Raw genomic sequence first — 57,671 nt, forward strand, 5'->3', positions numbered from 1 at the left:
TGCGCCTGGAAGGCGTCGAATACGGCCGCTGCCTGATGCATGCGCCCTGGGCCATTTCTTTTGCACCGCAAGCCGCCGCGCGTTTTCATTTCGTCGCCAGCGGGGATGCCTGGATGCACACGCCGCAGTTGGGGTGGGTGGAGTTGAAGGCCGGCGACGCGGTGCTGCTGCCGCGCGGCACGGCCCACACCATCGCCAGTTCACCCGAGGTGCCGCCGGTGGCCCTCGCGACATTCGACCGCGAACGCGTCGCGGAGGACATCTACCTGCTGCGGGACGGCGCGCCCGTGGCGCAAGCACCCTCGCACGTCATGTTCTGCGGCAGCATGACTTTCAACCTCGACCCGCTGCACCCGCTGCTGGCCATGATGCCGGAGGTGATACGCGCCGGCGAACTGGCCCAGCGCGACCCGGGCGTGCCCATGCTGCTCGACGCGATGGAGCGTGAAGCCTCGCTCAACCGCATAGGCGCCTGCGGCATCCTGGCGCGCATGGCCGACGTGCTCGCCGCGAGCATCATCCGCGCCTGGGTGGAATGCGCCTGCAGCAACTCGACGGGCTGGATCGCCGCGCTGCGCTCGCCCGGCGTGGGCAAGGTGCTGGCCGCCATCCACGCCTCGCCCGAGCAGGACTGGAGCGTGCCCGAGATGGCCAGCATCATGGGCGCCTCGCGCTCACGGTTTGCGCAAGCCTTCAAGGACTCTGTGGGCGAGAGCCCGGCCCGCTACGTGGCCCGCATCCGCATGTTCCAGGCCCGCAGCTGGATCGCGCAGGACGGCATGCGCGTCACCACGGCCGCCGACCGGCTGGGCTTCGACTCCGAGGCCTCCTTCAGCCGGGCGTTCAAGCGGGTTGTCGGGCATGCGCCGAGCAAGGCGCGCAGTCCAATGTGAGCAGGAGGCTTGAATAATCGACGACTTGACTTTATTACCCGAGATCAACGTACGTCGAACCCAGGCGAGACGGCTCCCTGGTATTCAAGGGGCGGCATCATATGATTCCATTTAAATGTCCAAAACCTCAGTTAAACCTCCAGTTCGAAACACAACTCGCAACGATCCCGCAGCGGAGGCCCTGCGCCGCTTCAGGCTCATCTTTAACGCGGTCAAGACGCACTTTCGCGAAGTGGAGAAAAAAGCGGGGTTGGCGGGTGCGCAACTTTGGGCCCTGAGCGTGGTGCGCGGCACGCCCGGCATCGGCGTCAGCGAACTCGCCAATCAAATGGACGTGCATCAGTCCACGGCCAGCAACCTGTTGAAAGCCTTGGTGGCCGGGGGCCTGGTTGAAGTCGAACGGTCCGGCACCGACCGGCGCGCCCTGGCGCTTCGCGTCTCGCCGGCAGGCCTCAAGGTCTTGAAACGCGCCCCCGGCCCCTTTTCAGGGGTGCTTCCTGAAGCGCTGGCAAGCCTCGACACGCCGGCGCTCATTCGGCTTAACCGGGACCTGGACAAGGTGATCCAGGCCCTCGCGGTGGACAAGCGCGCCGCTAACATTCCGCTCGGACAGCCGGACATCTGATCAAAACCGGCCCCACGGCGGGGCGCGGCGCTCCCAGAATCAGCCTGGCCTACGACATCTGCCGTGCGTAAGGCTAAGTGGAACCTGTCAAGGGCCAATAAACGCCGGTATATTTCGCAAAAAATCGCAACGAACTTAGGCTCGTCATTGCCGTTGTATTTGTTCGGACTCGGGCATATACATTTGCACCAATATAATTACATGGATGAACATCGCGTTACCGGTTTACCGCCATAAAGCATGAAAACTTTCCGGCTGCAGCTGCGGTTTCTGATCCCGCTGGTCGTGATCCTTTCAGCGGCCGCCTATCTGGCGCTCCCCTTGATGGACCGCCTGACGCTTCGCTGGTTCGCGCGCGACCTGAACATGCGCGGTACGCTCGTGGCGAACGCGTTGTCCGAGTCGATCGCGGATGCCTTGCCCGACCCGCGCGGCCGCAAACTGCAGACCTTGTTCAATCGCGCTGTGCAAGACGAGCGCCTGGTGGCAATCGGCGTGTGCTCCCAGGGCATGAAGTTGCTGGACAGCACATCGACGTTTCCCAAGGACCTGGACTGCGCGCGAGCCAGCCAGATTGCCGGCGAGCCCGATCCGGTGTTGCGCATTGGCGGCGGCCCGGTACATGTGGGCGTGTATCCCGTCACGGCGGAATCCGGCAACGTCGGGCAATTGGTCCTTTTGCAGGATCTCAGCTTTATCGAGCGACGAAGCAAGGACACGCGGCAGTACCTGATCATCCTCATTGCCAGCCTCGGCGGCGTGATTGCCCTCGCAACGATGGTCATAGCCCAGCTGAGCTGGCGTGGATGGGTGTCCGGCACCCGCGCCCTCCTGCGCGGAGAAGGCCTCGTGCGCCCCCTGGCCGGCACCGCGCCGGAACTCGCACCGCTCGCAGCCGACCTGCGCGCCCGCCTGCGGGACCTGGAGGACGAGTACCGGCGGTCGCACGGGCCGGAAACTGAATGGAATCCGCAAAGACTGCAATCGCTTCTGCGCGGACAGTTGAGCGGTGATCAGGTCATCGTGGTCTCAAATCGCGAGCCTTACATTCATGACCGGGAGCATGGGCAGGTGGTCGTACGACGCCCCGCCAGCGGACTGATCACCGCCGTTGAGCCGGTCATGCGAGCTTGTTCGGGAAGCTGGATTGCGCACGGCAGCGGCAGCGCCGACAGGGAAACGGTCGACAGGCACGACCGCGTCGCCTTGCCGCCGGGGCAGAGCGAATACGTGTTGCGCCGGCTCTGGCTGACTGAAGAGGAAGAACAGGGTTACTACTACGGTTTCGCCAACGCAGGGCTATGGCCGCTGTGTCACGTTGCGCACGTGCGGCCGATATTCCGCGAGTCGGACTGGCACCATTACCGCGCTGTCAACCAACGGTTCGCCGACGCCGTGGTGGCCGAGGCGCGAAGCGAAGACCCTGTCGTGCTGGTGCAGGACTATCACTTTGCCCTGCTGCCCGCCATGGTGCGGGCCAAACTGCCAAGGGCGACCATCCTGACCTTCTGGCACATCCCCTGGCCCAATCCCGAATCGTTCGGCATTTGCCCCTGGCGGCGTGAGATTTTGCAAGGCATGCTTGGCAGCACGATTCTGGGCTTTCACACACTCTTTCACTGCAAAAATTTCATTGAGACGGTCGACCGGTACCTGGAAGCCCGAATCGAACACGAACACTCGACGATTTCCTACCAGGGCGCGGACACCTTCGTAGAGAGCTATCCGATCTCAATTGCTTGGCCGGATGAGGCTGAGCGCCAAAGCTGGCCTGCGGTCGAGCAATGCAGGCGAAACGTGTTCGGGCGCCTGGCCATTCCGCAGGGGCACAGACTGGCCGTCGGCATCGACCGGTTCGACTACACCAAGGGTATCCTTGAGCGCCTGTATGCGGTGGAGCGCATGCTGGAGAAGCACCCGCAATGGCTGAGCCGCTTTACTTTTGTGCAGGTGGCGGCTCCCTCTCGCGGTGTCCTGGAGGAATACCGGACATTTCAGGAGCGGATCCGGCAGGTGGCGGAGCGTATCAACAACCGCTTCGGCACCCCCGACGGGCCGGTGATCCGGCTGCTGGCGCAACACCACGACCACGAGGCTGTCAATGAGTTGTACCGCGCCACCGATGCTTGCCTGGTCACCAGCTTGCATGACGGGATGAACCTGGTGTGCAAGGAGTTCGTGGCGGCGCGCGATGACGAGCGCGGCGTGTTGATTTTGAGCCGCTTCGCGGGCGCAGCGCGCGAGATGCCCGAGGCTTTGATCGTCAACCCCTACCATGTTGAGGAAACAGCCGACGCCTTGCACCAGGCCTTGCTGATGCCTGAAGGCGAGCAGCGCGAGCGCATGGCCAGCCTGCGCACCACCGTGCGGGAATTCAACGTTTATCGCTGGGCGGGCAGGATGCTCTCCGACGCCGCGCGCTGGCGGCTGCGCGAGCGAATTGCGCAACGGGTACAAAGGCACCGGCTGGAATGAACCGCGAACCCCTTCCCGACGATGTCCGGCGGTTCGTTCTCGCGAGCGTGCCGTCGGTGCCCTATATCGAGTCGCTTCTTCTCATGCGGCGCGATGCCGGGGCGACCTGGAACGCACCCCAGCTCGCCGGCCGCCTGTACGTTCCAGTGGCCCAGGCGGCGCACCTCCTGGAGTCGCTGAGAACTGCGGAGATTGCGGTTCGTGTCCCCGACGCGGAAGGCGTCTACCGTTACCAGCCGTCGCGGGAGTTGGCAGAATTGCTGGATCGGGTGGCAGCGCATTACGCGGGCAATCTCCTGGGGGTCACCGATTTGATCCACTCCAGCCTGAACCGGCGGGCGAACCAGTTTGCGGATGCGTTCCGCTGGCGAAAGGATTCCTGACATGGCGGCCGTCATTTATCTTTTATGTGCCTTGACCTGCCTGGCCTGCTTCGGGCTGCTGTTTCGTGCGTGGCGTTCCAGCCGAACCCCTTTGCTGTTCTGGAGTGCGCTGTGTTTTGCGGGCTTGAGCGTCAACAACTTCCTGCTGGTTGTCGACAGGCTCGTGCTGCCGGCGGTGGACCTGTCCACCTGGCGGCTCGCCACCGGACTGGTTGCGCTGCTCTTGCTGCTGTTCGGCCTTATCTGGGAGGAGGACTGACCATGAACCAGATGCTGATGGGCGCCATCGCCGTTACGTCGCTGCTCGCCGGGCTTTTTTTCTTCAAATTCTGGCGGCACACGCGGGATCTGTTTTTCCTGTATTTCGCGTTGTCATTCTGGCTGGAGGCCGTCAATCGCTTCGTGCTCGGGCTGATGATCGGCGCCCATGAGGACGGCGTACTTTTTTACAGCGTCCGGCTTGCGGCATACGGGCTGATACTTCTGGCGATCTGGCAGAAAAACCGGCCGCTGCGCTGAGGTGTCCCGGAGTTTCGGCGCACAACAGGCCGATACAGTGCGGAAGAGGACACTGTGCTTCGCGCGGGCATTCGCGGCCGGGGAAATTCGGGATCGTTTTATAAAAGCAATAGCGTTGCTGAAGCTACGATGGTAGGTCCCAGCGCGCCAAGGAACAGGCCTCCTGCGCCTACCGATTCGTCGGCGAAGCCGCACTTGAGCAAGGCCAACCCCGCCGGATTCGGTGCATTCGCGATCACAGTCAACCCGCCCCCCGCTACGGCACCGGCTACCAGCATGTACTTCGAGTCCGCCGGGATGCTGGAAATTTGCGCGCCGAGGTAAGTCAATGCGGCGTTGTCCGTCACGGCAGTCAGGCCAAGTGCGCCGAAGAAGAGTTCGAGCGGCTCCAGGGCGGAAACAATGGGCTGCAACCACCAGCGTTGCAGCCCGCCCAGAACAACCAGGCCCGCCAGAAAGAATGCCACCAGCAGTGCTTCCTTGATAAGCAGGGGATTCTGGTAGCGCTCATAGGCCTGGGCAAAGCCCAGAAAGAGCAGGAATATTCCCAGGAAGGCAACGGGATGGTGCGCGAACACGATGACGGCCGCCAGCAGCAACAGATGGACCGCGGCCACCGGCCAAGGCACTTGCAAAGATGGTGAACCATCAGCCGCCTCGGGAACGGCATCCTGAACAAGGTGTTTGCGAAGCGCAAAGGCGGCAACGGATGCATTGAGCATCACGGCAATCGCGGCCTTCCAGCCGAACTGGGCAAACATGAAGGCGCTGTCCCATTGCCACGTGGCGGCGACCATGAGCACCGGCGGCGCCGCATAAGCCGTCAATGTTCCGCCAATGGACACGTTGACGAACAAAACACCGAGAGCCAGGTACTTCACCCGCTCAGGCATGTCCTTTCGGAACACCAGTGGCGCTAGCATGAGCGCGGCGATCGTCATGGCGGCAGGCTCCGTGATGAGGGAGCCGAAAAGCGGAACGGCGGCCAGTCCCAGCCATGCGGTGGCCAGTTGCGCCGGGACCGGCAGCAATTTCGCGGCCGCATTGATCGTGCGCAGCACGGTGTCCAGCACCGGCCTGGACCCGGCCACGACCATCACCACAAAAACAAACAGGGGCTCGGCGTAATTGCGCGACTCCGCATACGCCAGCGCCTGTTCGCCGCCCGACACGAATGCCATCACCAGGACCAGAACGATGGCCCAGAAGCCGAAAACGACTTCGACCTCGCCCAGCAAATGGAAGAGACCGGCGTGCCGTGGAAAACGATTGGCAAGCCGCTCGAACTGCTTGGTGCTGAAGGTGTGCAGGAGGGCAAGCGCAAAAAGGCCTGCAGCGAGGTATTCAACGTTGGATGTCGGCATGATGGGCGTGGGTAGGTCCGCGAGGCGGCCCGACCATCGCGCAAACCTGATTCATTGAAAAGATGAACCACCCATTGAAGAGTGTACCGGCAGTCGCGAACAATTCCTCAAGGCCTGTTCATTAACCAGACGTGTACAGATCACTGTCTTGTTTTGCTGCCGCGAACCCATGGCGATTCAGCCGACCGGGCGCACGGTGTCATTCGGCTCAAAGGGCAAATACGAAAAAAACGCCCGCCAGGAAATAGACGACAACGACTGCGACAGCACAAAGCGCAACGATTGAATACACGCCGCCCAGATCGCCCCGGTTTCCGGATTTCTCTTCAGCCGGCGGTTTTGAGTTGTGTGGTGGCCGCATATCCAATCCTGGAGAAAGCCCTCATTCACCACGCGTCTGCAATTCGCATGGCCCACAAAATGAATGGCTGGTAACGAGGACCGGGCGCAAGGTAATTTGCACCCGGTATGCCGTTTCGGCAAAAAAAGAGCCTCCAGAGGGCTCGAGCCCCTGAAGGCCCTAAAGTCCTCGCTGGGAAATTTTCCGAAACCGGAAATACCTATTATATTTGTTCAAATGTATATGGCATCAGGTATTTCCCTGAATGCGCGGGGCGTCATCACGCGTTCAAGCCTTGGGCAGGCGGAGTAACTGCAGATCGGCCAGCAGGGCGTAGAGCGGGACGCTGACCAGGCGAGAAACGGCGCTTGCGACCAATGCGCTGGCCATCAAGCTGAGGACCAGGCCGTGGCCGTCGACCATTTCCATCACGATGATGAATGCGGTCATGGGCGCATGCGTGACGGCGGCAAGAAATCCCGCCATTCCCAGCGCTATCAGCGTGGGCGCATTGACGTAGCCGGTCAGTTGGGCGATGTCGTTGCCCAAGGCGCCGCCTATCGCCAGGGACGGCGCAAAAATTCCGCCCGGAACACCGGACCAGGCGGTAATCCAGGTAGCGATGAACTTGAGCAACGCATACAGCGACGAGGATTCCCCGCCGCTTTCCAGCATCGCGCGGGTATGGGCATAACCGCCGCCATAGGTATCGCCATGGCTCACGCAACCCAGCACAGCCACCGCCAGGCCGCAAGCCGCCGCGAAGCGCACGGGCGCCTTTTGCCGGAAGCGGCTGAACCAGTCGGGTGTGCCGCCCGCAAGGGAAACGGCCAACAGCCTGGAAAACAAGCCGCCCGCCAAGCCGCTGCAGACGGCGACCAGCAAGCCCGGCAGCAGCAGCGCCATGCTGATGTTTTCGACGCGGATTACGCCGAAATAGGTGGCGTTGCCGTAGATCGACACGGCCATCAGACCGCCCAGCACGATGGCCGCCAGCAGCAGCCCGTTGCTGCGTTGCTCGGGTTTGCGCGTCAGTTCCTCAATGGCGAACATCACTCCACCCAGCGGCGTGTTGAATGCCGCGGCGATGCCGGCCGCACCGCCGGCCAGCAGCAGCCCCTGCTCCGACACCCGGGAGCCGGAAGGCAGCCAGCGACGGGCGTGGTACATGACCCCGGCGGCAATCTGCACCGACGGGCCTTCCCGGCCCAGGGACAGCCCGCCCAGCAGTCCCCAGGCGGTCAGCAGCATCTTGGCCGCGGAAAGCCGCAGCGACACAAACAATCCGCGCGAGGCGGCAGGCACTTCGGAGGTCAGGGCCGCCATGACCTGGGGAATGCCCGAGCCCGCTGCGCCTGGGGCGTAGCGCCTGGTCGCCCAGACGATGGCTGCGGTGCAGACAGGCGTCCATAACAGCGGCCCCCACCAGTAGCTCTTTTCGAACACGAAAAAGAGCTTCAGCGCATGCTCGGTCAGCCAGGTAAATGCCACGACGGCCAGCCCCGCCAGCACGGCCGACGCCAATACGACGGTGCGGCCGGCCCACAGCCGCCAGTCGGCCATTTCGTTTCGCAAATTTGACAGGAATGGGGGATGGGCTTTCATGAGGCGCCTGGCAAGTACATTTGTGGAAATGCAATAGGGATTTCCACAAATGTAAACGAAGCGGCCATCAAAGCGGCGCCGTAGCGCGAACTGCCCTCCCGGGCAGGCGGCCCTGCCCGGATCCACATTCAAGAGGCTAAGGCTGCGACCTGAACCGCTTGACAGCCGCCGCGTCCCACACAAGGCCGTTGCCAGGCCGGTCCGGCGGGGTGATGCAACCGTCAACCACCTTCAGGGGCTCCTGAAGGATCGCATCGGCCCAGTCGACGTATTCGAGCCAGTGCGCAGTAGGCGTTGCCGCCATCAAGTGCGAGCTGACTTCGTGGAACAGGTGGGAAGAGAACTCGACGCGCGCCGCGTCGGCCAGCGCAGCCGCAGCCATCCAGCCGGTCACACCGCCGATGCGCTCCAGGTCGGGCATGACAAAGTCGCTGGCGCGCTGCGACAGCGCGTGCGCCATCGCCCTCGGCCCCGCGAAGTTCTCGCCGATCTGGATCGGGGTCCGGAGCAAAGCGGCAAGCCCGGAACTGGCGGCGTAGTCATCGTGGGCCACGGGTTCTTCGATCCAGTACAAACCTTCGCCGTCAAGCGACATGCAACGCTCGCGCGCCTCGTTCGGCGTCAGGCGCTGGTTGAAGTCCGACATCAGCACAATGTCGTCGGCGATGGCGGCGCGAACGGCGCGCACCGCCGCGAGATCTTCTTGCGCTGATGCCCGGCCCAGCCGCATTTTGATGGCGCGGAAACCTTCCGCCACGAGCTCTCGGGCCTCGTCCGCCGCAGCCGGCGCGTCCAGCAGGCCAAGGCCATTGCTGTTGTAGGCCTGAACGGAACGCAATGGCGCGCCCAGCAAACGCGCGAGCGGCAGGTTCGCCGAAATCGCCAGCGCGTCCCAGCACGCGATGTCGATGCCGGCCATGAGCATGGATACGATGCCGCGCGCGCCGAGCAGTCGGAACCGCGCCTCAAGCAGGCGGCGCACTTCGGCCGGTGAGGCGTCTTTGCCGGCGAGCAACGCGTTCGCATCCTGTAGCAGGGCCATCGCCGCCTTGCCCGCAGCCGGAAGGTAGCAAAACAGGTATGCGCGGCCGATGATGCCCTCTTCGGTCAGCAGATCCATCAGCAGCAACGGTGCTTCGGTGATGCGCATGGCGCTGGTGCCGAGCGCGCGACGCATCGGCACGACCACCAGCGTCGCCTCAATGGCCCGTATCGTGAGGCCGGCCAGGCCTTTCGGCGTGTTCATGCCGGGCGCCCTTCGGCATGCACCGAGAGGATGTCGAAGATGGCCCGGTTGCAGGGCGTCGGCACGCCGAGCCGGACGCCCCTGGCAACCACGTCACCGCTGAGCCATTGCACTTCAATGCGGTTTCCGCGCTCAAGGTCGTTGTGCATGGAAGAGCTCATGGTTGCGGGCACCTGGTCCGCAAAAGCAAGCCTGTCGTCGGCGTAATCGGCGGGCAATGCAACCCCTTCGGCGCGCGCGACCTGCACCACTTCGTCCATCACCGCGCGCAGGAAGGCCCGCGAGCGCGCGTTGGCGCGTATCGGCCCTATGGGCGTGCGCACCGTGCTGGTGGTGCCGGACAAGCCGACCAGGAACACGAACTTCTCCCAGATCGCGCGCTGGATGTTGGCGCTGACCTCGACATCAATGCCGGCTTCCGTGCAGGCGTCACGAAACTGCATGATTCGCGCGGAACTGCTGCCGTCGTACTCACCGAACACCAGCTTCTGCATCGTTCCCGAGTGCCGGATGAGGCCGGGTTCGGCAATGGTCGCGGCAATATAACAAACGCCCCCGATGACGTGCTTGTCTCCCAGCGACTGCCGCAGCGTGTCGTCCTTGACCACGCCGTTCTGGAACGAAACCACGGCGGTCTGCTCACCGATCACCGGCTTGATGGCTTGCGCCGCGCTGGCCGTGTCCCACAGCTTGACCCCGAACAGCACGATATCGGCGATGCCGGCCTCAGCCGGCTTGTCCGTGACCTTGACGTCGTGTAAATGCAGGTTGCCGCGCGGGCTCTCCAGGCGCAGGCCGCCCTCACGGATCGCCGCAAGCTGCTTTCCCCGCGCGATGAATGTGACGTCGTGCCCGGCATTGGCAAGCCGTGCGCCGAAGTAGCCGCCGACGCCGCCGGTTCCCATAACGATGATGCGCATTTTGTCTCCTTGTAAAAAACGGGTGAAGATGAGAAGTCGTCACGTTTTCCGGCGCACAGGCAGAGGCGCCCGGTCGATATCAATGGCCCCGGCACCAGCGTCGACTGAATGTTTGAGTCATCCGGCTGCGAGCTTTCGGGCAGGTCAGTGGGCAAGCTGCCCAGGCGGTCGTGCCGGCGGATCGAGCAGGCCCAACGCAGGGCGCACAATTCCTTCGAGGAGCGCGCGCTCGGGCCGCGCGCGTGCGAGCACGCGAATGCCCATCAGCACGCCGAGCAGCATGCGCGCGGCATCTTTCGCGTCCGCTGCGGTGGAGATTTCACCGCTCTTCTGGCCCCTGCTGACGCAACGGCGAAAGAATGCCTCGATCTGCTTGAGTTCTTCCGCCACGACAAGCCGGAACTCCGGATCGTGCGGCGCGATTTCCAGCGCGGCGTTGACCAGCATGCAGCCGCGGCACTCCAGGTCGCCCATGGATCGCTCGACGATCTCGCCGAGAAACGCGGCGACGGCATCACGGGGCGCAAGCCCTTCGAAGCGCCTGATACGGTCCCGCACGCTTTGCTCAAGATAGTGTTCCAGCGAACGCCGGTACAGCGCACGCTTGTCGCCAAAGGCGTTGTAGAGGCTTGCGCTAGTAAGGCCCATGCCTTCAGCCAGCTCGCGTACCGACGTGACCTCGTATCCGCGCGACCAGAAACACTGGACGGCGGCATCAAGGACTGCGGATTCATCGAACTGTCGGGGTCTGGCCATGACAATGCATTCTGGATACGAAGCGCCATTATGTATCACTCGCTCCAAAATGGTCAAACTCAAAAAATGCTCAAGCGTGTCGTCAGGCATCCGCCCGGCAAGGCGCGCGGCCCCATGTGCCCAGGGCGTGGTGAATTGCGCTGCGAGCCGAGCCGAGCCGAGCCTGTGCCTACAGCAGCCCGCTCGTCAGCGCCTTCAAGGTTGCCGCGGCGCGTGTCGTGCATTCGAGCTTGCGAAAGATGTTCTCCAGGTGCGCGCGCACCGTGCTCGGGCTGATACCCAGTGTGCGCGCGGCCTCCTTGTTGCTCTCGCCGTGGCTGATGCGGCGCAGCACCTCGATTTCGCGGTCCGTCAACAGCCCGGCCGCATGGTCGGGCCCAGGCTTGGGCGCGGCCACCGGCCCGCCGGTCAGCGCGGACACCACCTTGGTGTCGAACCGCCCGCGCGTCGCCTCATCGCGCAGTCGCCGCGTGGCGTCCGCTTCGCCCAGGCCGGCGCGGCCGGGGCGGCCGGTCTGCCACATGGCCCACTGCGCCGCCGCCGAGAGCACGCGCCCTTCGATGCCGATCGCGTCCCCCGACGCACCGCGGAAGAAGCCCGAACCATCCAGGCGTTCGTCGGCATACGAGGCGATGTCGGCCTCGTCGGCCAGGCTGCCGATACGCCGCGCGGCGCGCGCCGTCCAGTAGGGCACCAGGCGCAGCCGCTCCATCGCCGCATCGCCGGGCCGGCCGGGCAGGTTCCAGATCTCATTCGGCACCGCGGCGCGGCCCATGCCGTGGATCAAGGCCGCGCGGTGGATGCGACTGCACTGTGCTTCGGGCAGGCCGAGCTGCACGGCGCAGCCTTGCGCCGCTTCGGCCACGCGGCGCGAGTAGCCGGTGAGCCAGGGCAGCTTCAGGTCGATCACGTCGGCGATCAGCTCCAGCGGCGCGGTCGGCGCCGGCAGCACTTCGGCCAGGGTGAGCGAATCAACGCCCGCCGGGTCTTGCTCCAGCGTGTGGAGCCAGTCGGCCGCGTTCTCGCGCAAGGTGGGCAACCACTCGGCGGGGTATTGCCGGCCGGCGCGCGCGGCCAGGCCGCTTAATGCGTGCTCAAGGCTGTAGACGCGGCTGTGGACCTCCAGGTCGCCCGCGACCTGAACCAGTTGCACCTCGACCGGCACCTCACTGCCGGCGAGCGCATTGGGCTGGCCGCCGCCGTCCAGGGTCTCGAAGATGCGGCGCAGTGCGCGCTCGACGGGTAGGGGCAGGCCCAGCGTGCGCGCCACGTCGCCGGACACCTCGCAATGGATCTGCGCCGCCGGGCCGGTCAGCCCGGACAGGTGCGCCGGCATGCCGACCGCCAGCATCGCCTGCCGCCCGTTGACGTCATCGCCCATCAGGTCGGCGATCTCCGGCGCGTTCGCGGTGCAGCCCGACCAGCGCAGCAGCGAGACATAGGCCACGTGCGTCTGCAGTTGCGCGTCGAGGCCGAGCGCCGCCGCGAGGCGCACGGCCAGCCACGCGGTGCGGGCGGAATGGTCGATGGGCTGGCCCATGCTCAGGTCGCCGACAAAGGCGAGTGCCTTGACGGCATCAAAGACCTGGACCTGGGAGCCTGCGCCATGGGCGGCTGGGACGGGCATCGCTGGGCTCCGGATGGGGGAACGGAAATGGGGGCGCGCCGGACGGCGCGCCCCGCATTATGCCGCCCTCACTTGACGCTTTGCACCGCGTCCAGGATCACCGCCGCCACCTTGGCCGGCTGCGATTGCTGGGGCACGTGGCTGCTTTTGACCGTGCTGAGTTTGGCGTTGATGGCCTTAGCCATGGAGCGCTGCAGTTCCGGCGCGATCATGCGATCGGATTCGGCCAGCAGGTACCACGAGGGTTTCTGCTTCCACGCAGCCACCGACACCTTGTCGCCGAAGGCGCTGCCCAGAATCGGGCCTTGTGTCGCCGCCATCACCGCGGTGGTAGCGGCCGGCAGGTCCTGCGCGAAGTGCTTGCCCATGCCCTCTGGCGTGAGGTACAGCCAGCCCGCGGGATCGGGCGCGAAGTGGGCCACTCCCGAGGGGGTCGGAAAGCCCTTGCCGAGCTCGCCTATCACCTGGCCGACGTCGGGCGCGAAAGCCGCGACGTAGACCAGTGCTGAGACTTTCGGGTTGTCGCCGGCCTGCGTGATCACGGCGCCGCCCCAGGAGTGGCCGACCAGCACGACTTTGCCCGGCTGTGCGTCGATGGCGCGCTTGGCGGCGGCGGCATCATCGGCCAGCGAGCTGAGCGGGTTCTGCACCGCGACCACATGCACGCCTTTGGCCTGCAGCAAGGGGATCACTTTGGCCCAGTCGGAGCCGTCGGCAAACGCGCCGTGCACGATGACGACGCTGGGTTTGGCTTCGGCCGGCGGTGCAGCGGCGGCGGAAGCGGCCATGATGGAAGCGGCGAGGCCGAGGGTGGTGAGCTTGAGGAAGTTCATGGTGGTAAAGCAGGTTGGTTGAGGAAGACCACAGTGTCTTTTTTAACCGGCTCCGGCGCCATTGGACGAATGTCCTATGACAAATCCCGGCCCGCGCCTCACCGGATGTAAGCCGCCAGCTCTTCCGGCGTCCCTTCAGGGAAGGCCTCCTTCAGGAAGTTGAGGAAGGCGGACACACGCGCGCTCAGCAGGCGGCGTGAAGGGTAGAGCGCCCACAGCGCGACCTCGGGCCCCTTCACATCGCCCCAATGCACCAGCGTTCCGGCGGCGACGTCATTGGCGACCAGCGACAGGGGCAGGCGCGCCGCGCCGACGTTCGCGCGGACTGCATCGCGGACCATGAACAGCGAGGACAGGCTGAGGACGGGCTGGACCGCCAGTTGCTTCTTCTTTCCCTTCTGCGTCACTTCCCACACCGCTGGCTGGCCACCTCCCCCACCGCCCCGCTCCACCACCGGAACGGGTGCACCGCCCGCGGGCCGGTGAAACGCCGCGCCTGCCACCACCACGATGCGGTCCCTCAGGAAGATGCGGCCGACCAGGTTTTCGTCCGGGTCCGGGTTGACGCGTATCACCAGGTCGTAGCCCTCTTCCACCATGTCGACGGTGCGGTCCTCGGTCGTGACCTCGAGCCGGACCTCGCGGTGCTTCATGGCGAACTGCGCCGCCAGCTTTCCCATCGCGGCCTGCGAGAAGAGCAGCGGCGCGCTCACCCGCAAGCTTCCCCGCGGTTCCTTGCCGCCGGAGGCGATGGCCGCCGTCGTCTCGTCGAGCTCGGCGAGCAGCACGGACGTCTTCTCGAACAGCGCCCGCCCTTCTTCGGTGAGCTTCAGCGCGCGCGCGCCCCGCTCGAAAAGGCGCAGGTTCAGGCCGCTCTCCAGGTCGGCCACCCGCCGGGACAGCGTGGCCTTGGGGCGGCCCGATTCACGGGAGGCCCGCCCGAAGCCGCCATGCCGGGCGACAAGCGTGAAATCGGCAAGTGCGAGAAGGTCCATGTGTTCCACCAGTGAGACAGATGGTCCAAATATAACGGCTATCGGCAATTAAACGAAACGATGAAGATCAAGGCTCTTTCAAACCCAACGGAGTAATTTCATGACCATTCTTGTCACCGGCGCCACCGGCAACATCGGCCGCCAGGTCGTCCAGCAACTCGTCAACCGCGGCGCCGACGTGCGCGCACTGGTGCGCGACCCCGCCAAGGCAAACTTCCCTGCGGGCGTGAACGTCGTGCAGGGCGACCTGCTGGACGTCGACGCCCTGCGCCGCGCCTTTACCGGCGTTTCCACCCTGTTCCTGCTCAATGCGGTCGTGCCCGATGAATTCACGCAGGCCCTGGTCTCGCTCAACCTGGCACGCGAGGCGGGCATAGACCGCATCGTCTACCTGTCGGTGATCCACAGCGACCGCTACCTGAACGTTCCGCACTTCGCGGGCAAGTTCGGCGTCGAGCGCATGCTGGAGCAGATGGGATTCGGCGCCACCATCCTGCGGCCGGCCTACTTCATGGACAACGACCTCACCATCAAGGACGTGGTGCTGGGCCATGGCGTGTATCCCATGCCTATAGGAAGCATAGGAAGCAAAGGCCTGGCCATGATCGATGCACGCGACATCGGCGAGATTGCGGCCCTCGAACTGCTGCGCCGCGAGCGCGCATCCGGGCCGCTGCCCCTGGAGCGCATCAACCTGGTCGGCCCCGACACGCTGACCGGAGACGCCGTCGCGGCCATCTGGTCGGACGTGCTGAAGCGCCCCATCACCTACGGCGGCGACGACACCGCAGCTTTCGAGAAGAACCTGCGCAACTTCATGCCGGCCTGGATGGCATATGACATGCGCCTGATGAGCGAACGCTTCCTGACGGAGGGCATGGTCCCCGAAGCAGGTGACGTAGAGCGCCTGACGAAGCTACTGGGCCGCCCGCTGCACTCGTACCGCGACTTCGCCGCCGCAATTTCCGCTTCGGCCTGAGCGCCGGCGCAGAGCAACTCAACCCAAGGAAACCATCATGATTTATTCAACCGCCACCGTTGAAGTGAACCCGCCAGGCGAAGTGCCGCTCACCCGCGCCCAGGCCTGGGCCGGCCTGGTCCTCAAGGCGCGCGATGCGCGGCTTTTCCTCCCTCCCGGCCTTTGCACCTATTGCGAAGTCGTGGAGGAAAGCAACACCCACGTCGTGCGCGAAGCCACCATCGCAGGCGGTAACCTGCGTGAAATCATCGCTTTCGAGCCGCAGGGCAAGGTGACCTTCTTCCAGGCCGCAGGGCCGCGCGAGGGTGCCATCGTCAACGAACTCTTCGAAGACGACGCGGGGCAACTTCAGCTCCGTTTCTATTGCTACATCGGCCTTCGCGGCAAAGCACCGAATGGGCCCGAAGAGCAGGCCGAACAGGCGTGGATGGACAGCGACAAGGGCTACAAAAGCGCCCTGGCGTCGACGCTGAAACGCACGCGCGAACTGCTCGCGCAAGGCAAGCTGACAGGAGGTGCGCAATGAACTCCGCCAACACTGTGCATTCCGGTCTTGCACGCCCGAAGATCCTGGTGCTGGGCGCCACAGGCGGCACGGGCCGGCTGATCGTGAAGCAAGCCCTCGCGCGCGGCTTCGAGGTCCGCGCGCTCGTGCGCTCCCCCGCCAAAGCGGCCGGCCTGGAGGGCGCCGACATCGTCATCGGCGACGCCCGCGACGAAGCGGCCTTGCGAAACGCGCTGGAAGGCATGGATGCCGTCGTGAGCGCCCTGGGCACGCCGGTCAGTCCGTTTCGTGAGGTGACCCTCCTGTCCTCGGCAACGAAGGCACTTGTCAGCGCCATGAAGGCCGCCGAAGTGTCGCGCCTCGTGTGCATCACCGGCATGGGGGCGGGCGACAGCGCCGGTCATGGCGGGTTTGTGTTCGACCGCCTGATTCTCCCCGCCCTCCTGCGCAAGGTGTACGCCGACAAGGACAGGCAGGAAGCCATCATCAGGGGCAGCGGCCTGGACTGGGTGCTGGTGCGTCCTTCGGTCCTGAACGACAAGGCGCCCACGCACAAGATCCGTGCCCTCACGGACCTCTCCGGTTTCCACGGCGGGACCATCGCGAGGGCGGACGTTGCGCGCTTCGTCCTGGACCAGGTGGGGACCGATACCTGGCTGGGCCGCTCACCGCTGATTAGCTGGTGAACGCCGGCATGCGATTTCTACCGGCCGGGCCAGTCAGCCGCCCGGCGCGCGCGCCATCGCCTTGAGTATTTCGGCCTCGACACCTTTGCAGGTCTTGGCAACAAGGGCCTCGGCAGCCGGCTGTCCCCCCTCGGGATCCAGCGGAAAGCTGTTGTAGATCACAGCCCAGGTTACGTGTCGTCGGGCATACGCCCAGCAAGGCGCACAGTTCTGTGGATCAAGGCGCATTGAATTTCGCTGAAGTTCAGCCAAATCCCGGAGCCCGCACGCATCGTCAGCAGCTGCTGCCCACACAGCGTGTAGTCCAAGTTTTTTTGTCCGCCCCGCCCCCGTCAGACTTCAGTGGCATTCAACACGCCCAGCCGAGTCCGCGGTTCGGCTGGCACGGTTATTTACTTTCAGTCGGTTGCAATCCACCTTGACCAAGTGCAATTGCCGCAGACTCACCGCCTACGCGCCTTCGACCTGTACGCGAGATGAAAATGAAGAGCAGAAGTCCGGCCAGCGTCAACCCGAATCCCGCCCAGACTGCCGAGAGAAGCCCATAACCACTGGCTATGGTGCGCGCCCCTGCCCAGGCGCCGATCGCATTTGCGACATTCAGTGCGGCAAGATTCATAGCGCCCATCAGCGCAGGTGCATCCGGCGCCGCTTGCGTGAGGCGAATCTGGATCGTCGGGATGGCGACCATCATCGTGGCACCGACGCCGAACAGGCCCAGCATCAATATCCATACATGGCCGCCGCCGGCTCCCAGCACTGCAAGGACAATCAGGGCACAGCCGAATCCGGCAATCAACCCACGCGAAGGATGAGTGTCCGCGAGTCTTCCGCCGAGCAGGTTGCCCGCTGTCATGCCGAGGCCGAACAGGCCCAGTGCGATGGGAGTCCAGCCCGGAGCCAGGAAGGCGCCGTCGGTCACGAGCGGCCCGATGAAGGTATAGACCGCAAAGATGCTCGCCACGCCCAGTGCGGCAACGGCCATCATGGCCCAGACTGCAGGCCGTTTGAGCGCCTCAAGCTCCTGCACGACGGGCCCGCCGTCAAGTGCGCTTGCACGTGGAACCCATATCCACAGCGCGAGAAGCGCCAGCACCCCTAGTCCTGATACCGCCAGGTAGGAATTTCTCCATCCCAGAAGCTGCCCCACAAACGTCGCGAGCGGCGATCCAAAGATTGTCGCGACCGTGAGGCCTGTCATGACCAGCGCGAAAGCCCGGCCGCCCTGCCCGGGCCCCACAATGTACGAAGCAACGACGGCCGCCGCGCCGAAATAGGCGCCTTGGGGAATTCCGCTCAAAAAGCGGGCAAACAGGAGCATGGGGAATCCCGTGGATACCGCCGAGAGAATATTTCCGGCAATGAAGAGCGCCATCAAGCCCAGAAGCAGCAATCTGCGGTTCAGGCTTGCCGCAAGAATCGTCACCGCAGGCCCGCCCAGGACGACACCCAAAGCATAGGCCGTGATCGCATGTGTCGCGGTGGGGATGTCTACCGCGAAACTATCGGCGAACAGCTGAAGGATTCCCATGCTCGCGAACTCGGACGTGCCTATGCAGAAGGTGCCGAGCGCGAGCGTCAGCAGGGACAGCTTGCGTTGCCCCAACTGTTGGGCATTCGTGCAATGGACCCGCACGGAAGCGCATTGCGCGTTGTATCCCTCGTTCAGCATAAAGCCTCCTGGTGTGGTGTTGAAGTGCCGTCTCGGCGTGAACCCCGTCTCTGGGGCGCTGAATGCCGGCCTTCAGGATTGCTCTCCAGGCTATCCGCGCTTCCCGGCAACTGCGGCAGCGGCACTTCGAATCACGTCGAGCACCTCACGCGGGCGCGAAAGCATGGGCACGTGGCTGCTCTTCACTTCCACGGTCGTTGCTTTCATGCGCTTCGCGCCGGCTCGTTGCAGCTCGGGATGGACGGTGCGATCTTCCGTGGCGACGACGTACCAGCTCGGCTTGGACTTCCACGCGGCGCCTTCCTGCTTCTGGTAAAACAATTCCATCGCGGGCGCGAAGTGGGTGGCGTACACGACGCCCTGCTCCTCGGCGGACAGGTCACCCGCAAAGGCTGCGACGCCTTCCGGCTTCAGCCAGACGCGGCCGTCCGCGACTTCCACGTGGTTGGAAACATCCGTCTTCGGAAATTTTTCCTGCTGGGCCTGCGACGTCTCGTTTTCGTCGGGACACAGGGCCGCAATGTAGACCAGAGCGGCAACGCGGGAGTCCATGCCGGCATAGGTGATGACGGACCCGCCATAGGAATGGCCGACCAGAACGATGGGAGCGCTAACTCTCGCGAAGGTGCGAAGGGTCGCATCGACGTCGCCTTTCAGGCTGTCGAGGCCGTACTGGGCGGCCATCACGTTGTAGCCTTCGGCGCGCAGTGCGGGGATCAGTTTCTGGAAGCATGAGCCGTCGGCCCAGATGCCGTGGCAGAGTACGATGCCGGGCTTTCCTTGTGAGTTCATTTGCGTTGCTCCTGTTGATGGAAAAGCGATGCCCGCCGTGAAACCGGCGGCGGCAAGAAGCAATTGACGCCGGGACGTGCCGCCGTTCGTTTCATGCGATTGTTCGTTCATGTCCAAGCCTTTCATTGCCGCGGCTCAGCCGATTGGCAGCGGTGCAGCCGGATCGACCAGCGCTTGCTGCCGCAGTTCGCGCCAGAAGTCCGCCGGTATGGACTCCGAAAGTGCGGCGTGATCTTCGGCAATCCGCCCAGGCTGGCTGGCGCCGGGGATCACCGCGGCCACCGCCGGATGCGCGAGCGCGAAGTGCAAAGCCGCCGCCTTCAGGCTGACGCCATGACGGCGTGCAATAGCCCGGATGCGCTCCACCCTGGCGACGATTTCCGGGGAGGCCTTCTGATACTCGAATGTCGCGCCGCCCGCGAGAATGCCGGAGCTGTACGGCCCGCCAACCACGATCTCGGCGCCCCGCCGCCGCGCAAGCGGCATCAAGCGGCTGAGTGCGTGGGCGTGGTCGAGCAAGGTGTAGCGGCCGGCAAGGAGGAAGCCGTCAGGCGCGAACTCCTCAAGCTCGAGCAGTAACTCGCACGGCTCCGTCCTGTTGACGCCGAGTCCCCACCCCTTGATCACGCCCTGGTCGCGCAATCGGGTCAGCGCGCGGAACGCGCCGCGGCGCGCCTCCTCGAAGCGTGCCAGCCATTCGTCGCCGTGAAAGTCCTGCGCGACGTCGTGCACAAAAACAAAATCGATGCGGTCAACACCGAGCCGTTCCAGGCTGCCCTCGATGGAACGCAGGGTCCCGTCGGCGGAGTAATCGAGCTGGATCTTGTTCGGCCGGCCCGCGGCAAATACACCGGCCTTCTCGCCCTGATCGCGGCCAGCCGGATCCTCGATCTCGTCGAGAACCAGCCGGCCGACTTTGGTGCTCAGCGCGAACGAGTCGCGCGGCTGTTTCGACAACACTTCGCCCAGTCGCGATTCGGCCAGGCCCGCGCCGTAAAAAGGAGCGGTGTCAAAGAAGCGTGTGCCCTGGTCCCAGGCGGCGCGAACCGTCGCGGCGGCCTCTGCTTCCGGAATGGCGCGAAACATGTTTCCGAGCGGGGCGGTGCCGAAGCCAAGTGGCGAACCTGCCGCAAGCTTGTCCTTGATGGTCATGGTGAAATCCCCGGTTGTCGGTGCAATGCCAGCAAAGATAGTTGAAACCCTTCACCGCCACCATCCCTTTGCAAGACGTTTAACCACGTTTAACCAGCAGCCGCCTGCGCAGCAAATCCCGGATCGCCGGGCAAAGCCGCTCCCGGACGCGTCATATCCGATAGCGAAGGCGGCGTGCCGCATGCTGGAACCTCTTGACGCCGCTCGTCAACTCACCATTCGGTGCGCGTGAATGAACCGTGAAAACCGAGAGGGATTGAACTGGGCACTTCCGCGCTGGCAAGGAGGGCCATCGTCCTGGCATCAAGCACGGCGAGCACGGAGGACTCCGCGTTCCGCGCGGAGCCGACCGTCAACAGCACACCGTCATCTTCACCGGAGCCCTGAGGCCGCGCGACGAAGATCGGCTCACCAAAGATGTGCGTACCGTCGCAATGGGACATTGAGCTTCCGCTCGTGACGTCGACTTTGACGACGGAAGAGGTGTACACGCCGCCGGCATCCAGGCCATCGGAGGCGCCGTACGCGAAGCGATACGGAAGTCCGTTGACGAGCCTGTAGTGGGTTGACGGAAACTCGAAGCCCACGTCACTCAACTTTTCGGTGCTCGCGCGCTCTACACCCGGTTTCATGACGATTCGAAGAAGCGAAGGCCTGAGGTCAGGCAGCTCGGCAAGCATGCGGTCAATGCGCAGGGCTGCCACGATGTCCGCGTCCGGATAGGCCAGTACATCAAGGACCGTCGAGTCTCCATGCTCGAAAGCGTTGACACAATGAAACGCGAAGAATGCGTCCGCAACATGCTCCCGCGTCTCGCCGCCCGAACGATCGACAATCACAAGCCGCGTCCCCTCGTCCGCGCGCCAGTCAAAATGGTCGATATAGCCCTTGCTGGACCAAAGCATCTGCGCCGGGCTGACTCCGAACGGGTGTGCAACCAGGATCGCGCTCCTGGGCGTCAGCCCGAAGGTATGGACGTAGGGCACGCGCCTGGTGCGCCACGACCCGATGAGTTCGCGCTGCCGCGCTACGGAGTCATGTTCGTAAATCGAGATGACACCGTTGAGGCCGAATTCGGTGGCGACGTTCAACACCTTGGAACGCCCGAAATCGAAATGCGGATGCGCAGACATGATTGCGCCACCGAGCGCGTCCCCCGAGTAACTGACGGGCTCAACCGAGGCGAGCGTCTCGTCGTCGATGACCAGTTGACGATTGCCTTCCGTCATTGCCACCAATTGGTGCCCCAACCTCACGATGTTGACGTTGGTGTTGTCGGACACTCGCGGTATAGGCTCAAAAATCCGTTGCACCAAGGGGCGCGCGTTGGGCGTGCCGAAGGCCGCCAGGTTTGTCTTGCCGCGCCTGGCATCGCGTGCCGTCTCCGAGTCGAGCAGGCGTGAACGGAAGTCAACCGCAGAGTCTCCGATGCGGAAGGCGTAGATCATTCCCAAACCATCGAACCAATGTTGGGCCCGCCACTTGCCGGTCTCGAAGATGGCGGGACAGGTGCGAAAAACCTCGCCGCGAAGCCAGTCGGGAATACGTCCTTGTATCCTTGCGGGAATCGCGCTGGGGTTCTCGGGTGAACGGCGAAAGGGAGCGATGCTCTCGATGGCGCTCGCAAACGGGACGGCGGCGTTCATGCTGCCGTCCCGTTGCCAAGTATTTCCAGACGGGCCACCGTTACCCCGCCGTCGGCGAGCTCGGGCAAACGGGCGAACCAGTCCTGCACATGAGGCGTGAGGTTGTGCGCCTCGAAACCCGCCTGGCTGGCAAAGATTTCATAGAAGACAAATCGCCCCGGCGCCTGATGATCTTCGTGAAGGAAATAGAGCAGGTTGTCCGGCTCGCGCCGTACTTGTGCCACGAGCGGTAGCGTGGCCTTGCGCAATTCATCCTCCTTGCCTGGCTTGGCGCGAACCTCTGCGATGACAGAAAAGGCCTTGCCCGGAATCTCGCCATAACGTATGCCGTCAGCGTCCCTCGCCATCCCGGACGTCGAGCCCGTGATCGATGCGGTGGCGGCAAGAGTGGCCAGCGTTGGAAATCTCATCATGCCGTGATACATGTGGTTCTCCTTGGGGTTGAATTGATGGCGCGGCAAGCGTGTGCGGCGAAAAAAGGGCCGTCAATCACGCAGGCATTGTGTTTACCAGTGTGCCGCAGCGGGCGGCGTCCGCCGGGTTAAACGTGGTTAAACGAAGTGAACTCCCAGGCTTTCGACAAACAGGCGGTTGCGGGCGGTATGAGCCGTTGATTGCCGCTGAACCCGCGCGCCGGCGAGCCGGCCGGTGCGCTCATCAGGCTGTCGCCGATGCCCGGTTCGTCATGCGCCGGCCTGGCCTTGCAACGAGGCCATCAGGCCTGCCGCGACCGCAAGATCGCGCGTCTCGAATCCTTCTGTGAACTGGCTGTAGACCGGCTGCAAAATTTCGAGCGCATCACGTTCCCGTGATTGGGCGCGCCAAAGCTGTGCGAGGTCGCTCGCCGCCCGCAAGCTCCATGACAAGGCATCGATCTCCCGGGCGCGCGCCAAGGCGTCAAGGAGCCGGGATTCCGCCTTGCCTGCCTGACCTTGTGCGGCCAAAACGGAAGCCTGGATTCGCAGGAGTTCCGGAATACACCACTGTTCATTCTTTGCCGCGGCTCTTTCGAGCGCCGCGTGAATCGTGGTTTCGGCATCGCCGAGCCTGCCGCACTTGACGAGGGATTCCGCCAGGACACCCAGATAGAAAGGCATACGCACCAGGTGTCCCGTGGTATGGAACGCCTCGATGTTCCGCTGGAGTTCATCCACCCAGAGGGCCGGGAACTTCTCTTGCGCGCAACCTATCGCGGCGCGATAGAACAGCGCCACCGGACGCCGGACGGCGAAGCCGTGCCGCCTGGCTTCCTCATCAAGCATGGCGGCGTAGCGCGTGCACGCCTCGTAGCGGCCCGTCCAGTAGGCGACCGGGCAGCCCCACGACAGGGCGTTGGTCAGCGACACATGGTGCCTGGCGTCGAGTGCGTGTTTGATGGTCGCCTCGGTCGTGCGCAGTGAAGCGTCGGGTGAACCGGTCAACCACAGCACGTGCGACAACACGTTGCCTGCATCGTTGATGCGGTCGGACAGGTTCTTGAGGTGGTACTGAACGCTCTGGAAATCGTTGGCGGCATGCAGCTCCAGCTCGTGATGGCGTTCGAGGCGCCGCCGGGCGCTCTGCAGCCGCCCGACAAGGAGCTCACCGATGCCGAGCGCGGTCTCGGCCTCCACCACGGCGGAGGGAACTCTGGCGGCCGCGGTGGCGACGAAAGCCTCCAGCGTGCGAATCGCGGCATCGTTCTCTCCCCGGAAAAGCTCATGCACGCCTATCAGGCGAAGGCAGCGGATATGAGAGTCGGCGTCGCCGATCCGGGCCGCGATATCAAGGGCTTTTCGCAGGGCATCCATCGCCTCAACGAGGGGGCCGCGGGTGAACGTGGTGGCATCGCCGAGCCACAACTGAAGCCGCATTTCGAACGCGGTCCCGGCGAGTCCGGCGGCGTCAAGCCCGGCGATGGCCTGTGAGACGTGAGCCCGGCATTCCGCGGTGAGCGCAAAGTGGTTCCAGAGCAGGATGCCCGCGACTGTCAGCCGTATGCGCAGCGGTCCGTCCGCCGCATCCCGCCCGGCATAGGTGAGTGCGCCGCGAAGGTCGTCAAGGAGGCGCCCGTAGGCGTTCCCCCATTCCCGGGCGGGGCGCTGCGCCCATTCGCTCGCGGCTTGTTCGAGCACGGTGCACACATGCTCGGCGTGGCGGCGGCGGACCGCCTGATCCGCGCCGCCGGCCTGGAGGCGTTCAAGGCAATAGGCGCGTGTCGTATCCGGGAGCCGGTAGGCGACGCTGTCGGCGTCGAGATCCGCCGCCAGCAGCGATTTCTCGGCCAGCTGCACCAGGATGTCGCCCGCGTCGGGCGACGCGACGCCGGCGACTGCCGAGGCGCCGTCGACGTCGAACGCCCCGGCGAACACCGCGACCGCGCGCATCAGCGCGGCCTCTTCCGGCGAGAGCAGCCCATAGCTCCAGTCGAGCGTCGCCGCCAGTGTGCGGTGCCGTTCGGGGCCCGCCCGGCGCCCGATGAGGAGGCGGAACCGGTCGTCGAGTTGCTTGAGCAGACCGCTCACCCCGAAAGCCTCGAGGCGCGTGGCCGCAAGCGCGATAGCGAGAGCGAGTCCATCGAGGCGCCGGCAGATTTCGGCGACCGCCGGCGCGTCCGCATCGCTCAGCTTGAAAGACTCATTCCGGTCGGTTGCGCGGTCGACGAAGAGTTCAATGGCGGGAAACGCGAGGGTTTCTTCGGCATTCAGGTGAGCGGCCGGCGGCGGTGTGCCGAGCCCCGGTAGCCGGCGGACACGTTCGCCGTACACCAGCAAGGGCTCGCGGCTGGTGACGAGGATCTTGACGCCGGCGGCTTCCGCGAGAAAAACGCTCACGCAGGCGGCGGTGACGTCGATGACGTGCTCGCTGCTGTCGAGTATCAGCAGCATCTCGCGCTTGCGCAGAAACTCGCTCAACTCTCCGAGCATGTTCGGCAGATGCGCCACCACGCCGATCGTCGTCGCGATGGCGTTGGGCACCAGATCCGGATCCTTCAGCAGCGCCAGGTCGACCAGCCAGACACCGTCCCGGAAAGAGCCGACGGCGCGTTCGGCCACCGCGAGCGCAACAGTCGTCTTTCCGACCCCACCGGGGCCCACGATCGACACGAGCCGCGCCTCTTTCAGGTCCTGCCGGATGGCATTGATGGCGTCCGACCTGCCGACGATACGCGTTGTCCCGCTTGGCAGGTTATGAAGCTGTGTCGATGCCGTGCCGCCCTGGATGGAAAATCCGGCCGACTCGAGCGCCTGGACGGGCGCAACGAACCGGTAGCCCCTGCCGACCACGGTTGCGATGTACTGCACGGCACCCGGTTCGTCACCGAGGGCACGCCGCAAGGCCACCATATTGACTTTGAGATTTGCGTCTTCGACGACGGTGTTGGGCCACACCCGGGCAACCAGTTCACGCTTGCCCACAAGCTGGCCGGGGCGCTCGACAAGCGCCGTCAGGATGTCCAGCGCCCGGCCTCCGATTCGAACCTGCGCGTCCCCCCGCATCAGCAGCTGACGCTCCGGAATCAGCAGAAAAGGCCCAAAGACAAAGGACCTTGGATGTCGAAGTGCCATTTCGCCCATCACTTTCACCCCTCGTTTGAAACTTCCTTTCGGCGCTCCGACGACAACGGTGCCATCCGATTTTGGCTTAACGGGTTGAGACCCATTCCTTGACCATCGAACCGTTGCGCATCACTTGTAAGGATGAGGCTGACGCTTTATGTGCGGGCAACGTATTCATCATATCAATCCTGGCCGCGGCTACCAACGGTTTCCGGCATTACGGCCGCGCCGACGCGACTCCATGCGCCGGGCTCCACCACCCATGAGAAGCCGGCAGTCTTTCTCCCTATGCGCGGATCCGTGGTCTCCATCAGCGCGATGGTGGAGGCCTCAAGCCGCCGCGGCAGGCCCGAGCGGCCGTCAATGGCGTCGGCAAAGCGCACCAGGTCCTTGCTGGTCATGACCCACCCGCCATGGGAGTCCATGGTTCCATCGGTGGCTCAGGTTTCGACGGAATTCAACGCGATATTGTTGGCGCGGGCGAATTTCATGCGTTTGTGGTTCCCGGAAGTCACCGCCGGGTAGCGCACCGGATTGCCCTCGCCGCTGCAGCCGGGCAGGCATTCGATGACGGCGTCGTAGTTCGGCTGGTGGAAAAACGCGATCGACAGCCGGCGCGTGCCGTGTCCGCCGCCGGACGGTGGATTGACGACACGGTGCAGGGTTGAGACCCAGCGGTCATTGCTCCACTGCGCCATCAGGTCGCCGATGTTGATCATGTAGCCGCCCGGCGGAATCGCCGCATCGACCCACTCGCCCTGCCGGGTTTTGACCTGCAACCCGCCGGGCGCATCGTCGCTGCGCAGGATGGTCAGCGCGCCGTAATCCGAATGCGCACCGGCACGCAACTGGCCCGCCACCGGCGCAACGGCCTGCTCGGGATAGTTCTGGGCGCGCAGCAGGCTGATGCATTTGTCGGTCTTGCCGGCGAACCAGTTCTCGGGAAGCTCCAGCGCCACCGCAAAAATCCGCATGATGTCATCGGACAGCGCGTGCATCGTGCGGAAGTAGTTTTCCCAAACGGCGCGCAGTTGCGGGGGCGAGCCGGGCCAGACGTTTGGCAAAAAATGCGGATGGGAGCGCGGGCCTGCGTAGTCCGGGTCCGCCGGGAGGTCGACCGGACCGATGGCAAAGGTTTCCTTCATGTCGTGCGGCGCGGCCACGTTCAGGCTTTGCGCCAGCGACTCGCGCCCGACGGCGTTGTAGCCGCGGCTGGCTTCGGGTGATGGGCGCTTGACCTCCTGCTTGACCTCCAGGGCCTGGTCGAAAAACTGCCGTGCGGCTTCATAGGCGCTGTTGAAGTCGGCGTCCGGAACACCGTGGCCGACGATGGCGAAAAAGCCGATGGTTTCGTTGGCGGCGCGGACGGCCTGCGCGACCCGCTGTTTGTCCTCGGGCCTGCCGGTGAGGAACGGGGCGATGTCGATGGTGGGTACCGTGGGAGGAAGGGGACCGGTCATGTGAACCTCACGCCATGAAGGGGCGGAATCAGGCGGAAATCGACGAGGACGGCCCGCAGCGCATCAAGCCCAGCAGCGCAGCCAGCAACAGGCCGTCGGTGCGCGCCAGTTCGTCGAGCAGCGAAAAGTGGTGGTGGCCGGCCGCCACGACGAGGCCCGCCTTCACACCGCCGGACGCGAGCTGCAGGTAGCGGTCGACGGAGGCGTTGCGCAGGCGCGGCAGCTCTTCGCTGCCGACGGCCAGGACGACCGGCGGGCAGGTTTCACCGGCTTGAAGCGCCGGCGAATACCGGCGAATGTCTTCATCGCTCAGGGACAGTGCCGCGTCGATATAGGTTCCGCGCAAGGGTGCGAGGTCGTACAGGCCCTGCATCAACAAGGCCCCGCGCACACCCGGAAGGTCCATGGCGCAAGCGGCGAGCTGCGAACCCGACGACGCGCCGACGAGGCAGGCCCCTGCGGCGCCCGCGCCGGGCCCGGCCTGTTCGGCCTGCCACGACAGGACGGCGGAAACGGCGCTTCTCACATCGGCAACGATATCGGCCATCCCGACCTCGGGCGCCAGCCGGTAGCCAATGAAGGCCACGTTGATGCCCTGCTCCAGCAGCGCGCGCGCGACGAAAGCCTGCTGCCTCCGGTGGTTCCACTGCCAGTAGCCGCCGTGCACGTAAATCACGGTGGCTGCCGCGGCGGCGTGCGCATCCGGCGCGCTCGGTTGCGCGAGGAAGACGTCGAAGGCCTGGCTGGAATGCCCGCCGTAAGGGATATCTTTCACCACACGCGGCCACTCGGCATACAGGCTGGCGCTGCGCGCTTCCCAGCCCTGCAGCCACGCGGCCGAATCGGCAATCGCCTTGCGGTTGTTGAATTCGTCGTCGCCGGCCTGCACTGCGTGCACTGCGTCATCGGACGGCGATGCCGGCAAGCTCATGGCGTGGCCACCGCTTCGCGCAGGCCGGGCGCGATCCGGTTGACCTTGCCCCATATGTAGTCGCCTGCGCTGACGTCCGCGTGGCGCGGCGGGCGCGACGCATCCGTGCAGGACGGCAGGCAGGCGATCACCGTGTCGTAGTTCGGATGCTGGAAGTAGGCCACCGACTGGCGGGGTTTCAGGTGCGCGCCGTCCTGTGCCGGGTTGACGACGCGGTGCGGTGTCGAAACCCACACGTCGTTGGTCCACTGCGCCATCATGTCGCCCACATTCACCGCGAACGCTCCCTTGACGTAAGGCACGTCTATCCATTCGCCGCGCCGGTTCAGCGCCTGCAAACCCCCTGACGGATCAGTCTGCGCCACCAGCGTCAGGCTGGTGTAGTCGGTGTGCACGCCGGCGCGCAGCTGCCCGGGCAGGGGCGCTTCGCGCTGGGCCGGATAGTGGATGGTGCTCAGCGTGCTGAAACTGCGGTCGACCTTGTCGTCGAAGTAATCTTCCGGCAGGCCGAATGCCAGCGCGGCGGCCCGCAGCAGCATGTTGCAAAGCCCGTCGGCGGCGCTGAAGTAGGCGCATGCGATGTCGCGAAAAGCCGGCGGATGCGCGGGCCAGATGTTGGCCTTGTAAAAACGCGCGGCGTCCGCACCGCGGTAATACGCATCGTCCAGGCCATCGCGGCCCACGGCAAAAAATTCGCGCAGGTCGGGCGGCGGCAGCTTGCCGTCGCCGGCGGCGTCCTTGTAGGCCAGCCCTTCGGCCGCCATGCGGTGGTAGCCGTGGTGAAAGTCGCCCGGTGCGGGCGCCGCACGCATTTTTTCTTCCACGGGCAAATGGAAAAACTCACGCGATACCGCCAGCCAGTCGTCCAGCAACTGCTGGCTCACCGTGTGGCCGGTCAATACAAAAAACCCGACTTCGCGGCAGGCGCGGTCTATGGCCGACGCCACCTGCCGTTTGCCGGCGTCGTCACCGGCCAGCCACGGTGAAAAATCGATGACGGGAACGGCCAGCAAAGGGCTTTCATCCTTCGCGGCCACGGTTGCCTGGTCAAGCATGGATCAGCTCCTGTGAAAGTCCTGTGTGGGCGGGCGCATGCGCGATCCAGTGGCGCGCGATGTCGCCGCGTTGGGCCAGCCAGATGCGGTCGCCCAGCGTGTTGAAGTGCGCCAGCAAACGCTCGACGGCCCACCAGCGCGCCGGCCGTCCCGCGATGCGCAGGTGCAGGCCGATGTTGAGCAGCTTGGTGGAGCCGCGCTCCGCCTCATCGAGCAAGGTCTCGAGCGCGCAGAGGACGTAGTCGAGAAATTCCTTGGCGGTGGTGAAACCGTTCGGGTGGTAGAACTTCATGTCGTTGGTGTCCAGCGCATAGGGCAACACCAGCATCGGCTTGCCGCCGCTTTGCCGGTCCCAATAGGGAAGGTCGTCGTCCCAGCCGTTGGAGTCGTAGAGGAAACCCAGCTCGTTGATCAGCGTGCGCGTCCACGGGCTCTGGCTGCCGCGGCACATGAAGCCGAGCGGCCGCACACCGGTGACCGACTCGATCAGGTCGCGCGTGCGGATGATCTCGGCACGTTCCAGTTCCGGGTCATCGAAGGCGGCATGGTGCGCCCAGCGCCAGCCGTGCACCATGGGCTCGTGGCCGCGCGCCACGATGGCCCTTGCGAATTCCGGCGTGCGCTCCACCGCGCGGCCGCAAAACAAGAACGTCGCCGGCGTCCGGTGGCGCTCAAGGCCGTCGAGGAAACGCGGCAGGCCCGCGCGCAGGCCGTAGGCAAAAAGCTCTTCCATGCCGAGGTCGCGGCGCCCCGGCGGCACGACGCTGCTGACTTCGCCGAATCGCTCGCTCGCGGAATCGCCGTTCTCGACGGTGAATTCGGCGCCCTCTTCATAGTTGACGTTGACCGACACCGCCAGCCGCGCGCCGTTGGGCCAGATGACGTCAGGCGGCGTGAAGCCGTAACCGCGCAGGTCGCGCTCTCGGTGGGGAATGGGATTCATAGGATGGTTTCAGAATTGCGCCGCATGCGCTCGAAGAGGATGGCGACGACCGAGGTCACCGCGACGAGAACACCGCAGACGGCGGCCACGCGCACGTCGAGGTTGTTTTCCAGCAGCGTCCACAAATGGATAGGCAGGGTTTCGGACCGCGGGTCGGCCAGCATCAGCGAGACGGGCACGTGGTCGAACGAGGTGAGAAAGGCGATGAAGGCGCCGGCGACCACGCCGCGTTTGATCAGCGGCAGCGTGATGTGGCGAAAGGTGAACCACGGGCTGGCGCCCAGGCCGGTCGAGGCCTGCAGCAAGGTGCCGTCGAGCTGCTGCACCGATGCCGACACCATGCGCAGCACGAACGGCGTGCAGATCACGGTGTGGCCGGCCACCAGCGTCCAGGTGCCGAGCGACACGCCCGCCACGCTCAGCACCAGGAGCAGCGCCAGGCCGAAGGCCATCGAGGGCAGCACCATCGGCGACATGAACACCGCGTCCAGCATGCCGGCCAGCCGCGAGCGGCTGCGCGAAATGGCATAGGCGCCGGCGGTGCCCAGCACCACGCAGATCAGGGTCGTCCAGACGGCGACGACCAGGCTTTCGCGTGCCGCCGCCAGCAACTGCGGCGAGTTGTTGAACAGTTCGCCGTACCAGCGCAGCGAATAGCTTTCCGGCGGAAAACGCAGCGTGTTGCCGCCGGTGAAAGAAGTCACCAGCACCACCAGCGTCGGCGCCACCATGAACACCAGTGCGAACAGCGTGCCGGCGCCGATGACCGCGCGGTAGCTCCCCTCAGCGAATCGCGCCATAGATCCTCCCGAGTTTGCGGTTGGCCAGCCGTCCGGCAAAAGCCACCAGGCCGACGACCGTCAGCATGAAGATGATCGACACCGCGGCCGCAAAGTTGAAGTTCTGCAGGCCGGTCGCCTGCTGGTAGATGTAGGCCGGCATGAAAAGCTGCCGCCCGCCGCCCACCAGCGTCTGCGTGACGAAAGCCGTGGTCGCCATCGAAAAAGTCATCAGCGCGCCCGCCACCAGGCCGGGCATCGACAGCGGCACCAGCAGCGTGCCGAGCATGCGCCACGATGAAGCGCCCAGGCCTTCGGAGGCGCGCAGCAGGTTGTCGTCGATGCGCAGCAGGCTGTTGATGAGCGGCATCGCCATCAGCGGCAGGCAGATCTGGCTGAGCGCAACCACCAGCGCGCCGCGCGTGTAGAGCAGGCGCGCCGGTTCGTCGACCACATGCAGCGCCACCAGCACCGAATTGACGATGCCTTCCTTGCCGAGCAGCACCAGCCAGGCGAAGGTGCGGATCACGGTGCTGGTCAGCATCGGCAGGAGGATCATGAACAGCATGAAGGCGCGCATGCGCGGGCCGCACTGCCGGTAGGACAGCGCCAGCGGGTAGGCGATCAGCGCCGTCAGCAGCGTGACCTGCAGGCCGAGCCACAGCGTTCCGCCGAGGATGCTCCAGTTGAAGGCGTCGCCGAAAAACCGCGCGTACTGCGACCACCCGATACCGTCCAGCGACGTCGTCTGCGCAAAGCTGGCGACGGCCAGCACACCCAGCGGAAGCGCGTAGCTCAGCATGAACAGCGCGGCCAGCGGCATCGCCGGCAGCAGCTGCGCGGCCTGGCTTGGGGATGTGCGGGATGCTGTCATGGACGGTGCGGGCGGTGGCCTGTGAAGATGCGCTCGTGCATGCTCAGATTCGCACTTCCTTGTTGAAGCGGTCTATCCAGCCGGCGCGCAGGTCGACAAACCGTTTCCAGTCGAGGAAGCGGCCCATCTTCAGCAACTCGTCGACGCTGGCGGCGATTTCGCGGTTCTGCCCGGTGAGCGGGACCGACGGATTCGACGGCATCGTGACCCAGGGGCTGGCTTCCAGTTTGGCCTGGATTTCCGGGTCCAGCAGCATGTCGGCAAGTTGCAGCGCGGCCTCCGGGCTCTTCGAGTTCTTGATCAGCTGCACGCTGATGCGCTGCAGGATCAGGCCTTGCGACGGCACCGCAAAAGCGATGTCGGCGCCCTTGGCGCGCAAGGCGGCGACGTTGTTGAAAAAGTTCGGGGCGATGTCGACCTGGCCCTGCTGCATGAGCGTGGTCAGCGCGCCCGGCGACGGCGCGATGGCGCCGACATTCGGCAGCAAGGCCTTGAGCGCGTCGAACGCGGGCTCGACCTCGGTTTCGGTGCCGCCGCGGGTGCGGCCGAGTTCGATCAGGAAACTCGTGCCGAGGGTGGACGTCGGGCCGACGATGCCGACCTTGCCCTTGTTTTCAGGCTTGAACAGGTCGCCCCAGCCGGTCGGCGCCTTGACCTTTTTCGGGTTGTAGGCGATGCCGATCAGCGTGGCCGCGGTGGTCGGGCCGTAGCCGTCGGCGTCGCGGAAAGCAGGCGGAATGCCGGCAAGAAAGCGTGAACCGGCCGCGGGGAATTTTTCGATCAGGCCGGCCTTGATGGCGCCTATCAGGGGGCCGTCGTCGAACAGCGCGACGTCGAAGGCCGGATTGGCGCGGGTGGCCTGCAGTTTGCCGATCAGGTCGAGGTTCAGCATCGGCGTGAAGGTCGGCGTGTTGCCGGTCCTGGCGCTGTAGGCGGGGCCGAGCACCGACTTGAAGGACTCGTCGATCGATCCGGGATAGGTCACGGCGTAGACCTGCTGGCCACGGGCCATGGCGGGGAAGGCCATGGCGGCGGCGCCGGCCAGGGACCATTGCATCATTTCGCGGCGGGAATTTTTCATCACGATCTCCAGGAGGTTGAACAGTTGACGGGAAGAGGAACGAGGAAAGGGACAGGACAGGGGAAGGCGGAAATCAGGGACCAGAAAGCTTGCGGCGAGGAAGAACCGGTGCGTGTGCGTCAGGCATGGCTGGCACCTTCGGCCGCTTCCATCGTTTCGGCCGGCACGCCTTGTTCACCTGGCGCGGTTTCCGCACCGGGATGAAACAGCCGCGCCACCGACGGCTGGTCGATGCGCAGGAAGATCCGCTGGCCGCTCACGACCTGCGCATGCGCCGCCTCGTGCCGCCGCGTGAAGCGCAGCGAGAAGCCGCCGTCGCTCATGACCTCCAGCACGTCGCTCGCGCCCAGCGGCAGCACCATGCGCACCGTGCCCGCGATGACGCCGGGCTCGTCGCCGCCCGCCGGCACGATGTTTTCGGGCCGCACCGACAGCCGCACCGCATCGCCGGCGCGGAAGTCCGAGGCGAAGGGCAAGGCGAGTCCGGCGCCGCCGGCCAGCGTGAGCAGCGTGCGCGCGGTTTCAACGGCGGCGACCCGCGCCGGTATCAGGTTGGCCTGCCCGAGGAACTGGTTGACGAACAGCGTGCGCGGCCGGTCATACAACTCCGCGGGCGCACCGACCTGCTCGATGCGGCCCTGGTTGAGAACGACGATGCGGTCGGCCATGGACAGCGCTTCCTCCTGGTCGTGGGTGACGATGATGGCGGTCTGGCCGAACTCGGCGAGCAGCCGTTTCACCTCGAGCTGCATGTCCAGGCGCAGGCCGCGGTCCAGCGCCGAGAACGGCTCGTCGAGCAGCACCAGCGACGGCGACGTTGCCAGCGCGCGGGCCAGCGCGACGCGCTGCTGCTGTCCGCCCGACAGCTCCAGCGGATAACGCCTGGCCAGTTGCGACATCTGCACGCGGCGCAGCATGTCGTCGACCCGTCCCGGGATTTCCGCCCTGGCGACCTTGCGCGCCCGCAAACCGTAGGCCACGTTGTCCTGCACGGTCAGGTGCGGGAACAGCGCATAGTTCTGGAACACCAGGCCGACATTGCGTTTGCCCGCGGCGACTTCGTTGACGCGATGCCCGTCGATCAGCAGCTCGCCGCCGGTTGGCGTGACAAAGCCGGCGATGATCTTCAGCAGCGTCGTCTTGCCGCAGCCGCTGGGGCCGAGCAGCGAAACGACTTCGCCCTGGGTGATGGAGATCGACACGCGCGAGAGCGCCTGCGTGCCGCCGAAGAAGTGCGAGATGTCCTTGAGCTGCAGCTTGGCGGTGCTGCCGCTTGCGCTGTCGATCGCGTTGTTGGTGGCGGCGTTCCCGCCGCTGGTGGCCGGCTGGTTCATCGCAGGGCTTCCGAACCGGGAATGCCGTGCCCTTCGACCCAGGCCGGGAAGATCGAGTGGTCGATGCTGCAACCCAGCGAGCAGGTGTAGATCGCGCGCAGGGCATCCTGGAAGGGTTGCGAATCGGCCTGCGAAGAGCGCAGCGAGCCGATCAGTTCTTCATGCGCTTCCCGTGCGCGCTCCAGCAGGCGGTGTTCGTTGACCTGCGTCAGCTTGCCGTCCTTGAGCACCGGTTGGCCGTCGACCACGACCCAGGCCAGCGACTGGCCTTTTTCGCCGTACACCAGCTGGCGCACCGCGTCATTGAGCGGCGTGAAGGTCGTCGTGTCCAGGTTCAGCGCGATCAGGTCGGCCTTCGCGCCCACCTCGATGCGGCCCAGCGGCAGGCCGAGCGCGTGGGCGCCGCCTTCGGTGGCGGCGCGCAGCATTTCATCCGCGGTCAGCCACTGGTCCATGTCCGGGCCGCGCAGCTTGGAGACCGCGGCGCCGAAACCCAGGCTCGAGATCATGTGGTTGCCGAACAGCAGACCGGTGCCGTCGGTGCCGACACCGACATTGATGCCGGCCTGCAGGCATTCGCGGACCGGCGCCAGGCCCGAGCCCATGATCGCGTTGCTCCACGGGTTGTATTGCACCGACGCGCCTGAGTCCGCGATCAGCCGGATGTCGTCCGGCGAGAGCCAGGTCGCATGGATCAGGGTGGTGCGCGGCTTGAGGAATCCAAGCCGGTCCAGGTGGGCGACCAGGCTTTCACCGTAGAACTGGTCGGCTGTCACCAGTTGCAGGCGGGTCTCCTGGCAGTGCGTCATCGCGGGCAGGTCCAGTTCGTCGGCCAGGCGGCGGCAGGCCAGCAGGAATTCGTCGGTGCAGCGATGCGGCGCGGAGGGCGCGACGATCACGCCGACGCGGCTGCTGGCCGGATGGCGCGTTTTGGCCAGCGAGCGGACCAGGTCCAGCAAGGCCTGGCCGTCGGGACGCGGCAAGGCCCGCAGTTCGGCCAGCAAGGCCGGCGGGAATGTCTTGTCGGCGTCGTGGTAGCTGTCGACCACCGCCTTGTCGATCATGCTGAAACCCATCAGCGCGCGTATGCCGCTGTCTTCATACGCCTGCAGCGCGGCGTCGACGTGCTCGCGCGACAGCTGCTGGCCAAGGCTCATGTCGTCGACCAGCGTGGTGGTGCCCGAGCGCAAGGCTTCGATGGCGCCGACCATGGTGCGCAGGTACATCTGGTCCGGCGTGAGCGCGACCGGTTTGCGCGGCCGGATGATGGACATCGACTCTTCGGTCGGCACGTTTTCGATGCAGCCCTTCAGGTAGTGGTCCCAGGAGTGCATGTGGCCGTTGATCAGGCCCGCGGCCAGCAGCAGGCGGCTGCCGTCCACCACGCTGCCGGCGCCGGTCCCGGCGAGCTCGCCCGGCGCGCCAATGGCCGCGACGATTCCATCGCGCAACAGCACATCGGCGCGGCGGACCTCCAGCCGCAGCGAGCCGGGCAGGATGGTCAATACATTGTCAAAGCGAAGGCTGGGCGCGGACATGGCGTGCTTTCCTGGCATGAGGGATGGGAGAGGTGGCGTATGAGGCGAGTGGCAAAAAAGGCTTCATGGCGTCATCGGCGCCGGGTCTGGCGCAGGCTTGAACGGGTGGCTGAACGGGGTCCGGAGAGATCGCTGGCATCGAAATTGCATTGACTGGCAGGATTGTTAACAATAATATTTACCAAACTGTTATCGATGTGAAAGCAGTATCCATGCCAGAAAATTCCCGCCTTTTGATCGTCAACCCGAATGCTTCAAGCGGCATCACCGACGCCCTCGCCGCAATGGCGGCGCGGCGAATGCCGGGCCTCCAGATTGAAAAACTGACGCTCGACGACGCGCCCTCCTATATAGAAAGCCCCGCGCAACTCGCGCGGCAGCTGGAGCGGATATGCCGCGCCATCGCGCTGCGGCGCGGTGATTTCGACCTCACCCTGGTCGGCTGTTTCAGCGGCTGGGACCGGGCCGGTGCGGGCGCGGATCTGCCGCCGGCGTGTACCCTGGCGGACACCTGCCTGGCCATGCTGGGGCTGCGCGGCCGGCCGTTTTCCATCGTGACCGGCGGAAGCTGTTGGCGCGAGCCGATCGTCGAGTTGGTGCAGGCGATGGGCTTCGCGCACCTGGTACGCAGCGTGCGGGTGAGCGAGCTCAATGCGCAGGAAGTACTCGCGGGCGGCGATGCCGGCATGCAGGCTTTTCGCGCGTTGCTGCAGGCCACCGCACGTGAGGACGGCGTCGAGACCATCCTGCTCGGCGGCGCCGGGTTCGTCGGGCAGACGGCCGCATTTTCAGCAGGCCTGCCCTGTCAGCTGCTCGACTGCGGAGAGGTCTGTGTCGCTGCCATCGAGGCTTTGTTGAAGGTGGCAAAAAAAATCCCGCCCATGCCGGCGCAGGAATCCGGCCCTGCTCACGATCAGGGCGGCCTGCCTGAAGTGGTGCGCGATGCACCCGCGCGGTGCCCATGATGCGGTTCAAAAAACAGGCCGGCCATGCAAAAATACCCCATCCCCGGAGCGCCCCCATCCATGTTTGAACCAGACCTTCTTGATGCCGGCGCCTTGCCCGGAGCCACGCAGAAACCCGCCGCCAGGGCAGGCGCGGCCGACCTCGGCGACTCGCCCGGCGACAACGGTATCCAGGCCGACCCGGTTTTCGAAGCCATCATGCGGGCGATCCTGTTGCGGCGGCTGCGTCCGGGCACCAAGCTCGGCGAAGACATCATTGCGCAGATGTTCGGCACCAACCGCATGCATGTGCGCAAGGTCTTCGCGCACCTGGCTTACCGCGGTATCGTCAAGCTGCAGCCCAACCGCGGCGCCTTCGTCTCACGGCCGTCGATACGCGACGCGCATGAAGTCTTTGAGTCGCGCCGCGCGATAGAGCGGGCCTGCGTCGAACGCCTGATCGAGGTGCTCACGCCGGACGCGCTGGCGCAACTGCGCGCGCACAACCAGATGGAGCAGCAGGCCGACCGCGCCGACCGCCTGGCCTTCATCGCCATGTCCGGCGAATTCCACATGCTGATCGCACGCCTTGGCGAGAGCCGCATCCTGCACAAGTTCATGGAAGAACTCACCGCGCACACCGCGCTGATCATTGCCGAGTACGAGCACCCCGGCTCACTCGACTGCTCGCCCGATTGCCATCCGCAACTGGTCGAGCTGATCGCCGCGCGCGACCGCGAAGGCGCGGTCGCCTTGATGGACCAGCATCTTCAGCAGATGTGGGCCCGCCTGGACCTCGGCAACCGCAACACCGAAGCCGACGGCATCGCCCAGGCGCTGTACCACGGCATGAAGGCCAACTGCTGCCCGCCGGCGACGGGCAGGTAGGCCGGGAAGCAGCGGCTGCTGCAGCCCGGCACCCATACCACACTGGATCTGGCGCACGGTGTAGGCCACGAGCCGCATCCAGCGCTCCTGGAACGCCTTCCCGTGCGGCTCTCAACCATCTGACATGCACCTCGAAAGAGGGTCACGCTCTGAGCTTGCGCGCCGCTGCCTCGTAGTCCATGCCCGTCAGGCGCTCGATGATGCGGCCCAGGATGTTGTAGCCGAAGTTGCTGTAACAGTAGCGTGTGCCCGGCGCAAACTGCAGCATTTCCTCGCGCGCACTGGCAAAGTGCATCCGACCGATAGCAAGACGAAAAATGCCTGGCGTGCTGTGATGACTTGCTGTCGAGTCATCTCACGTTGACCATTCACGGCCCGTGTTTCCTGTCTCCATCAACCCACACCCGTCGAAAAAATATCCGCGACCGGACTTTATGCACATGTGACGAGTTGTTGTAACTGATATGTACTCTGATAATTCGCGGACATTATTGGAGGGATTTCAGATGCAATTGCGCGAAGGCAACCCAGGGGTCAAACGTCTCATGTCCAGCCAGAAGAAATGCCCAGCGGCCGCGCCAGGCGGCCCCGCTACAAACAAGGCCTCCGGGTTTGCGATTTCAGCCACAGCATTCGCAGTCGCACTGCTCGCCGCCTCTCCCCAGGTCGCACGTGCCGCCAATGAGTGCGGTGTAGAGGTATCGGGCCAGGACACGCTGACCTGCTCCGCCGCAAACTATGCGACCGGCATAAGCTATACGGGTTCCAACGGGCTGACGCTCAACCTGGACAACCCGGCCATGGTGGTGACGGGCGCTCAAGGGGTATCACTTCAAGCTACGATCGGCCCAGTCAACCCCCAACTGACCGTCAATGTGACCAACGTCAACACAATCACTACCACGGGCTCGGCCGTGGCGATCACCAACCAAGGCGTGGGGGGGATTTCCTCTATCAACGTCCAAAGCGGAACGCTCACCACAACCGGGGCGGCCAACACCGTGTCGGCAGGCCTCGCCCAAACGACAGGGAGTGCGCAGGTGACGTTGACCGGCGGACAGATCCTGAATACCGGAACGGGTGGCGGGATCATTGCGACGCTAACATCCCCGGTCGGGACTGGCAACGCCACCGTCGTGATCACCGGCGGCACTATCCAGTCAGTCGGCACAGGCGCCCAATCGTCGATCGCGAGCGCCACACGTATCGGTACGTCGAGCCTCACCATGAGTGGTGGTTCTGTTGTGTCCTCAGGGGCCAACAGCAACGGTTTATGGGCGCGACACGGCGGCACAGGATCAACCCTGCTCCAGATGAGCGGCGGCACGGTCGCCTCCACCGGGAACAACGGCGACGGCATCCTCGCCTCGATCGGTACTGGCACGTACACAGTGGGTATTTCAGGCGGCACTGTCACCGGCGGCAGCGGCTTTGGCGCCGCTGTCCATACCTCGGGTGCCGGAGGCGGTACGGTCAACATCGGCGCGGGTGTGGTGCTCAATGGAGGCGCCTCCGGCGTGGCACTGCGGGACGGCGACTTGAACCGCGACGGCGTCGATGAAATTGGCGGAAACTCGGTCATCACGACTGCAGGCACGCTCAATGGCGCCATCGTGCTCGGCGGCGGCACCGACTCCCTCACCGTGACCGGCGGGGCGATCAACGGCAACATCACCGGCGACGGCGCCGATGCCCTGAATCTGAACCTCGGTACGAACAGTTTCACCCACGGTGCGGCCTATGCCATCAGCGGCATGAACGGCATCGTCATGAATTCGGGTGCCGTGCGGCTCGACGGCACCGTGGCAGCCAACACCCTGAACGTGAAGGGCGGCACGCTGGTGCTTGGCAATACCTCCACGATCACCACAACTGCGGTTGAAGGCGGAACCCTCTCCGTCAATGGCACGCTCACCGGCGCCGTGAACGTGCTGGGCGGGCGCCTGCAGGGCACGGGCAGGGTCGGCAACACGACGAACTTCACCGGCGGCATCATCGCACCGGGCAACTCCATCGGCACCCTGTTGATCGCAGGCAACTACGTGGGAAGCGGCGGAACGCTTGAAATCGAAGGCGTGCTCGCGGGCACGGGCTCCCCTGCGGACAGGCTCGTGATCACGGGAAACGCGAGTGGCACGACCAACATACAGCTCATCAATGCAGGCGGCATGGGTGCCCTGACGGGCTCGGGCAACACCGACGGCATCTCCATCGTCCAGGTGGGCGGCGCCAGCACGGCCACTACGTTCCAGCTGGCCGGTGGGTATGCCGCCGCCGGGCCGTACCAGTACCAGCTGCGGATGTTCAACCCCGCGAATTCGGCCGCCGGCCAGGCAGACCCCTTGCTGGGAGCCGTGCCGTTTTATGACTACCGTTTGCAATCCATGGTGGACGCCAGCGGCAGGCCCGTTGCCGTGCCGCAGATTGCCGGCTACCAGGCCATGCCCACCGGCGCCGTGCGCTATGGGGCCTCACTGATGGACTCCGTGCACACGCGGCAAGGCGAGTTGCGCGACCTGGCTACGACCCGCGGCAGCAACAGCGAGGAGCGCGAGCGTGCTTTCTTTGTGCGTGTGAACGGCTCCCGCAGCGATGTTGACGGTAACCGCGCGTCGGGCTATGAGCAGGATATCGACTACCTCCAGGCCGGAGGCTATGTGTTCGGGCGTGACATGGAGGGCGGCGCCACTTTGCGCATCGGTGGTGCGCTCAGCCGCGGCCAGTCCAAATTGCGGGCTTCCGCATCCAGCGCCCAGGTGGACTTGAAGGGCACGACGTTTGCCCTGACCTCGACCTACCGGTCGGCGGCGGGCTGGTATCTCGATGGCGTCGCGCAACTCACGGACTACACCTCCAGGATCCAGACCCGCGAGCGCGGCCGGGTGGGGTCGCCCGATGGATTGGGCCTGGGCCTGTCGGTTGAAGGCGGCTACCCAATGGACCTCGGTGGAGGCATGGTCATCGAGCCTCAGGCGCAGCTGTCCTATCAGAAAATCAAATTCGACACATTCGTCGACGTGGACAGCGTCACGGTCGACCTGCAGGACGGAGAAAGCCTGCGCGGGCGCGTGGGTGCCCGCCTCAAGAAAACCTTCAACGCCAGCACGCCCCGCCAGTGGACGCTGTACGCCGAAGGCAACCTGCTTCACGAGTTTTTGAAAGACCGCAACATCACGGCCGGTGGCGTCTCATTCGCGTCGGATTCCCTCGGCACCAGCGCGCAGCTGGGGGGCGGCATCAACGCCCAGGTTGGCGTAAACACCACCCTGTTTGCGGGCCTGAGCGTCAGCAAGGGCTTGAGCAAGGGAGCCGCGGACGCCTGGGGCGCCAACCTCGGCTTGCGGGTCGCTTTTTAGGTTAGTTTGCCGGACCAAGGCCCGGCGGCAACGATTCTTTTGCATTCCGCGAGAGTGGAGACGGAAAGCGAGTCATAAGTGGATCAGATTTCGGCGACGGTGCGGTCGCATTGATGGGCCAGCATCTCCAGCAGATGTGGGCCCGCCTGGACCTCGGCAACCGCAACACCGAAGCCGAGGGCATCGCCCAGGCGCTGTACCACGGCATGAAAGCGAACTGCCGCCCGCCGGCAACGGGCAGGTTTTGGCAGCGGCCCACTGAATTGGCCAAGGCCTTTCAGGTAGCTGGTGCGCTAGCGATACCGGTCAACCAGTAGCGCGAATTGGGCCAAATTGGCAAGGCCAATGTGGAAACCATGCAAAATTGGCCTGACACGAGGGCTTTCAACCCGGCGCCCCGCCGGCCTCACTAACCGCAGCCCAAGCGGAGGATCCCATGCTGGAGCAACTCAAACAGCTCGACAACCGCCGGTTGTACCAACAAATCGCCGACCAGATACGCACCTTCATCGACAAGGGCAACTACGCACCCGGTGCGCGCCTGCCCCCCGAACGGGATCTCGCCCAGCAGCTGGGCGTTTCGCGCCCCTCAGTCCGCGAGGCGCTGATCGCGCTGGAGATCGAGGGCAGCGTTGAAGTGCGCATGGGCGCCGGCGTGTATGTGTGCAGTGTGACGCAGCGCAAGCCGCAGGCGCTGGCCGCCCTGGGTGAAAGCCCTATCGAGCTGATGCAGGCCCGTGCCGCCATCGAAGGCACCGTGGTGCTGCTGGCATGCGCCAAAGTCACGCCCGCCGCACTGCTGGCGCTGCGCCAGATCCTGGACAGCATGCTGGCGGCCATGGGACAGAACCGCTCACCACTGGCATTTGACCGGCAATTTCACCAAACCATTGCGGCCATGACCGGCAACGCCGTGCTGGAGCGCCTGATCGGGGAGCTGTTTGACGGGCGGCACAGCCCCATTTCAGCGCGGCTGCGTGCGCATTCCGAATCGGGCCAGACGTGGGCCGCCGCGCTGCAAGAGCACGAGGTCATCCTGCGCGCACTGGAAAACCGCGATGTGCTGGCGGCGCAAACCGCCGTGCGCATGCACCTGCAGGCCTCGGAACAGCGCTGGGTGGAAAACAACCGCGGCGAATGGTCATGAGCTGAACCAGACGCCCAGGCACGCCGCCACGGCGGCACTGGGCGTACGCCTGCACCGGGCTTCATGGCGGTTGGTGCCCGGCTTTACATCGGGAATCGGGGGTAATTACCAATACGCCCGCCCGTCTTGGTAAGGCCAAATACCGCTTTCGGGTCAGGTGGCCTTACCAATCTGCAGGCTACAAATCATCCTCCTGCCCTGCCCCTGAACGTCCCACAGGAGTTTGCATTGCTGCCTTCCGTGTCCGATCCGGTCCGTCCCCAAGCCCCCCGCCCCGAGGCGGCCGCTGACGTGCTGTTGCGTCTGGAGGGCATTACCAAACGCTTTCCCGGCGTGCTTGCGCTGGACGATGTGAGCCTGGATATCCGGCGCGGCGAAGTGCACGCGGTGTGCGGCGAGAACGGCGCGGGCAAATCCACCCTGATGAAGGTGATCAGCGGCCAGTACCAGCCCGACGCCGGCGCCTTGCACTACCGCGGCGAGGCTTGCCGGTTCCAGTCCACCGCCGAGTCCGAGGCCGCGGGCATTGCCATCATCCACCAGGAACTGAACCTGGTGCCCCACCTCTCGGTGGCTGAAAACATCTTTCTGGCGCGCGAGCCGCGAAAGGGCTGGCTGATCGACCGCGCTGCGCTGCGCCGCAACGCCCAGCAATGCCTGACACGGCTGGGCGTGAATATTTCGCCTGACGCATTGGTCAAGACCCTGTCGGTGGCGCAGCGGCAAATGGTGGAGATTGCCAAGGCACTCTCGCTCAACGCGCGGGTGCTGATCATGGACGAGCCGACTTCGTCGCTGACCGAGTCGGAAACCGAAAAACTGTTTGCCATCATCCACGAGCTCAAACGTGCAGGCGTGGGCATCGTCTACATCTCGCACCGGCTCGACGAACTGGCACAAATCGTGGATCGGGTGACGGTGCTGCGCGATGGCCGCTATGTCAGCACCGACTGTTTTTCCGACACCAGCGTGGAGCAGATCGTGGCGAAGATGGTGGGGCGCTCGCTGGACGATGTGTTTCCCGCGCGCCAGTCCGTGCCCACCACCGAGGTGCTGCTGCGCGTGCAGGGCCTGACGCGCCAGGGGGTGTTTCACGACGTGAACTTCGAACTGCGCCGTGGCGAGATTCTGGGTTTCGCAGGGCTCATGGGCGCAGGCCGAACTGAAGTGGCGCGTGCCATCTTCGGCGCCGATGCCATCGACGCGGGCCAGGTGTTCCTCGGTGACCAGCTGCTGGCGATCAAATCGCCGCGCGACGCCGTGCGGCACGGTCTGGCCTACCTGTCGGAAGACCGCAAGCACGACGGCCTGGCACTGAAGATGACGGTGGCGCAGAACGTCACGCTGGCCCACATGGACGCGGTGTCGAACATGGCAGGGATGATCCGGTTTGCGAAAGAGCAGGAGGCTGCGCGCCACTACATCGACGCGCTGGACATCCGCACGCCCGGCAGTGACCAGGTCGTGCGCCTGCTGTCGGGCGGCAACCAGCAAAAGCTGGTGATCAGCAAATGGCTGTTCCGCGAATCGCGCGTGCTCTTTTTTGACGAACCCACACGCGGCATCGATGTGGGCGCCAAGTACGCGATTTACCAGTTGCTGGACCGCCTGGCGAGCCAGGGCATAGGCGTGGTGATGATCAGCTCGGAACTCCCCGAAATCATGGGCATGACCGACCGCGTCGCGGTCTTTCATGAAGGCCGGCTGGTAACCGTGCGCAACACCCGCGAGACCAGCCAGGAGGACGTCATGCACTACGCCTCGGGCCGCAGCGTGCCGCCTTCTTCCTGACATTCCTTTTGAATTTCCCCGAATAGACCTATGACTGAACAACAAAAAGACCTGTTCCAGAAATTTGCAGCGCTGGCAAGTTTGCTCGGCCTGATTGTGATTTTCTCCTTCACCAGCAATGCGTTTTTCAGTGTGGGCAATGGCATGACCGTGGCCCTGCAGGTGACCTCGATTGCCTACCTGGGCATTGCCGCCACCTGCGTGATCATCACCGGGGGTATTGACCTGTCGGTGGGCGCCATTCTGGCGCTGGCCGGTGTGGTGGCCGCGATGCTGGTGAAGGCCGGCGTGCCGGTTCCCCTGGGCATGTTCGCCGGCATTCTGGTCGGCGGCCTGTGCGGCCTCATCAACGGCCTTTGCGTCACGGTGCTCAAGCTGCCGCCCTTCATTGCCACGCTGGGCATGATGCTGGTGGCACGCGGCGTGGCGCTGCAGATCACCGATGCGCGCGCCATTGGCGGGCTGGGCGACAGCTTTGGCGAGCTGGGCAACGGCACCCTGTTCCGGATTGCCAGGGTGGGGGCTGACGGCTTTCCCGATGTCACCTTTGTCGGTATCCCTTATCCCGTGGTGCTGATGGTCGTGCTGGCCGTCGCGGTGTCCATTTTGCTGAACCGCGCGACGCTGGGGCGACACCTCTATGCCATTGGCTCGAACATGGAGGCCGCCCGGCTTTCGGGCGTGAACGTCAGGGGTGTGACCCTGTTTGCCTATGTGCTCTCGGGCCTGCTGGCCGGGCTGACCGGCTGTGTCCTGATGTCCCGCCTCGTGACGGCGCAGCCCAGCGAGGGCCTGATGTACGAGCTGGACGCGATTGCCGCCGCGGTGATTGGCGGCACGTCGCTCACCGGCGGTGTGGGCACCGTTTCGGGCACCGTGATCGGTGCCTTTGTGATCGGCATCCTGCGCAACGGCCTGAACATGGCCGGGGTGTCGGCTTTCACCCAGCAAATTCTGATCGGCGTCGTCATCCTGCTTGCCGTATGGATTGACCAGATGCGCCATCGCAAGTGATCCCTACCGGCAGGGCTTACCGGGACTTCAAGAGACAACCTCCATAACGACTCACTCATGAGGAATGAAATGAAAAAACTCTTCACCACCCTGCTTGCCTCCACCCTGCTGGTCGCATCGTCGATGGCCGCCGCCGCCGACAAGGAAATTGCCGTGATCGTCAAGACCGCCAATTCCGACTTCTGGCAAAACGTCAGGAAGGGCTCCGAAAGCGCCGTCGGGGGCCTCAAAGGCTACACCGCCACTTTCCAGGGTGGCGCATCCGACACCGACCTTGCGGGCCAGGTCGCGCTGGTCGAAAACGCCATCAACCGCAAAGTCGCCGGCATTGTGCTCGCCCCCTCGGACCCGAACGCCCTGATCCCCGCGCTCAAAAAAGCGTGGGAAGCCAAAATCCCCGTCGTGCTGATTGACTCCGCCGCCTCCGACGCCGGCAAGCCCTATTACCAGTCCTTCCTGGCGACTGACAACAAGACCGCCGGCGAGATGTCGGCCAAGACACTGATCGACAAGGTGGGCACCACCGGCAAGATCGCCATCATGTCTTACACCGCCGGTTCGGGCTCCGAAATCGCCCGCGTGGGTGGCTTCACCGACTACATCAAGAAGCACTCCAGGCTGCAGATCGTGGGGCCTTTCTATTCCAACTCACAAATGGGTACCGCGCTGAACCAGACCACGGACGTGCTGGCGGCCAACCCTGACCTGAAGGGCATCTTTGGCGCCAACGAACCCACCGCGATTGGCATGGGCCGCGCGCTGGCACAAGCCGGCAAGGCCGGCAAGGTCGTGGCCATTGGTTTTGACGGCAACGCCGACCTGCAAGGCTTTGTGAAAGACGGCACCATCGAGGCGATCGCCGTGCAAAGCGCCTTCGAGATGGGCAGCCTGGGTGTGAAGACCGTGGCGGAAATCATCTCCGGCAAGAAGGTGCCGGCCTTCCGCGACACCGGCGTTTTGATGGTCACCAAAAAGAACATCGACAGCCCCGCCGCCAAGAACGTTCTCTACTAAACCACTCCAACCCAAGCACACCCCCGGCACCGGCTGCCGGAGGCCGGGCATATGCACACCTCAGACCCGAAAACCCTTCCCCGCGTGAACCTGCGGCTGACCGCCCTGGGCCTGGGCTGCGCGCAAATGGGCGGCTTGTACCGCGCCACCAGTGCACGCGAGGTGGAGGACGTCTTTGGCAGTGCCTGGGCAGCGGGGGTTCGCTACTTTGACACCGCGCCCTACTACGGCTACACACGCTCGGAACACCGGCTGGGTGCCCAGCTGGCAGAGCGGCCGCGCCACGAGTACGTGGTCAGCACCAAGGTCGGGCGCCTGCTGCGCCCCGATGCCGGCGTGGCGCCGGGTGACGGCGGCTGGGCCAACCCCTACCCCTTCCGGCCCGTTTACGACTACAGCTACAGCGGCGTGATGCGCTCCTTCGAAGACAGCCTGCAGCGTCTGGGCCTGGCCCACATCGACATCCTGTATGTGCACGACATCGGGCGCGACACCCATGGCGACCAGCATGCGCACCATTGGCAGCAACTGACAACCGGCGGCGGCTTTCGGGCGCTGGACGAATTGCGCGGCAGCGGCGCCACCAGGGCGGTAGGCCTGGGTGTGAACGAATGGCGGGTGGTGATGGACGGCATGCAGGAATTCGATCTGGACTGCACCATGCTGGCCGGGCGGTACACCCTGCTTGAGCAGGACTGCCTGACGCCTCTTTTAGAAGACTGCCAGCGCCGCGGCAACGCCATCGTGGTGGCCGGGCCATTCAATTCCGGCATCCTGGCCGGCAACACAAAATTCAACTACGCCGAAGCCCCGCCCGCGGTGGTGGCGCGCGTGAAGGCTCTGGCGCAAACCTGCCAGGAATTCAACGTGCCGCTGCAGGCGGCCGCGCTGCAGTTTCCGCTGGCGCACCCTGCCGTGGTGTGCTGCGTGACCGGCACCGAAACCGCCGCGCAGCTGCAGCAGAACGTGGCCTGGCTGGCGCAGGACATTCCTCCCGCCCTGTGGCAGGCCCTGCGCGAGCGTGGCTTGCTGAACCCGGCCGCACCGGTGCCCGCCTGAGACCACCATGCGTATCGATGCCCATCAGCATTTCTGGAAGCTGGCCGACCGCGTCGGGCACTGGCCACCGGCCACGCTGGCCGCCATCCACCGCGACTTTGGCCCTGCCGATTTGCAGGCGGCGCTGGCCGCGGCCCGGATCACCGGCACCGTGCTGGTGCAATCGCTGCCCACCGTAGCAGACACGCATGACCTGCTCGATATTGCCGGGCGCACGGACTTTGTGCTGGGCGTGGTGGGCTGGGCGGACCTGCTGGCCGATGACGCCCCGGCACAAATTGCAGAACTCGCACGTCACCGCAAGCTCAAGGGCCTGCGTCCCATGCTGCAGGACCTGCCCGACACCGAATGGATCACCAACCCGGCGCTGGACCCGGCCTTGCGCGCCATGCAAGACCACGCCCTGGTGTTTGACGCGCTGGTGCTGCCCCGGCATCTGGACGCGCTGCTGGCGCTGGCCCGGCGCCACCCGGCCTTGCCCATCGTGATTGACCACGCGGCCAAGCCCGAAATTGCGCGTGGCCGGCTGGAACCCTGGCGCACCGAAATGAGTTCGCTTGCCGCCCTGCCCCAGGTCCACTGCAAGCTCTCAGGGCTGCTGACGGAGGCTGGCACCCAGCCCACTGCCCACGCACTTGGCCCGTATGTCGAGCACCTGCTCGACAGCTTTGGCCCACAGCGCCTGATATGGGGCAGCGATTGGCCGGTGCTGGAGCTCGCCGCAGGCTACGCCGACTGGTGGACCATGGCCAACGCAATGTGCGAAGCCCACGCGGGCATGGACGCCGAGGGCATGGCCGCGATCTTCGGCGGCAATGCCCGCCGCCTGTACCAGCTTGACTGACGTGAACCTCGACCAACCCTGCCTCACCGAAGGATTTTTATGCTGACTGTTATTTGCGAAACCCCAGGCGTGCTGCGCGCCATCGAAGGGGACAGACCCGCCCGCGCCGACAACGAGGTGCTGCTGCGCATACGGCGTGTGGGCGTTTGCGGCACTGACCTGCACATCTTCACCGGCAACCAGCCCTACCTGGACTACCCGCGCGTGATGGGCCACGAGATTTCCGGCACGGTGGAAGCGGCCCCACCCGACAGCACGCTGCAGCCCGGGGACAACGTGTTTGTCATGCCCTACCTGTCGTGCGGCCGGTGCGTGGCTTGCCGCCAGGGTAAAACCAACTGCTGCGTGAACATCCAGGTGCTGGGTGTTCACCGTGACGGCGCCTTCACCGAATACCTGGCCGTCCCGGCCCAGTTTGTGCGCAAGGCAGAAGGCGTGACGCTGGACCAGGCCGCCATGGTGGAGTTTCTGGCGATCGGCGCCCACGCGGTGCGCCGCGCAGATGTGCAGCCCGGCCAGCGTGTGCTGGTGGTGGGCACCGGCCCCATCGGCATGGCAGCGCTGCTGTTTGCCGGCCTTCGCGGCGGCCAGGTGACGGCGCTGGACACACGGCCCGAGCGCGTCGCGTTTTGCCTGGAACACCTGGGGGCGCACGCCGGCGTGCTGATCGGGCCGAACGACCAGGCAGAACTGGGCGCACTGACGAACGGCGACTTTTATGATGTAGTTTTTGATGCCACCGGCAATGCGCGGGCCATGGAGCGCGGCTTCCAGTTCATCGCGCACGGCGGCAAGTATGTGATGGTGTCGGTGGTACGTGACAGCATCACGTTCTCCGACCCCGAGTTTCACAAACGCGAGGCCACCTTGCTGGGCAGCCGGAATGCAACCATGGAGGACTTTGAAACCGTTCTCGGCGCGATGCGCGCCGGCAAGGTTCCGACCGCCGCACTCAACACCCACCGCATGCCGCTGGCCGAGGTGCCCACAAGCTTTGCCAGGCTGCTCGACCCGACACAGGGCGTTGTCAAGGCGCTGATCGAATGCTGAGCGCGAGGCACATGTGAGCACCCCGATTCTGCAGTTTGGCACCGGGCGTTTTTTGCAGGCGCATGTGGACCTCTTTGTGTCCCAGGCGCTGGCCCAGGGCCGGGCGCTGGGCGCCATCACGGTGGTGCAAAGCACAAACAGTGCGCAAAGCAGCGCGCGCGCTGCGGCACTTGCCCAGGGCTACCGCGTGGAGCTGCGCGGCATGCAGCGCGGACAGCCCGTCGAAGAAACGGTACAGGCGAACGCCGTGCGCACCGTCTGGCATGCCGACCGCGACTGGGCGCTGATGCGCGAAGCCATGGCCGGCCCGGTGCAGGTCATCGTCTCCAACACCGCAGACGCGGGCTATGCGCGGGATGACAGCGATTCGGCGCACTGGCTGCGTACAACCGGCAGCACACCCCGCAGTTACCCGGCCAAGCTGGTGGCGCTCTTGTATCGCCGCTGGCAGGCGCAGCCCGAGGCGCCGCTCACACTCTACCCGTGCGAGCTGGTGAGCCGCAACGGCGACACCCTGCGCACGCTGGTCACAGAACTGGCCCGGGAATGGGGCGCTACGCCTGCCTTTCTGCGCTATGTCCAGGAGCACTGCGTGTGGGTCAACTCGCTCGTCGACCGCATTGTGTCTTCTCCGCTTGAGCCCGCCGGCGCGGTGGCGGAACCCTATGCGCTTTGGGCCATCGAACGCACGCCCCGCATGGTCCTGCCCTGCACCCATCCCGCCATGGTGGTCACCGACGCGCTGGCGGGCTTCGAGCAACGCAAGCTCTGGCTGTTGAATCTGGGGCACACGGTGCTTGCCGAACTCTGGCAGACACGGCAGGGGCCGGCTGACATGACGGTCGTGCAAGCCATGCACACCCCGGCGATGCGCGCGCCGCTGGAAGCCGTGTGGATCGACGAGGTGCTTCCGGTATTTGAAAAAGAAGGGACGGGCCCCGAGGCCCGGATCTACCTGGAGGAATTGCGGGACCGGCTGCTGAACCCTTTTCTTGAGCACCGCCTGGCCGATATCGCCAAAGACCATGCCCAGAAAAAATTGCGCCGCCTGGCGCCGGTTGTCGACCGTGCCCGGGAATCCGGACTTGCCATCGCCCAGACGCAGCTCAGGCGGGCTTTGGGTTCTTCGACAACCGCTTAAGCCACAAGGAAGTGGACTTGGTGGACCTGACTGCGTGATTGCCCGGGCTGGTGCATTCGCGTCACTTTGACAGGCGTAACGAGCGCCCGCCATTCCTGGTCATGAACGTCGCCACCAGTTCGCCATACAGCGAAACCCGCCAGGTGGACCATTCCCCCCCACGGAAGGTTTATCCGTCTGACTTTAAACCGTTCGAAATCATTGCCATCCACGTCACCGGTACCCGCCAGATCAAAGGACATGGTTCGCGAAGTAAGCGTCTCCCAAACCAATAAATCTGTCGGCTACGCCGGAGCGGCATTTCATGCCGTCCCAATCCTTCACTCTACGATGACGGACTTGGCCAGGTTTCTTTCTCGGCGTGTGTGGCCACGCAACTTCGCTGCGCGAAGTAAGTGTGTTGAATTCCGTCGAAACCTAATCCCCTCTGGTCAGACTTCAGCGGAATTCAACATTTAATCGCCAGTTTTCCTATCATGTTGCCTTTCAAGCGGTAAGGGGGAGAATTTCGACCACATTTCCGATTACGAACTAGCCTACCGAAAAAAGCTTAGCCTAACTTAATTGTTCCCTGCTCCAGCTGAGCGCGTGAATGCAGGGTCTGCGGTGAGCTGCCGTAGAAGCTTGACAAGGACAGACTGTCTTGCGCCGCATTCAGGCCAATGCCAGTCAGGCTTCCAGTGACCGCATACTGGTAACTCAGGTCGCCGCCGATGGCCGCGGTATTGCTACCCGACAGATGGGCCTCAAGCAATCCACCCGTCACGGCCCACTGGTTGATTGTCGGCGTCGTAGCTCGAACTTGGTCAAAGCGTTCTACCAATCTTCCAAAGTCAAAGAACTCAACATAGTTGTTTCTCGTCTTATCGGCAGAATTTGCGAGATAGTCACCTCCCGCAATCGTCACCATCTGCAGGCGTTCAACGTTCTTATGATCATTGCCGAGATACCAGTCCTTGAGCGTAATGGAATCGCCTTGCCCCATACCAAGGATCAAGTCCTTGCCGGTCCGGGCCAACGTCAGATCCGAATACTTGATACCTTTGCCAATCGAGATCGTGTCGGAAGCCCAATTGCTGCCCTGAACCACGTCAGCGCCATCGCCGCGATTAAAGGCAAACAGGTTGTTGCCTGACCCAGCGTCAATGTTGTCGTTGCCCTTACCGCCCGCGATCCAGTCCGCCCCTCCTCCGCCTCTGATGCTGTCGTTGCCGTCGCCGGCGTCGACCAGGGTGTTATCTCCGCCGTAGTAGTAGCAATTGGCGTCGACGTTGATCGAGTCGTTACCACTACCGGCCTGCACAATATCGCTGCCATTGTTGATCAAGATTTGATCGTCACCGTCACCAGCACTGATGTAATTCTCGCCACTGCCTCCGTCGAGCGTGTCATTGCCAGCACCTCCGTACAGCAGATCGGAGCCGTTGTCGCCCATGAGCAGATCGTCGCCGTCACCGCCATCGAGCGTGTCGTTGTCGTTTCCGCCGTACAGGACGTCGTTGCCTCCGCCACCATAAAGCTTGTCTGCGCTATTGCGGCCTTCCAGCAAGTCGTCGCCACACTCGCCGTAGAGCGTGTCGGCCTCATTGCCACCATACAGTTTGTCGGCTCCGCCACCACCATAAAGCAAGTCAACGCCATTACCGCCGTCCAGCGTATCGTTACCGCTTCCGCCGTACAGCTTGTCGTTGCCGTTGCCGCCCGACATGATGTTGTCGTTGTAATCGCCGATCAAGACGTCGTTCCCGCCAGTACCCGTGAACGATGTTTGCTTGATCAACAAATCATTCAACACCAGTTGTTGCCCGTTTTCGAAGATGAATTTCTCGATGGGCGAAATGATTTGGCCATTGGAAGCAGTGGTCACTACAAAATCAATGCCCTGATCACCTTGCTCGCATCCGCCGCCATTGAGCACACGTACCTGCGCGATCTTCTGCCCGTTGATGGTGACAATTCGCAGCGCTACGTTCTCACGCGTAAGGCCGGAGCCAAAGCGCAAGGTGTCGGTTCCTGCGGTATCAGTCAACTGGTCGAGACCGTCGCCTGCGTTGTAAACGTAGCTGTCATTGCCTACACCGCCCAAAAGAAGGTCGTTTCCCAGGCCGCCCGCGAGAATGTCGTTGCCATCCCCACCCAGCAGGGTGTCGATGCCGGCTCCACCTGTAAGCGTATCGTTGCCTGCGCGGCCATCCAGAAGATTGCTGCCGGCGTTTCCAATCAAAGTATTGTCGAGCTCGTTACCTGTTGCAAGGAGATCGGACGTACCAGTCAGCGTCAGGTTCTCTACGTTGGCGGACAGCGTATAGGACACGGACGATTGAACCGTGTCATTGCCTGCATTGGCAGCTTCAACAACCACGTCGCCGATGTTCTCAACGACATAGATGTCATTGCCCGCTGCACCCGCCATCGTATCGGCACCCGCGGCACCGTCCAGCGTATTACCACCGCTGTTTCCCATCATGACGTTGTCTTGCGCATTGCCAGTTCCGGCCAGGTCGCCCGTTCCTGTCAGCGTGAGGTTTTCAACCTGATCGGCCAGCACATAGCTGATTGACGACCGGACCGTATCGGCGCCACCGAGCACGGCCTCGATCACCTGGTCTCCCGCGTTATCAACGACATAGGTGTCGTTGCCTGCGCCTGCATTCATGACATCAGCGCCAGCACCACCGTCAAGAATGTTATCCCCCGTGTTACCGGTCAAGGCGTTGCCCAGGGCATTGCCGCTACCGTCGATATTGCCCGTGCCCGTCAGCGTAAGATTCTCAACATTGGCGGCCAATGTGTAGCTGACGCTCGCCTGAACGTGATCCGTACCCGCACCAACGCTTTCAACCACGACATCGCCGGTGTTGTCGACAACATAGCTGTCGTTGCCACCATTGCCAGACATCGTGTCAGCACCGGTACCGCCATCCAGGGAATCATTACCGGCGCCACCGTTGAGCGTATCGTTACCGGCATCACCGGCGAGGGAATTGCCCAGGTTGTTTCCCGTGATGGTGTTGTTCAGCGCGTTACCGAGACCCAGCGTCGCACCACCCGTCAAGACCAAATTCTCGACGTTGGCAGTGAGCGCGTAGTCGATGCTGGCGTGTACGGTATCGCTGCCTGCGCCCGCTGACTCAACGACCTGATCGCCAGAGTTGTTTACCGCATAGGTGTCATCTCCCGCTCCACCCAACAGGGTGTCGCTGCCGGAACCGCCATCCAGCACATCATTGGCCGCACCTCCGATCAGGAGGTCATTTCCGGCGTCGCCAAACAAGGTATTGCCCAGATCATTCGCGGTAATGGTGTTGTTCTGGCCGTTGCCAGAACCCTGTGTCGCTGCGCCGGTCAGGGTCAGATTTTCAACATTCGTGGCCAGGGTGTAATTGACACTGGAAATCACAGTGTCGTTGCCTTCATCGGCATTTTCCAGCACCTGGTCAGCCGCGAGGTCAACCACGTACGTATCGTTGCCGATACCACCGGACATGGTGTCCGTGCCGGTTCCGCCATCCAGCACGTCGTTGCCGCTGCCGCTGAGCAAGGTATCGTTGCCTGCATTCCCAGACAGAATATTTCCCAGATCATTGCCCGTCAGGACATTGTTCAGTGCATTTCCGCTACCCTGGGTCGCACTTCCCGTGAGCACGAGGTTGTCGACGCTCGCAGCGAGCGCGTAGTCGACACTGGCGTGGACAGTGTCGATACCCTCATCCGCAGCTTCCGTTAACTGGTCATTGATGTTGTCGACGATGTACAAATCATTGCCAGCGCCACCCGACATCGCGTCGCTACCTGTCCCGCCAACCAGCACGTCATTGCCGGCGCCGCCAATCAGCACGTCGTTGCCAGCCTCGCCGGACAACGTGTTGCCGAAGTTATTGGCTGTAAGCACGTTGTCCAGTGTGTTGCCTGATCCGTGGATTGCATTGCCGGTCAACACCAGATTCTCGATGTTCGCCGCGAGGGTGTAGTCAATGCCCGCATGGACGGTGTCTGCACCTTGGCCTTCGGCTTCCATCGCCTGATCAGCGGCAGCGTCAACCTGGTACAGGTCATTGCCAGCACCACCGGACATCAGGTCACTTCCTGTCCCGCCATCCAGCACATCATTGCCATCACCACCCGACAGGATGTCGTCACCCGCGCCGCCAGACAGGATATTGCCCAGATCATTGCCCGTGAGGATGTTGTTCAGCGCATTGCCTGCACCTTGAACCGCAGCACCCGACAGAACCAGGTTCTCGAGATTTTCGCTCAGGCTGTAGTCGATGCCAGCAATGACGGTGTCTACACCTTCGTCGGAAACTTCCACCACCAGATCATCCGCTGCATCGACGATGTAAGAATCGTTTCCGGTGGAGCCGGCCATGATATCGGCGCCGGCACCGCCGTCCAATACGTCATTGCCGGCACCGCCGAGCAAAGTATCAGCGCCGTCATCACCCGACAGGGTATTGCCCAGATCATTGGCAGTGAGAACGTTGTCCAGTGCGTTACCCGTGCCAGAGATGGCGGCACCGGTCAAAGTCAGATTTTCCACATTCGCGGTCAGCGTGTAGTCGATGCTGGCATTCACTGCGTCAGTACCTTCACCGGCGCCCTCGACGACCTGATCGCTTGAGTTGTCAACGGTATAGGTGTCATTACCAGCGCCGCCGGTCATCACGTCCGCATCGCTGCCTCCATCCAGCACGTCGTTTCCAGCACCACCAAACAGCAAGTCGTTGCCGGCGCCTCCTGAGAGCGCATTGCCTGAATCGTTGCCAGCAATGCTGTTGGCCAGGCTGTTACCCATGCCTTCGGTCGCACTGCCCAGCAGGACCAGGTTTTCGACGTCCGATGTGAGCGTGTAGTCGATCGAGGCATGAACCGTATCGCTGCCTTCACCCACCGCTTCCATTACCATGTCGCCTGCACCGGAGACTACATAGGTGTCATCTCCAACGCTGCCGGCCATCGTATCGGCGCCATCGCCGCCGTCCAGTACATCGTTGCCCGCTCCTCCAAGCAGCACGTCGTTGCCAGCCTCGCCGGATAGCGTGTTCCCCAGGTTGTTGGCCGTGAGCACGTTGTCCAGTTCGTTGCCCGTTCCGGCGATGGCGTCACCGGTCAACACCAGGTTTTCAAGCGCTGCACCCAGCACGTAGTCGGTACTGGCATTGACTGTGTCGATGCCTTCGCCCGCAGCCTCCGTAACAAGGTCACCTGCATCGTCAACGACGTAGGTGTCGTTACCTGCACCGCCTGCCAAGCTATCCGCCCCTGCGCCGCCGTCCAGAACGTTGGCGCCGACCGTACCGGTGATGGTGTTGTTCAGTGAATTACCGGTGCCATTGAGGTTGGCTGTGCCGGTCAATGTCAGGTTCTCGACGTTGTCGGACAGCGTGTAAGTCACTGAGGCCTGGACCGTGTCGAGGCCCTCATCCGCATTCTCAAGCACGATGTCGCCGGCATTCTGGACAATGTATGTATCGTTTCCGGCTAAGCCTGCCAGCAGGTTGACTCCGCTGTTTCCGGTGATCGTGTTGTCCTGCGCATTGCCGGTGCCGTTGACGTTGCCGGTACCCGTAAGCGTCAGATTCTCTACGTTGTCGGACAAACCATGGTTGGCACTGGCCCGTACGGTATCCATGCCTGCATTGAGGCCCTCAACCACTACATCGGTGATGTCGTCAACAACGTAGATATCGTCCCCAGTGCCGCCCGCAAGGGTATCGGCGCCGGTGCCGCCGTCCAGGATGTTGTCACCCTCGGTGCCCGTGATCGCATTGTTCAACGCGTTGCCGGTACCAGTGAGGTTGCCCGCACCGGTAAGAATCAGGTTTTCGACATTGGCGGTCAGGGCGTAACTGATGCTCGACTGGACGGTATCGCTGCCCTCACTTCCGGATTCAACCACCACGTCGGCGGCGTTGTCGACGATGTAACTATCGTCACCAGCGCCACCTGCCATGACGTCAGCGCCCGTGCCGCCGTCGAGCGAGTCTGCGCCCTGGTTGCCAATCAGCGTGTCGTCGCCGGCAAGTCCGCTCAGCGTATTGCCGCCACTGTTGCCGGTGATGGTGTTCGCGGATGAATTACCGGTGCCGACTATCGCCTCGCCACCGGTCAGGGTCAGGTTTTCGAGACTGGCTGCCAGGGTGTAGTTGAAGCCGGCCAGGACCGTATCAATACCTTCAGCTGCGGCTTCGACAATCTGGTCGTCGACGCTATCCACCACGTAGGTGTCGTTGCCCAGCCCGCCGGACATCTGGTCCACACCCGCACCACCATCCAGCGTGTCGTTGCCGACATTGCCAACCAGGGTGTCATTCCCCCCCAGGCCCGATAGCGTGTTGTCCCCGCCATTGCCGACAATCACGTTGTCCTGCGTATTGCCGGTGCCATGAAGATTGCCCACGCCCGTCAACGTCAAGTTCTCGACATTCGCTGAGAGCGTGTAAGTGACGCTCGCCTGCACATGGTCGAAACCTTCGTCCAGATTCTCGGTCACCACATCGCCCGCGTTGTCGACGGTATAGCTATCGTCACCGGTAGCACCCGCCATCGTGTCGGCTCCAGCACCGGCATTCAGGGCATTGTTTCCGCTGTTACCCGTGAGCAGGTTGTTCAACGCATTTCCGGTGCCGCTGAGGTTTCCTGTGCCGGTGAGCGTGAGATTTTCGACGTTGTCGGTCAAGGTGTAAGAGATGCCGGATTGCACCGAGTCGGTGCCGGCATTTATTGCCTCTGCCACCACGTCGCCGCTGCTCTCGACAACATAGGTGTCGTCTCCGATTCCACCCGTCATGGTGTCGGCGCCCGACCCTCCGTTCAGAGTGTCGTTGCCCGCACCGCCGTTCAATACATTGGTGCCGCTGTTGCCGAGGATGATGTTGTTGTCCGCGTTACCGGTGCCATTGACATTCGCGGATCCCGTGAGCGTCAGGTTCTCGATGTTGCCGCTTAAGGTGTAGGTGGCACCAGAGAAGACCGTATCGGTTCCCTCACCCACGTTTTCAGTGATGACATCACCGGTATTGTCGACAAGGTAGGTGTCATCCCCAGCGCCGCCTGTCATGGTATCGATGCCCACACCACCATCCAGAATATTGGCGCCGCTGTTGCCGGTGATGATATTGCTGAGCGTGTTGCCAGTACCGTTGATGTCGGAAGTACCACTCAGCGTCAGATTTTCGACATTGGCTGTTAACGCATAGTTGATGCTGGACTGGACCAAATCGGTCCCCTCGTTCAATGCTTCGGTCACCACATCGCCCACATTGTCAACAATGTAGATGTCGTTGCCCTGGCCGCCGGACAGATTGTCCGCATCCAGCCCGCCATCGAGCGTGTCGTTGCCGACGTTGCCAATCAGCGTATCGTTGCCAGCCATACCCGACAGAACGTTGTTCCCGCTGTTGCCGGTGATCGTGTTGTTCAGCGCGTTGCCGGTGCCGTTGATGTTGCCAGCGCCGGTGAGCACCAGGTTCTCGACATTGGCAGACAGCGCGTAAGTCACACTGGATTGGACATTGTCCGCACCCTCGTCCAGGTTTTCGGCGATCACATCAGCCGTGTTGTCCACGATGTAGGTGTCGTCACCCGTACCGCCAGCCATGGCATCCGCATCGAGACCGCCGTTCAAGGTGTCGTTACCGGCATCACCAAACAATTGGTCAGTACCAGCGTCGCCATTCAGTGCATCGTTGCCGTCTCCACCAATCAACGTGTCGTTACCGACGTTGCCATTGACCGTGTCGTTGCCTTCCAGGCCATTGAGAACATTGGCGCCGGTGTTACCGTTGATGATGTTGTTCAGGACGTTGCCGGTACCGTTAATGTTGGCGGCGCCGGTCAGCGTCAGATTCTCGACGTTGTCGGTCAGCGTGTAGGT

At 64.0% G+C, this 57,671-nt stretch carries 48 protein-coding genes (1 of these 48 running past the window's edge); 21 read left to right on the top strand and 27 right to left on the bottom strand.

Annotation, left to right across the window (positions count from 1 at the left end):
* From ACLV8F_RS16510 to ACLV8F_RS16535, 6 genes are all read left to right on the top strand, one after another.
* The coding region (locus ACLV8F_RS16510; RefSeq protein WP_411885291.1) for an AraC family transcriptional regulator at positions 1-893 on the top strand (893 nt) is incomplete at its 5' end.
* 115 nt (positions 894-1,008) lie between these two features.
* Positions 1,009-1,518 carry a MarR family winged helix-turn-helix transcriptional regulator gene (locus tag ACLV8F_RS16515; protein ID WP_411885292.1) on the top strand — a complete coding sequence of 170 codons (510 nt, stop codon included), beginning with the start codon at positions 1,009-1,011 and terminating at the stop codon, positions 1,516-1,518.
* Positions 1,519-1,758: 240 nt separating this feature from the next.
* Positions 1,759-3,993 (top strand): trehalose-6-phosphate synthase, encoded by a 2,235-nt coding sequence (locus ACLV8F_RS16520; RefSeq protein WP_411885293.1) that lies wholly within the window; start codon positions 1,759-1,761, stop codon positions 3,991-3,993.
* A complete protein-coding gene (locus ACLV8F_RS16525; protein WP_411885294.1) occupies positions 3,990-4,376 on the top strand; it encodes a hypothetical protein in 387 nt (128 codons plus the stop codon). Before ACLV8F_RS16520 ends, ACLV8F_RS16525 begins: the two co-directional genes overlap by 4 nt.
* Position 4,377: 1 nt before the next feature.
* The gene (locus ACLV8F_RS16530) at positions 4,378-4,635 is read left to right on the top strand and encodes a DUF5985 family protein (RefSeq protein ID WP_411885295.1); all 258 of its coding nucleotides are present in this window, start codon (positions 4,378-4,380) and stop codon (positions 4,633-4,635) included.
* A 2-nt stretch (positions 4,636-4,637) separates the two neighbouring features.
* A complete protein-coding gene (locus tag ACLV8F_RS16535; RefSeq protein ID WP_411885296.1) occupies positions 4,638-4,895 on the top strand; it encodes a DUF5985 family protein in 258 nt (85 codons plus the stop codon).
* A gap of 98 nt (positions 4,896-4,993) precedes the next feature.
* Here ACLV8F_RS16535 and ACLV8F_RS16540 read toward each other — a convergent pair whose 3' ends face one another.
* The 8 genes from ACLV8F_RS16540 to ACLV8F_RS16575 all read right to left on the bottom strand — a co-directional run bounded on the left by ACLV8F_RS16540 (position 4,994) and on the right by ACLV8F_RS16575 (position 14,581).
* A complete protein-coding gene (locus ACLV8F_RS16540) occupies positions 4,994-6,259 on the bottom strand; it encodes a putative Na+/H+ antiporter (RefSeq protein ID WP_411885297.1) in 1,266 nt (421 codons plus the stop codon).
* Between the two features lie 628 nt (positions 6,260-6,887).
* On the bottom strand, positions 6,888-8,204 hold the full coding sequence (locus tag ACLV8F_RS16545) for a chloride channel protein (RefSeq protein ID WP_411885298.1): 1,317 nt from the start codon (positions 8,202-8,204) through the stop codon (positions 6,888-6,890).
* A gap of 136 nt (positions 8,205-8,340) precedes the next feature.
* Entirely contained in the window at positions 8,341-9,450 is a 1,110-nt protein-coding gene (locus ACLV8F_RS16550) for an enolase C-terminal domain-like protein (RefSeq protein ID WP_411885299.1), read from the bottom strand.
* A complete protein-coding gene (locus ACLV8F_RS16555) occupies positions 9,447-10,370 on the bottom strand; it encodes a ketopantoate reductase family protein (RefSeq protein ID WP_411885300.1) in 924 nt (307 codons plus the stop codon). Before ACLV8F_RS16555 ends, ACLV8F_RS16550 begins: the two co-directional genes overlap by 4 nt.
* A 144-nt stretch (positions 10,371-10,514) precedes the next feature.
* Complete coding sequence (locus ACLV8F_RS16560; protein ID WP_411885301.1) at positions 10,515-11,126, bottom strand: TetR/AcrR family transcriptional regulator; 612 nt, start codon at positions 11,124-11,126, stop codon at positions 10,515-10,517.
* 169 nt (positions 11,127-11,295) lie between these two features.
* Positions 11,296-12,753, bottom strand: a complete 1,458-nt coding sequence (locus ACLV8F_RS16565; RefSeq protein ID WP_411885302.1) for an HD domain-containing phosphohydrolase — start codon at positions 12,751-12,753, stop codon at positions 11,296-11,298.
* Between the two features lie 68 nt (positions 12,754-12,821).
* Entirely contained in the window at positions 12,822-13,586 is a 765-nt protein-coding gene (locus ACLV8F_RS16570; RefSeq protein ID WP_411885303.1) for an alpha/beta hydrolase, read from the bottom strand.
* A 98-nt stretch (positions 13,587-13,684) separates the two neighbouring features.
* Positions 13,685-14,581 (bottom strand): LysR family transcriptional regulator, encoded by an 897-nt coding sequence (locus tag ACLV8F_RS16575; RefSeq protein ID WP_411885304.1) that lies wholly within the window; start codon positions 14,579-14,581, stop codon positions 13,685-13,687.
* 100 nt (positions 14,582-14,681) lie between these two features.
* Here ACLV8F_RS16575 and ACLV8F_RS16580 point away from each other — a divergent pair, with 100 nt between their 5' ends.
* Genes ACLV8F_RS16580 through ACLV8F_RS16590 form a run of 3 tightly spaced genes read left to right on the top strand, consistent with a single transcriptional unit; the run spans position 14,682 to position 16,751 of the window.
* Positions 14,682-15,560 carry an NmrA/HSCARG family protein gene (locus tag ACLV8F_RS16580; RefSeq protein ID WP_411885305.1) on the top strand — a complete coding sequence of 293 codons (879 nt, stop codon included), beginning with the start codon at positions 14,682-14,684 and terminating at the stop codon, positions 15,558-15,560.
* A 37-nt stretch (positions 15,561-15,597) separates the two neighbouring features.
* Positions 15,598-16,086, top strand: a complete 489-nt coding sequence (locus ACLV8F_RS16585) for an AtaL-like protein (RefSeq protein WP_411885306.1) — start codon at positions 15,598-15,600, stop codon at positions 16,084-16,086.
* Entirely contained in the window at positions 16,083-16,751 is a 669-nt protein-coding gene (locus ACLV8F_RS16590) for an NAD(P)-dependent oxidoreductase (RefSeq protein ID WP_411885307.1), read from the top strand. Before ACLV8F_RS16585 ends, ACLV8F_RS16590 begins: the two co-directional genes overlap by 4 nt.
* Before the next feature lie 33 nt (positions 16,752-16,784).
* Here the strand turns inward: ACLV8F_RS16590 and ACLV8F_RS16595 are convergent, their stop codons facing one another.
* From ACLV8F_RS16595 to ACLV8F_RS16675, 17 genes are all read right to left on the bottom strand, one after another.
* On the bottom strand, positions 16,785-16,913 hold the full coding sequence (locus ACLV8F_RS16595; RefSeq protein ID WP_411885308.1) for a hypothetical protein: 129 nt from the start codon (positions 16,911-16,913) through the stop codon (positions 16,785-16,787).
* Positions 16,914-17,139: 226 nt separating this feature from the next.
* Positions 17,140-18,423, bottom strand: a complete 1,284-nt coding sequence (locus ACLV8F_RS16600) for an MFS transporter (RefSeq protein WP_411885309.1) — start codon at positions 18,421-18,423, stop codon at positions 17,140-17,142.
* Between the two features lie 90 nt (positions 18,424-18,513).
* Positions 18,514-19,326, bottom strand: coding sequence for an alpha/beta fold hydrolase (locus ACLV8F_RS16605; protein ID WP_411885310.1), 813 nt, complete (start codon positions 19,324-19,326; stop codon positions 18,514-18,516).
* 24 nt (positions 19,327-19,350) lie between these two features.
* Entirely contained in the window at positions 19,351-20,367 is a 1,017-nt protein-coding gene (locus tag ACLV8F_RS16610; RefSeq protein ID WP_411885311.1) for an aldo/keto reductase, read from the bottom strand.
* 212 nt (positions 20,368-20,579) lie between these two features.
* A complete protein-coding gene (locus tag ACLV8F_RS16615) occupies positions 20,580-22,013 on the bottom strand; it encodes a carotenoid oxygenase family protein (protein ID WP_411885312.1) in 1,434 nt (477 codons plus the stop codon).
* Complete coding sequence (locus tag ACLV8F_RS16620) at positions 22,010-22,438, bottom strand: putative quinol monooxygenase (RefSeq protein WP_411885313.1); 429 nt, start codon at positions 22,436-22,438, stop codon at positions 22,010-22,012. Before ACLV8F_RS16620 ends, ACLV8F_RS16615 begins: the two co-directional genes overlap by 4 nt.
* Positions 22,439-22,696: 258 nt before the next feature.
* Positions 22,697-25,570, bottom strand: a complete 2,874-nt coding sequence (locus ACLV8F_RS16625) for an ATP-binding protein (protein WP_411885339.1) — start codon at positions 25,568-25,570, stop codon at positions 22,697-22,699.
* 164 nt (positions 25,571-25,734) lie between these two features.
* Positions 25,735-25,953, bottom strand: a complete 219-nt coding sequence (locus tag ACLV8F_RS16630; RefSeq protein WP_411885314.1) for a hypothetical protein — start codon at positions 25,951-25,953, stop codon at positions 25,735-25,737.
* A gap of 39 nt (positions 25,954-25,992) precedes the next feature.
* Positions 25,993-27,012 (bottom strand): isopenicillin N synthase family dioxygenase, encoded by a 1,020-nt coding sequence (locus ACLV8F_RS16635; protein ID WP_411885315.1) that lies wholly within the window; start codon positions 27,010-27,012, stop codon positions 25,993-25,995.
* A 28-nt stretch (positions 27,013-27,040) separates the two neighbouring features.
* A complete protein-coding gene (locus ACLV8F_RS16640; protein WP_411885316.1) occupies positions 27,041-27,943 on the bottom strand; it encodes an alpha/beta hydrolase in 903 nt (300 codons plus the stop codon).
* On the bottom strand, positions 27,940-28,998 hold the full coding sequence (locus tag ACLV8F_RS16645) for an isopenicillin N synthase family dioxygenase (protein ID WP_411885317.1): 1,059 nt from the start codon (positions 28,996-28,998) through the stop codon (positions 27,940-27,942). The genes ACLV8F_RS16640 and ACLV8F_RS16645 overlap by 4 nt, the downstream gene beginning before the upstream one ends.
* Positions 28,991-29,941: a polysaccharide deacetylase family protein gene (locus ACLV8F_RS16650; protein ID WP_411885318.1), complete on the bottom strand. Its 951-nt coding sequence runs from the start codon at positions 29,939-29,941 to the stop codon at positions 28,991-28,993. Before ACLV8F_RS16650 ends, ACLV8F_RS16645 begins: the two co-directional genes overlap by 8 nt.
* Positions 29,938-30,741 (bottom strand): ABC transporter permease, encoded by an 804-nt coding sequence (locus tag ACLV8F_RS16655; RefSeq protein WP_411885319.1) that lies wholly within the window; start codon positions 30,739-30,741, stop codon positions 29,938-29,940. Before ACLV8F_RS16655 ends, ACLV8F_RS16650 begins: the two co-directional genes overlap by 4 nt.
* Entirely contained in the window at positions 30,725-31,594 is an 870-nt protein-coding gene (locus ACLV8F_RS16660; RefSeq protein ID WP_411885320.1) for an ABC transporter permease, read from the bottom strand. Before ACLV8F_RS16660 ends, ACLV8F_RS16655 begins: the two co-directional genes overlap by 17 nt.
* A 43-nt stretch (positions 31,595-31,637) precedes the next feature.
* Positions 31,638-32,675: an extracellular solute-binding protein gene (locus ACLV8F_RS16665; RefSeq protein WP_411885321.1), complete on the bottom strand. Its 1,038-nt coding sequence runs from the start codon at positions 32,673-32,675 to the stop codon at positions 31,638-31,640.
* Positions 32,676-32,794: 119 nt separating this feature from the next.
* A complete protein-coding gene (locus ACLV8F_RS16670; protein ID WP_411885322.1) occupies positions 32,795-34,009 on the bottom strand; it encodes an ABC transporter ATP-binding protein in 1,215 nt (404 codons plus the stop codon).
* A complete protein-coding gene (locus tag ACLV8F_RS16675; RefSeq protein ID WP_411885323.1) occupies positions 34,006-35,547 on the bottom strand; it encodes an amidohydrolase family protein in 1,542 nt (513 codons plus the stop codon). Before ACLV8F_RS16675 ends, ACLV8F_RS16670 begins: the two co-directional genes overlap by 4 nt.
* 212 nt (positions 35,548-35,759) lie before the next feature.
* Here ACLV8F_RS16675 and ACLV8F_RS16680 point away from each other — a divergent pair, with 212 nt between their 5' ends.
* Positions 35,760-36,512, top strand: a complete 753-nt coding sequence (locus ACLV8F_RS16680; RefSeq protein ID WP_411885324.1) for an aspartate/glutamate racemase family protein — start codon at positions 35,760-35,762, stop codon at positions 36,510-36,512.
* A gap of 60 nt (positions 36,513-36,572) precedes the next feature.
* On the top strand, positions 36,573-37,379 hold the full coding sequence (locus ACLV8F_RS16685; protein ID WP_411885325.1) for a GntR family transcriptional regulator: 807 nt from the start codon (positions 36,573-36,575) through the stop codon (positions 37,377-37,379).
* A 142-nt stretch (positions 37,380-37,521) separates the two neighbouring features.
* On the opposite strand, the gene ACLV8F_RS16690 is transcribed toward ACLV8F_RS16685, so the two are convergent.
* Positions 37,522-37,674, bottom strand: a complete 153-nt coding sequence (locus tag ACLV8F_RS16690; RefSeq protein WP_411885326.1) for a serine hydrolase — start codon at positions 37,672-37,674, stop codon at positions 37,522-37,524.
* 745 nt (positions 37,675-38,419) lie between these two features.
* Between ACLV8F_RS16690 and ACLV8F_RS16695 the strand changes: the two genes are divergently transcribed.
* The 10 genes from ACLV8F_RS16695 to ACLV8F_RS16740 all read left to right on the top strand — a co-directional run bounded on the left by ACLV8F_RS16695 (position 38,420) and on the right by ACLV8F_RS16740 (position 49,795).
* Entirely contained in the window at positions 38,420-40,735 is a 2,316-nt protein-coding gene (locus tag ACLV8F_RS16695) for an autotransporter outer membrane beta-barrel domain-containing protein (RefSeq protein WP_411885327.1), read from the top strand.
* Between the two features lie 113 nt (positions 40,736-40,848).
* Positions 40,849-41,052, top strand: coding sequence for a hypothetical protein (locus ACLV8F_RS16700; protein WP_411885328.1), 204 nt, complete (start codon positions 40,849-40,851; stop codon positions 41,050-41,052).
* Between the two features lie 119 nt (positions 41,053-41,171).
* Entirely contained in the window at positions 41,172-41,882 is a 711-nt protein-coding gene (locus ACLV8F_RS16705) for a FadR/GntR family transcriptional regulator (RefSeq protein ID WP_411885329.1), read from the top strand.
* A gap of 240 nt (positions 41,883-42,122) precedes the next feature.
* Positions 42,123-43,673: a sugar ABC transporter ATP-binding protein gene (locus ACLV8F_RS16710; RefSeq protein ID WP_411885340.1), complete on the top strand. Its 1,551-nt coding sequence runs from the start codon at positions 42,123-42,125 to the stop codon at positions 43,671-43,673.
* Between the two features lie 30 nt (positions 43,674-43,703).
* Positions 43,704-44,687 (top strand): ABC transporter permease, encoded by a 984-nt coding sequence (locus ACLV8F_RS16715; RefSeq protein WP_411885330.1) that lies wholly within the window; start codon positions 43,704-43,706, stop codon positions 44,685-44,687.
* 69 nt (positions 44,688-44,756) lie between these two features.
* Positions 44,757-45,701 (top strand): ABC transporter substrate-binding protein, encoded by a 945-nt coding sequence (locus ACLV8F_RS16720; RefSeq protein WP_411885331.1) that lies wholly within the window; start codon positions 44,757-44,759, stop codon positions 45,699-45,701.
* A gap of 51 nt (positions 45,702-45,752) precedes the next feature.
* Positions 45,753-46,760, top strand: coding sequence for an aldo/keto reductase (locus ACLV8F_RS16725; protein WP_411885332.1), 1,008 nt, complete (start codon positions 45,753-45,755; stop codon positions 46,758-46,760).
* A 7-nt stretch (positions 46,761-46,767) separates the two neighbouring features.
* Positions 46,768-47,604: an amidohydrolase family protein gene (locus tag ACLV8F_RS16730; protein WP_411885333.1), complete on the top strand. Its 837-nt coding sequence runs from the start codon at positions 46,768-46,770 to the stop codon at positions 47,602-47,604.
* 39 nt (positions 47,605-47,643) lie between these two features.
* Positions 47,644-48,654, top strand: a complete 1,011-nt coding sequence (locus ACLV8F_RS16735; protein ID WP_411885334.1) for a zinc-binding alcohol dehydrogenase family protein — start codon at positions 47,644-47,646, stop codon at positions 48,652-48,654.
* Positions 48,655-48,667: 13 nt separating this feature from the next.
* Entirely contained in the window at positions 48,668-49,795 is a 1,128-nt protein-coding gene (locus ACLV8F_RS16740; protein WP_411885335.1) for a mannitol dehydrogenase family protein, read from the top strand.
* A gap of 550 nt (positions 49,796-50,345) precedes the next feature.
* Here the strand turns inward: ACLV8F_RS16740 and ACLV8F_RS16745 are convergent.
* A protein-coding gene (locus ACLV8F_RS16745; protein WP_411885336.1) for a calcium-binding protein crosses the window boundary here: on the bottom strand, positions 50,346-57,671 show its 3' end. 9,264 nt of this gene lie beyond the right edge of the window; the window shows 7,326 of its 16,590 coding nt (coding positions 9,265-16,590); its start codon lies off the right edge, out of view — the gene reads right to left on this strand; it ends in the stop codon at positions 50,346-50,348.

Origin of the sequence: Polaromonas sp. YR568 (assembly GCF_943369675.1) — a bacterium.
GTDB lineage: Bacteria > Pseudomonadota > Gammaproteobacteria > Burkholderiales > Burkholderiaceae_C > Polaromonas.

What these genes read in the sequence shown, in the direction of transcription:
- ACLV8F_RS16730 (WP_411885333.1), top strand. Translation starts at nt 46,768, where the DNA reads ATGCGTATCGATGCCCATCAGCATTTCTGGAAGCTGGCCGACCGCGTC.
- ACLV8F_RS16720 (WP_411885331.1), top strand. Translation starts at nt 44,757, where the DNA reads ATGAAAAAACTCTTCACCACCCTGCTTGCCTCCACCCTGCTGGTCGCA.
- ACLV8F_RS16570 (WP_411885303.1), bottom strand. Translation starts at nt 13,586, where the DNA reads ATGAACTTCCTCAAGCTCACCACCCTCGGCCTCGCCGCTTCCATCATG.
- ACLV8F_RS16575 (WP_411885304.1), bottom strand. Translation starts at nt 14,581, where the DNA reads ATGGACCTTCTCGCACTTGCCGATTTCACGCTTGTCGCCCGGCATGGC.
- ACLV8F_RS16550 (WP_411885299.1), bottom strand. Translation starts at nt 9,450, where the DNA reads ATGAACACGCCGAAAGGCCTGGCCGGCCTCACGATACGGGCCATTGAG.
- ACLV8F_RS16700 (WP_411885328.1), top strand. Translation starts at nt 40,849, where the DNA reads ATGGGCCAGCATCTCCAGCAGATGTGGGCCCGCCTGGACCTCGGCAAC.
- ACLV8F_RS16620 (WP_411885313.1), bottom strand. Translation starts at nt 22,438, where the DNA reads ATGTATCACGGCATGATGAGATTTCCAACGCTGGCCACTCTTGCCGCC.
- ACLV8F_RS16605 (WP_411885310.1), bottom strand. Translation starts at nt 19,326, where the DNA reads ATGAACGAACAATCGCATGAAACGAACGGCGGCACGTCCCGGCGTCAA.
- ACLV8F_RS16615 (WP_411885312.1), bottom strand. Translation starts at nt 22,013, where the DNA reads ATGAACGCCGCCGTCCCGTTTGCGAGCGCCATCGAGAGCATCGCTCCC.
- ACLV8F_RS16530 (WP_411885295.1), top strand. Translation starts at nt 4,378, where the DNA reads ATGGCGGCCGTCATTTATCTTTTATGTGCCTTGACCTGCCTGGCCTGC.
- ACLV8F_RS16610 (WP_411885311.1), bottom strand. Translation starts at nt 20,367, where the DNA reads ATGACCATCAAGGACAAGCTTGCGGCAGGTTCGCCACTTGGCTTCGGC.
- ACLV8F_RS16600 (WP_411885309.1), bottom strand. Translation starts at nt 18,423, where the DNA reads ATGCTGAACGAGGGATACAACGCGCAATGCGCTTCCGTGCGGGTCCAT.
- ACLV8F_RS16540 (WP_411885297.1), bottom strand. Translation starts at nt 6,259, where the DNA reads ATGCCGACATCCAACGTTGAATACCTCGCTGCAGGCCTTTTTGCGCTT.
- ACLV8F_RS16520 (WP_411885293.1), top strand. Translation starts at nt 1,759, where the DNA reads ATGAAAACTTTCCGGCTGCAGCTGCGGTTTCTGATCCCGCTGGTCGTG.
- ACLV8F_RS16705 (WP_411885329.1), top strand. Translation starts at nt 41,172, where the DNA reads ATGCTGGAGCAACTCAAACAGCTCGACAACCGCCGGTTGTACCAACAA.
- ACLV8F_RS16685 (WP_411885325.1), top strand. Translation starts at nt 36,573, where the DNA reads ATGTTTGAACCAGACCTTCTTGATGCCGGCGCCTTGCCCGGAGCCACG.
- ACLV8F_RS16635 (WP_411885315.1), bottom strand. Translation starts at nt 27,012, where the DNA reads ATGACCGGTCCCCTTCCTCCCACGGTACCCACCATCGACATCGCCCCG.
- ACLV8F_RS16560 (WP_411885301.1), bottom strand. Translation starts at nt 11,126, where the DNA reads ATGGCCAGACCCCGACAGTTCGATGAATCCGCAGTCCTTGATGCCGCC.
- ACLV8F_RS16630 (WP_411885314.1), bottom strand. Translation starts at nt 25,953, where the DNA reads ATGACCAGCAAGGACCTGGTGCGCTTTGCCGACGCCATTGACGGCCGC.
- ACLV8F_RS16675 (WP_411885323.1), bottom strand. Translation starts at nt 35,547, where the DNA reads ATGTCCGCGCCCAGCCTTCGCTTTGACAATGTATTGACCATCCTGCCC.
- ACLV8F_RS16670 (WP_411885322.1), bottom strand. Translation starts at nt 34,009, where the DNA reads ATGAACCAGCCGGCCACCAGCGGCGGGAACGCCGCCACCAACAACGCG.
- ACLV8F_RS16680 (WP_411885324.1), top strand. Translation starts at nt 35,760, where the DNA reads ATGCCAGAAAATTCCCGCCTTTTGATCGTCAACCCGAATGCTTCAAGC.
- ACLV8F_RS16580 (WP_411885305.1), top strand. Translation starts at nt 14,682, where the DNA reads ATGACCATTCTTGTCACCGGCGCCACCGGCAACATCGGCCGCCAGGTC.
- ACLV8F_RS16585 (WP_411885306.1), top strand. Translation starts at nt 15,598, where the DNA reads ATGATTTATTCAACCGCCACCGTTGAAGTGAACCCGCCAGGCGAAGTG.
- ACLV8F_RS16665 (WP_411885321.1), bottom strand. Translation starts at nt 32,675, where the DNA reads ATGAAAAATTCCCGCCGCGAAATGATGCAATGGTCCCTGGCCGGCGCC.
- ACLV8F_RS16650 (WP_411885318.1), bottom strand. Translation starts at nt 29,941, where the DNA reads ATGAATCCCATTCCCCACCGAGAGCGCGACCTGCGCGGTTACGGCTTC.
- ACLV8F_RS16525 (WP_411885294.1), top strand. Translation starts at nt 3,990, where the DNA reads ATGAACCGCGAACCCCTTCCCGACGATGTCCGGCGGTTCGTTCTCGCG.
- ACLV8F_RS16660 (WP_411885320.1), bottom strand. Translation starts at nt 31,594, where the DNA reads ATGACAGCATCCCGCACATCCCCAAGCCAGGCCGCGCAGCTGCTGCCG.
- ACLV8F_RS16565 (WP_411885302.1), bottom strand. Translation starts at nt 12,753, where the DNA reads ATGCCCGTCCCAGCCGCCCATGGCGCAGGCTCCCAGGTCCAGGTCTTT.
- ACLV8F_RS16725 (WP_411885332.1), top strand. Translation starts at nt 45,753, where the DNA reads ATGCACACCTCAGACCCGAAAACCCTTCCCCGCGTGAACCTGCGGCTG.
- ACLV8F_RS16690 (WP_411885326.1), bottom strand. Translation starts at nt 37,674, where the DNA reads ATGCACTTTGCCAGTGCGCGCGAGGAAATGCTGCAGTTTGCGCCGGGC.
- ACLV8F_RS16515 (WP_411885292.1), top strand. Translation starts at nt 1,009, where the DNA reads ATGTCCAAAACCTCAGTTAAACCTCCAGTTCGAAACACAACTCGCAAC.
- ACLV8F_RS16645 (WP_411885317.1), bottom strand. Translation starts at nt 28,998, where the DNA reads ATGCTTGACCAGGCAACCGTGGCCGCGAAGGATGAAAGCCCTTTGCTG.
- ACLV8F_RS16590 (WP_411885307.1), top strand. Translation starts at nt 16,083, where the DNA reads ATGAACTCCGCCAACACTGTGCATTCCGGTCTTGCACGCCCGAAGATC.
- ACLV8F_RS16535 (WP_411885296.1), top strand. Translation starts at nt 4,638, where the DNA reads ATGAACCAGATGCTGATGGGCGCCATCGCCGTTACGTCGCTGCTCGCC.
- ACLV8F_RS16655 (WP_411885319.1), bottom strand. Translation starts at nt 30,741, where the DNA reads ATGGCGCGATTCGCTGAGGGGAGCTACCGCGCGGTCATCGGCGCCGGC.
- ACLV8F_RS16625 (WP_411885339.1), bottom strand. Translation starts at nt 25,570, where the DNA reads ATGGGCGAAATGGCACTTCGACATCCAAGGTCCTTTGTCTTTGGGCCT.
- ACLV8F_RS16735 (WP_411885334.1), top strand. Translation starts at nt 47,644, where the DNA reads ATGCTGACTGTTATTTGCGAAACCCCAGGCGTGCTGCGCGCCATCGAA.
- ACLV8F_RS16545 (WP_411885298.1), bottom strand. Translation starts at nt 8,204, where the DNA reads ATGAAAGCCCATCCCCCATTCCTGTCAAATTTGCGAAACGAAATGGCC.
- ACLV8F_RS16640 (WP_411885316.1), bottom strand. Translation starts at nt 27,943, where the DNA reads ATGAGCTTGCCGGCATCGCCGTCCGATGACGCAGTGCACGCAGTGCAG.
- ACLV8F_RS16715 (WP_411885330.1), top strand. Translation starts at nt 43,704, where the DNA reads ATGACTGAACAACAAAAAGACCTGTTCCAGAAATTTGCAGCGCTGGCA.
- ACLV8F_RS16555 (WP_411885300.1), bottom strand. Translation starts at nt 10,370, where the DNA reads ATGCGCATCATCGTTATGGGAACCGGCGGCGTCGGCGGCTACTTCGGC.